Genomic DNA, 55,262 nt, shown 5'->3' on the forward strand with positions numbered 1-55,262 from the left:
CTGGTCTCTTCGGCGGACGGCCAGAACCGGGACGTAATCTTCAACAAGGCGACCTATTTCAAATCCGACGGCAGCCTCGGCGGCCTGGTCGGCGTGATCACCGACATCACCGACCGCAAGCAGACCGAAGCCCTGATCTGGATGCAGGCCAACTACGACCCGCTCACCGGCCTGCCCAACCGCCGCCTCCTCAACGACCGCCTGGCCGAGTTGATGAAGCAATCCCACCGCACCCACGACTGCGTGGCGGTGATGTTCATCGACCTGGACCGTTTCAAGGAGGTCAACGACACCCTCGGCCACGAGGCCGGCGACCGCCTGCTGGTTGAGGCGGCCCGTCGCATCGTCAGCTGCGTGCGCGAGTCCGATACGGTGGCCCGCCAGGGCGGCGACGAGTTCACCGTGCTGCTGCCCGGCCTCGCCGACGAAGCGCCGATCGAGCGCATCGCCGAAGACATCATCGAGGCCCTAGCCCAGCCTTTCCAGCTCGGCCACGACATCGCCTACGTGTCGGCCAGCGTGGGCATCACCCTGTTCCCGAAGGATGCCGAGACACCGGCCGACATCCTGAAGAATGCCGACCAGGCCATGTACCACGCCAAGGACGAAGGCCGGAACCGCTTCAGCTACTTCTCGCCGCGCATGCAGGAGGCCGCGCTGCAGCGCCTGCAGCTGGGCAAGGACCTGCGCCACGCCCTCGACCGGGGCCAGCTGAGCCTGCACTTCCAGCCCATCCTGCGCCTCGCCGACGGCCACTTTCACAAGGCCGAAGCCCTGCTGCGCTGGAATCTGCCATCGCGCGGCTTCGTGTCGCCGGCCGAGTTCGTGCCGGTGGCCGAAGAGCTGGGCCTGATCGACACCATCGGCACCTGGGTCTTCCGGCAGGCCATCGACATGGTGGCGCGCTGGCGGGCGACGGTATCGCCCGAGCTGGCCGACAGCCTGCAGATCACCGTCAATGCCTCGCCCCGACAGTTTGCCAAGGGGCGCTCGCTGGCCGTCCTGCTCGACGAGCTTATCGAGAGAAAGGTGCCCGGCACCTGCATCGCGATCGAGATCACCGAAGGCCTGCTACTCGACGAGCACCCGTCGGTCACTGCCCAGCTGGCCCGCCTCAGCGCCGCCGGCATCCAGATCTCCATCGACGACTTCGGCACCGGCTACTCGGCGATGGCCTACCTCAAGCGGATGGACATCGACACCCTCAAGATCGACCGCTCCTTCGTCCGCGACCTGACCACCGACCCCAGCGACCTGGCGATCACCGAGGCCATCATCGCAATGGCCCACAAACTCGACCTGGAAGTAGTCGCCGAGGGCGTCGAGAGCGAGGCCCAGTGCGAACGCCTGGCCGCCGCCGGCTGCGATTACGGCCAGGGCTACCTGTTCTCCCCGCCTCTGCCGGAAGACGCCTTCTTCGACTACATCGCCCGCCATCGGCCATGACCTCCCGCCTGCCGCCCTCCAGCCCCGGCAAGCCCGCCACACCCGAGGAACTGCGGCGCTACGACCTGCTGCTGGCCGGCCTCGACCTGCTCGACCAGGCCATCGCGGTGTTCGACGCCAGCCCCAAACTGGTGACCTGGAACAAGGCCCTGCAACGCCTGCTCGACTTTCCCGAGGAAATGGTCCGGGTCGGCACCCCCTTCGAGGACTTCGTGCGCTTCAATGCCCAGCGCGGCGAATATGGCGGCAATGACGCCGAGGTGGAACGGCTGGTGGCCGAACGCATGGCCTCGGTGCGCTCGTTCCAGCCCCATCAGGCCGAGCGCATCCGCCCCAACGGCCAGGTATTGCAGATCCGTGGCGTGCCGATCCCCAACCTGGGGTTCGTGACCCTATGGACCGACATCACCGAGCAGCGCCGTTACGAGCAGCTCATCGAACGCCAGAACGCCGAGCTGGAAAGCCGCGTCAGCGCCCGCACCGCCGAACTGGAGGCGGCCACCACCCGCCTCGACGCACTGGCCGGCCAACTGGCCCGCAGCGAGGAGCGCCTGCGCCTGATCATGGACGCCATCCCGGCGCTGATCGCCTACGTGGACGCCGACGAGCGCTACATCTTCGCCAACCGCGGTTACACCGAATGGTTCGGCATCGACCCGACCCAGATCATCGGGCGCAGCATCGCCGAAGTCTTCGGCCCCGAGGCCTACGCGCAGATCCGGCCCTACATCGAGCAGGCCTCCACCGGCGAACAGGTCAGCTACGAGTATTCGCGCATCAACCCGGCCGGCCGCCCGGTCCATGCGCGCAGCGCACTGGTGCCCGAGGTCTCGCCGAGCGGCGGCGTGCAGGGCTACTTCGTGCTGTCCATCGACATCACCGAGCAGAAGGCCAGCCAGGCCGCGCTGATCCAGGCCCAGAAGATGGAAGCCGTCGGCCAGCTCACCGGCGGCCTGGCCCACGACTTCAACAACCTGCTCACCATCATCACCGGCAACCTGGCCACCCTGCGCGACAAGCTACCGGCCCACCAGGGCTACGACGACTACCTGGAGCCGGCCCTGTCGGCAGCGCGGCGCGGCACCGAGCTGATCCGCCGCCTCCTCACCTTCTCGCGCCAGCAACCACTGGAACCCAGCCCGGTGGAGGTCGGCGCGCTGGTGCAGGGCATGACCTCGCTGCTGTCCCGCTCCCTCACCGAGCGCATCCACATGCAGCTCGACCTGCCGGCCGACAGGCTCTACGCCCTGGTGGACCCCCACCAGCTGGAGAGCGCCCTCCTCAACCTGGCCATCAACGCCCGCGACGCGATGCCCGACGGCGGCGAGCTGCGGGTCGCGGTGAGCCACCGCCAGGTCACCCCGAGCATCGCCCAGCAAGCCGAGGTCCCGCCCGGCGATTACGTGCAGTTCGACGTCTCCGACACCGGCTCCGGCATTCCGCCGGAGCTGCTGCCGCGCCTTTTCGAACCCTTCTTCACGACCAAGGCCTTCGGCGCCGGCAGCGGCCTCGGCCTGGCCATGGTGTATGGCTTCATCCGCCAGTCCGGCGGCAACATCCGGGTGCTCAGCACACCGGGCGCCGGCACCAACGTACGCTTCATCGTACCGATGACCGACGCGCCGGCGCCCGCCCCTGGCCCCGCCGCGCCGGCCACCACCGCCACCGAGAACGCCCACCGCCTGGTGCTGCTGGTCGAGGACGAACCCGAAGTACGCAAGGTAATCCGCCAGCAGCTCACCGAGCTGGGCTACCCGGTCCTCGAAGCCGGCAACGGCCTTGAAGCGAAGACCATGCTGGAGGCGGTGGAGGACATCGCGCTGCTGCTCACCGACACCGTGATGCCCGGCCTCGGCGGGCGGGAATTGGCCGCCGAAGCCCGCGCGCTGCGCCCGGCGCTCCCCATCCTGCTGATCACCGGCTATGCCACCGGCGAACCGCCGGCCGGCATGCCCGACATCCCTACCCTGCGCAAACCCTTCGAGCGCAGCGCCCTCGCCGCAGCCCTCGCCGCCCTCGACCATCCGGAGACTCCGGCCCCATGACCGCCGCCGACAAGGACAGCCCCCTGATCTTCATCGTCGAAGACGAAGCCGACATCGCCCGCCTGATCGCCAGCAACCTGGCCGAGTACGGTTTTCGCAGCGAGAGCTTCGGCACCGGCCGCGCCCTGCTGGCGCGGGCCCGCCGTGTGCAGCCGGAGCTGGCCATCCTCGACCTCGGCCTGCCCGACATGGACGGCCTGCAGGTGCTGCGCGAACTGCAGGAGCAGCACCCCTGCGCAGCCCTGATCCTGACTGGCCGCGACGGCCTCACCGACCGGGTGCTGGGCCTTGAACTCGGCGCCGACGACTATCTGGTCAAGCCCTTCGAGCCCCGCGAGCTGGTGGCCCGCGTGCGCTCCATCCTGCGCCGCTACCAGAAGGCCGCCACACAGGAAGCCAGCGGCCACAGCAGCGCACTCTTTGCGGGCTGGCATTTCGACCTCGGCCGCCTCCATCTCACCGCGGCTGACGGCCATGAAGTCACCCTGTCCGCCGCCGAGGCCGCCCTGCTGCAGACCCTGCTGAAGCGCCCCAACAAGATCCTGACCCGCGAGCAACTGATCGGTGAACGCGACCTCGACCCCTTCGACCGCAGCATCGATGTGCGCATCTCCCGCCTGCGCCGCAAGCTTGAAGACGATCCACAGGATCCGAAAATCATCAAGACCGTATACGGCGCCGGCTACCTGCTGTGCGCCTCAGTGGCCTGGGAGTGATCCCGCCCGACCGCCGACTCCCGTAGAATGCCGGCTCCTTTAGGAGGGAAAAACCAATCATGACAAGACCATTCAAAGTACTCGGCGTCCAGCAAATCGCCATCGGCGGCCCGTCCAAGGACCGCCTGCGCACCCTGTGGGTGGACATGTTCGGCCTCGAAGTCACCGGCACTTTCAAGTCGGAACGGGAGAACGTGGACGAGGACATCACCGCCATGGGCAAGGGCCCGTTCAAGGTCGAAGTCGACCTGATGCAGCCCCTCGACCCCGAGAAGAAACCGGCCGTGCATACCACCCCGCTGAACCACGTGGGCCTGTGGATCGACGACCTGCCGAAGGCCGTCGAGTGGCTCACCGCCCAGGGCGTGCGCTTTGCGCCGGGTGGCATCCGCAAGGGCGCCGCCGGCTTCGACATCACCTTCCTTCACCCCAAGGGCAACGAAGAATTCCCCATCGGCGGTGAGGGCGTGCTGGTCGAGCTGGTCCAGGCTCCGCAGGAAGTGATTGACGCCTTCGCCAAGCTGGCCGGCTGATCACCTGCGTCAAACGACGAAGGGCCGGCCCTCTTGCGGGGCCCGGCCCTTCGCACGTCTGGCGCCGCTTACAGCGATTTGGCCTGGAAGGTGTTGCAGTCCTTCACCTGGCCGCTCGCCATGCCGCGCTTGAACCAGCGCACCCGCTGCTCCGACGAACCGTGGGTGAAGCTGTCCGGCACCGCGTAGCCCTTGGCCTGCTTCTGCAGGGTGTCGTCGCCGATGGCGGTGGCAGCGCGCAGCGCCTCGTCCACATCCCCCTCGTCGAGGATGTGGCGCGCCGTATCCGCGTTCTTCGCCCATACGCCGGCCAGGCAGTCCGCCTGCAGTTCCAGGCGCACCGACAGCGCATTCGCCTCCCGCTCGCCGGCCCGCTCGCGCGCAGCCTGCACCTTGGCCGAGACACCGAGCAGGTTCTGGACGTGGTGGCCCACCTCATGGGCGATCACGTAAGCCTGGGCAAAATCCCCCGGCGCCCGGAAGCGCGTCTTCAGTTCCTGGTAGAAGCCCAGGTCGATATAGACCTTGTGATCCGCCGGGCAGTAGAAAGGCCCCATCGCCGCCTGCCCGGTGCCACAGGCGGTGCGGGTGGCGCCGGAGAACAGCACCAGTTTCGGATCCTCGTACTGCTTGCCGGCCTGGCGGAACAGCTGCTGCCAGGTATCCTCGGTCTCGGCCAGCACCTTGCGCACGAACTTCGTCTCCGCGTCGTTGGCCGGCGGACGGTGCTGCTCCACCGAAGGAGGCGGCGCCGATACATGGGATGCCTGGTTCAGCACGACCCGCGGATCGATGCCGAAATACATCGCCACCAGGGCAAGCACCACGGTCCCGACGCCGATCCCGCCGACGGGCAAGCCCCCACCCCCGCCCCCCCGCCTGTCCTCGACGTTGTCGCTTTCCCGGCTGTCGTCCAAACGCATAAAACCTCCTTCAAGACTTGCAACGCCTTGTCGCGCTGCAACATTTTCCTTGTGCAATGGGCGCATTATCGCTATAGTCCGCGGTCCGGTGCAAAAAGCGGTTTCGCACCGAGTCACATCGTCCCTGACCTTCTTATATCTCCCGTATTCGACGAGAGGTTGTCCTGATCGGTTAGTGCCGATATGCCAGTCAGGCAGCCTTACTGCCGCACGCGTTTGCGCGTCGCGGCGCGTTGCCGTTTTTTCTTCGCGGGCACCGCATCCGCAATACAAAAGATAAGGAAGCGAACATGGATTTCGCCACTCTCGGGCTCTCCGAACAGATCGTCAAAGCCGTTGCCGACGCCGGCTACACCGAACCCACTCCGGTCCAGCAAGCTGCCATTCCGGCCGCCCTCGCGGGTAAGGATCTCGTGGTCTCCAGCCAGACCGGCTCAGGCAAGACTGCCGCCTTCATGCTGCCGTCCCTGCAGCGCCTGACCACCGAAGCGACCATCAAGGCCCGCGGCCCCCGCGTGCTGGTGCTGACCCCGACCCGCGAACTGGCCGTCCAGGTCACCGACGCCTGCAAGGGCTACGGCAAGAACCTGCGCTACGCGAAGGCTGTCAGCGTGGTCGGCGGCATGCCCTACCCGGTGCAGAACAAGCTGCTGTCCAGCCCCTATGAAATCCTGGTGGCCACCCCTGGCCGCCTGATGGACCAGATGAACAGCGGCCGCATCGACTTTGCCCGCCTGGAAATCCTGATCCTCGATGAAGCCGACCGCATGCTCGACATGGGTTTCGTGGACGACATCGAGGCCATCGTCGCCAAGCTGCCGGCCGATCGCCAGACCCTGTTCTTCTCGGCCACCCTCGACGGCCAAGTCGCGCGCATGATGCAGCGCCTGCTGAAGGATCCGGAGCGCATCGAGATCGCCTCCGCGCAGACCCGCCATGAGAACATCGAACAGCGTCTGCTGGTGGCCGACGACATCAGCCACAAGAACCGCCTGCTCGACGGCATCCTGCGTGACGTGGGCGTCGAACAAGCCATCGTGTTCACCGCTACCAAGCGCGACGCCGATGCGCTGACGCTGAACCTGGAATCCCAGGGTCACTCGGTTGCCGCCCTGCACGGCGACATGAACCAGCGGATGCGCACCCGTACCCTGGATCAGCTGCGTCGCGGCCACCTGCGCGTGCTGATCGCCACCGACGTGGCCGCTCGCGGCATCGACGTGCGCACCATCAGCCACGTGATCAACTACGACCTGCCGAAGGTTGCTGCCGACTACGTGCACCGCATCGGCCGCACCGGCCGCGGCGGCTCCAGCGGCATCGCCATCAGCCTGGCCGAGCGCCGCGACGTGCGCCTGCTGCGCGCCATCGAGCGCTACACCCGTCAGCCGCTGGCCGTGCACACCCTGCCTGGCCTCGAGCCGCGCACCACGCTGCCGGCCGACGAGCGCCGCCCCGGTGGTCCGCGCCGTGACGGTCGCGGCTACGGCAACGGCGGCGGCCGCTTCGGCGACAAGCGCCCGTCCGGCGGCTTCGGCGGCAACCGCTTCGACCGCGAGCGTCGCGACGACAACCGCGGCGAAGGCCGCAGCGCCAGCCCCTGGGGCGGCAACAGCGAAGGCCGTCGCGATTTCCGTGACGCCCCCCGCCGCGCAGACGGCCCCAGCGCCCCGCGCCATCCGGAACACCGCACCGAGTTCCCCCACGTGGCCAAGCGCAGCTCCACCCACCACAATGCCGGCGGCTTCGGCGGCGGACGCAGCGAAGGCACTGGCGGCAAGCCGCGCGCTGGCCGTACCTTCAACCGCGACCGCTAACGCCACGGCAAGGCCGGGCCACCGCCCGGCTCGCGGCACATGACAAGGGGGCGCCTACGGGCGCCCCCTTGTCATGCGTGCATCCTCCGTATCCCGACAAAAGCAAGACAGGGCGCCCTTCCCCACGCTGTGACCGGAAACAGGAATAGCGTCAAAAGACCCCTCAATTCCTGAGGTGGATCAACTGCCGGCCATCTATGATGGAATACAGTTTTCGGCACGCAGCATTCCAGCCTGCCCGGCGCTCATTCCAAAGGGGGAGAAACCATGAAAATCACCAGTCCCGTCATCGGCGAAATCGAAGTGTCGCCGGACCGCATCATCGAATTTCCGAACGGCCTGCCCGGCTTCGAAACGGCCCGCCAGTTCACACTGCTGCACCCGGAAGGCAATGACGCACCGAACATCTTCGTGCTGCAAGGCGTGGACAACCCCGAAGTAACCTTCACCGTCACCACGCCGGACATCCTCGGACTGAATTATGAATTCACGCTGACCGACGACGAAATCGCCGCACTCCAGCTCGGCAATCCGGACGACGTCAGTGTGCTACTGATCGTCCGCAACAACGATACGGATGCTGCCGCTCCGCAAGTCAATGTGATGGGTCCGCTGGTCGTCAATATCGACTCCCGCCGCGCGATCCAGAAGATCATCGGCCGCGTCGACACCAGCGTTACGCTGCGCGCAGTCGCCTGAACGCTTTCTGCATCGCGCCTGACGGCCTCCCGCCCGACTCCGGGCCGGAGGCCGTTTCAGTCAGTACAGCAGGTATTCCCGCCGTTCTTCTTCCCAGGCCTTCTCATCGGCCAACGCCAGCGCATCCAGGTCGCCGGGACGCGTCGTCGCATCATCCACCCATTCGCGGAGGCTCTCTGAACCGTTGATCAGATCGATGGCCAGGCGGTCGTGCTCATACTCGTAGGGGAAATCCCGCCACAGCGGGTAATCCCGCCGCACCCGGCGGATCGCCTTGAAGGCCAGCGCCTGAAGGCGCCACGGACGGAAGGCTGCGTGCTCGTAATGGGTCGGATCCTCCACGTGGATCTGCACGCCCTGGCACAGTTTGCCGGCGTGCTTGTGGAAGGTCGGCTCGAACCAACATTCGCGCAGCTTGCAACCGGCCAGCCACCTGGGCGCAAAGGCCTCCATCTCGGCCAGCACCTTGCGGGCGTCCAGGTCGGGGGCGCCGAACAGTTCCAGCGGACGGGTAGTGCCGCGCCCCTCGGACAGGGTCGTCCCTTCAAGCATCACGGTGCCGGCATAGGCCCGCGCCATCGACAGGTTGGGCGCGTTGGGGCTCGGGTTGATCCAGCTGCGCTCGCCTAGCGGCCAGCCGTAGCCGGGCGCCGCCTCAGGCTGCCAGCCCTCCATCGTGATCACGTGGCAATCCACGTCGAGCTTCAGCGTAGCGACGAACCAGCGCGCCAGTTCGCCCATCGTCAGGCCGTGGCGCATCGGCAATGGGCCCGCGCCGACGAAGCTCTCCCAGCCCGGCCGCAGCAGCGTGCCCTCGACCGGACGCCCGGCCGGGTTCGGCCGGTCCAGTACCCACACGCTCTTGCCGTGGCGGGCCGCCGCCTCCAGCACATAGCGCAGGGTGGTGATAAAGGTGTAGATGCGGCAACCCAGGTCCTGCAGATCAACCAGGAGCACGTCGAAGCGGTCCATCATCGGGGCCGTCGGGCGACGCACTTCGCCATACAGGCTGAACACCGGGATGCCGTGCTGCGGATCGAAGAAATCCGGCGACTCCACCATGTTGTCCTGCTTGTCGCCACGCAGCCCGTGCTGGGGACCGAACGCCGCCGACAGCTGAATGTCGGGCAGCGCCGCCAGCGCGTCGAGGGAGTGGGTCAGGTCACGGGTGACGGAGGCCGGATGGGCCAGCAGGGCGACCCGTTTGCCAGCCAGCGGACGGCGCAGTTCTGGGTCGGCGAGCAGGCGGTCGAGACCGAAACGGATCATGGTGTCGGAGCCTTGAGAGCGACGGCAAAACCGTCGCGGTGATGGAAGTCGGGCTTGCCCGGCGGATGCGCCAGTGCCCAGTAACTGTGATGGCCGTCGCCATGCTCGACGACGGCGGTGATGCCCAGCTGCAGCTCGCCGGCCGGCACGCAGGCCGCCTCGAGTTTCGCCTCCAGGCTCAGCACGCCGGCATCGCGATTGATGACCAGCCGCGGCGCCGGGCCGACCGGTGAAGGCACGCGGCCCCGGTAGGTTGCAAAATCGAAGCGCGCCCACTGGCCGTTGGGGGAAAAATTGAATTCCCGATATGCATCGGTGGCAGCGATGCCGACGAACACTTCAAAACAGGTATAGGCCCACAAACGCTCAGGAGGCAAGGGCGTCGCTGCCTCCGGAATGCGCAGGACTGCGAGCGCACCCTCCAGCCGGTAGCGCAGCGTAAGGCCGCCATCGGCACTGCGCTCAAATTCCACATCAATCTCCGCCAGACCAGCGGCCGGCGTATCCGGATGGCAAACCAGCGGGACGGGAGAGGAAACCATCATGGATCGTAGGAGAAGCTCGGGGGCTGGATTCTAGCGGTTCTGCCACTACAGGTTAAACTCCCGCGAGCCGACACGGTCCATTCCATTCGTGCCCTTGCAGCAATTGCCATGTCCGCATCCCACTCCCCCGTCCAGCGCAGCTTTACCGACCGCCTGCGCCAGGTCGCCCTCTTCGAGATCGGCGGCCTGCTGCTGATCACGCCGCCCTACATCTGGCTGTCCGGCCAGCCGAGCGGCGACTCCTTCGTGCTGATGGCCATCCTGGCCGTCATCGCCGCCATCTGGAACGGCAGCTTCAACACCGCCTTCGACTGGCTGGAAGGGCGCCTCACCGGACGCACAGCCGACCGCCGCCCGTGGCGGCTGCGGGCCATCCACGCCATCGGTTTCGAAGGCGGCCTGTTCATGATCACGCTACCGGTGGTGATGCTGTGGACCGGCATGGACTGGCTCACCGCCCTCGCCGCCGACATCAGCATCGCTCTGGCCTACGTGGTGTATGCCTTCGGCTTCAACCTGGCCTATGACCGGGTCTTTCCAATCGTCGCGGGCCCGGGCCGCTGACCCCCGCTGCAGGCGGCCGACGAAGCGCGGGCGGACCGCTATAATCCGCCCCTTCGCTTCCGCCGGAAACCTGCCGTGTCCGACCGCCTCAAAGTCCTTCCCCAATACCTGATCCCCAAGCAGGCCCTCACCGTGCTGGCCGGCAAGCTGGCCGGCGCCAAGGCCGGCGGCCTCACCACCAGCGTGATCCGCTGGTTCGTCGGCCGCTACGGGGTGAACATGGACGAGGCGGCCAACCCGGACATCGCCAGCTATGCCAGCTTCAACGATTTCTTCACCCGCCCGCTGAAGGCCGGCGCCCGCCCCCACGCCGACGCCGACTTCATCTGCCCGGTGGATGGCGCGATCAGCCAGTTCGGCCGCATCGACCGCGACCAGATCTTCCAGGCCAAGGGCCACGCCTACTCCACCCGTGCGCTGGTCGGCGGCGACCGGGACCTGGCGGCACAATTCCAGGATGGCGAATTCGCCACCTTGTACCTCAGCCCGCGGGACTACCACCGCATCCACATGCCCTGCGACGGCCGCCTGACCCGCATGATCTACGTGCCCGGCGCGCTGTTCTCGGTGAATCCGACCACCGCCCGCGGCGTGCCCGGCCTGTTCGCCCGCAACGAACGGGTGGTATGCGTCTTCGAGAACAATGAGATCGGCCCGTTCGTGCTGGTTCTGGTTGGCGCGACCATCGTCGGCAGCATGGCCACCGTCTGGCACGGCCAGGTCAATCCGCCCCGCCCCGGCAAAATCCGCGAATGGGACTACCCGGCCGGTGAAGTGATGCTGAAGAAGGGCGACGAGATGGGCCGCTTCCTGCTCGGCTCGACGGTGGTGATGCTGTTCCCGAAGAAGCGCGTCAGCTTCACCGAGGCGTGGGCCCCGGCCCGCCCGATCCGCCTCGGCGAGGCGATGGGTCACCGGCCGCGCTGAACCGCGCCGGCCTCAGTGGCGCAGGCGCAGGATGCGCCACGCGCCGGCCAGCACCATCGCACCGATGATGCTGCCCACCACCCAGTCCGGCCAAGGGCTGCCGAGCCAGGCAACCAGACCGCCGGCGACGATCACGCCCAGGTTGGCCAGCGCATCGTTGGCGGTGAAGATGTAGCTGGCTTTCATGTGCGCGCCGCCGTCCCGGTGACCGGCGATCAACACCATACAGGCCACGTTGGCGACCAAGGCCAGCAGCGACACGCCCATCATGGCACCGGCCAGGGTCTCTGAACCATACAGCACGTGGTCCGCCACCTGCACGAACAGGCCCAGCCCGAGCAGCAACTGCAACACGCCGGCGAAGCGCGCCGCCTTCAGCTGCAAGGCCGCCCCGCGCCCGACCGCGTACAGCGCCACCGCATACACCGCCGCATCGGCAAACATGTCGAGGCCGTCGGCGAGCAGGCCCGACGACTCCGCCCACCAGCCGGCCAGCCCTTCGATCACGAACATCGCCGCGTTGATGGCCAGCAGCCAGCGCAGCGCCCTCCGTTCGGCGACCGGATCCTCCACCCGTGCCGTTGGCGCTCCGGCCGCCGGACCGCTGGCGAGGCGTTCCGCCCCCATGCCCAGGCGGGCGATGCGGGTTTCCACCTCGTCGGCCGGCACCCCATGCCAGACGGTGACGGTACGGGCAACCAGGTCGAACTCCAGCCCATGGGCCAGTCCATCCAGCTCCATGCGCACCAGCGCCTCCTCGGCCGGGCAATCCATGTCGCCGACACGAAAGATCGAGCGCAGGGACGCCTCGCCGGATGCCAACCGAGGCGTTGCGGACACTGCCGCGCCGGAGGCGGAACAACTGCATCCGCCGGAACAGGACGAACTCATGCCAAAACTCCTCGGGATTCCGTGGGGGCGAATTCATTCGCCCTCTGTCGCGCTTCAATTAAATCCGCGGGCGAGTGAATTCGCCCCCACAGGAAAGGACCGGACATCACTGGCCGTCCTTTCCGACCCGACGATGGTAGCCTGTCGGCCACGTTTCCTGCACGGCCGATTTCCTGATGAACGCCCCGCTGATCCGCTACGTCGAACCCGTCTTCCGCCCGCCCAGTGAGGCAGAGTCGCTGATCCTGCCCGTCACCGACGGCTGCTCATGGAACAAGTGCACCTTTTGCGAGATGTATTCTTCCCCGCAGAAGGCCTTCCGTGCCCGCGACGAGGATGAAGTACTGACCAGCATCCGCCGCATCGGCGAGCGCTACGGCAAGCAGGTCCGCCGCGTCTTCCTCGCCGACGGCGACGCGCTGGTGCTGCCGACCCGCCGCCTGCTGGCGATCCTCGAAGCGATCCGCGCGCACCTGCCCGGCGTGCATCGGGTCTCCAGCTACTGCCTGGCCCGCAACCTGAAAAAGAAGACTGTCGCCGAACTCTCCAGCCTGCGCGAAGCCGGCCTGCGCATGGCCTATCTGGGCGCAGAATCCGGCGACGACGAGGTGCTGGCGAAAGTGAACAAGGGCGAGAGCTTCGAATCAACGCAGGAAGCGCTAGCCAAGCTCGGCGAAGCTGGCATCCCCCGCTCGGTGATGATCCTCAACGGCCTCGGCGGCCAAGCCCTCAGCGAGCAGCATGCCGACAACTCGGCCCGCCTCGCCAACGCTACCCAGCCGGAATTCCTGTCCACGCTGGTGGTGAGCTTCCCCACCGGGGAAGCCCGCTTCCGCGCCACCTTCCCGGAATGGGAGCCCCTCGACCAGCCTGGTCTGTTCCGCGAGATGGAGCGCTTCCTGAACCAGCTCGAACTGCGCCGCACGGTGTTCCGCTCCGATCACGCCAGCAACTGGCTGGTCCTCAAGGGCACTCTCGGCGCCGACAAGGCGCGCCTGCTCGCCGAAGTCCGCCGAGCCATCGCCACACCGACCACCGCCGGACTACGGCCGGCGTGGGCGCGGGGGCTGTGACGATGGCTTTCCAGCAGATCCTCGAATTCCGCACCCACGGCCGCGGCAGCCTCGACATCACCGCCCAGGTCGCCGACGTGGTGGCCGCCTCCGGCATCGCCATCGGGCTCGCCCACGTCTTCGTGCAGCACACCAGCTGCTCGCTGATGATCACCGAGAACGCCGACCCGGATGTGCGCCGCGACCTTGAAACGGTCTTCGGCCGCCTTGCTCCCGACGGCGATCCCGCCTACCGCCACGACCTGGAGGGGGACGACGACATGGCCGCTCATGCCCGCAGCGTACTGTCGGACGTCGGCCTGAGCGTGCCAGTCGGTCGGGGCCGCCTTCTGCTCGGCACCTGGCAGGGCATTTTCCTGTGGGAACACCGCAGCAGCGCCCACACTCGCCGGGTGGTGGTGACCGTCATCGGCTGACCCGCCGCAGGAAACCCCCAAGCCCGTCACGGGGGGCACTGCGCCAAGGTGCTATGCTCTTCGGGTTCGCCGCCGGTCCCCAGCGGCAGCCACACTGTATCCTGGAGCCCGTCCATGACTTGCGTTTCCCCGCTGCGCCTCAGCAGCGCCGCCATCCTGCTGGCCCTCGCGGCGCCGGCCGGCTTCGCCCAGACCCCGGCCGCGAGTGCGGCCAAACCAGCGGTTGCCCCGAAAGTGGCTACGACGCCCGCAGCGCCCGCCGCCTCCCCGGCCCTCAAGCCGGCCACCACGGCGCCGGTGGCCGGGACAAGCCCGACCGGTACGGCCAAGGCTGCGAACGCAAGCGCTGCACCCACCACACCTGCCACCGGCACCGCGCCGACGGCCGCAGGCGGCGCCCCGGCCGACCCTAACGCGCCCCCTCCCGCCCCGCCCCCGCCGCCCCTGTCGGACATCATCTTCACCAACGGCGACATCATCACCCTCGACGACAAGCGCCCCAGCGCACAAGCCATCGCCATCAAGGGCAGCAAGATCATCGCTGTCGGCACCAGCAAGGCGGTCCTGGCCCGCTGGAAGAGCGATGGAACGGAAGTGGTCGACCTCGCCGGCAAGACTCTGGTGCCGGGTTTCATCGACGCCTGGGGCGAACTGTCCCGCCTCGGCCTGTATTCGGTGGCTGCCCAGTTGCAGTCGCCGCCAGAGGGCCGTGTCACCGACGGCAACGTGCTGCTGCGCGAACTGCGCGACTGGTCCAAGAGCGACATGGCCAAACGACTCGGCTGGGTCATCGGCTTTGGTTACGACGAGAGCCGCCTGCGCGAACTGCACGCCCCCAGCCGCAACGAACTCGACGGCATTTCGTCCGACCGGCCGGTAATCATCGTGGACCGTACCGGCACCCGCCTGGTCGCCAACAGCCGCGCCCTGGCGCTGGCCGGCATCGACCGCAACAGCATCGACCCACCGGGCGGCCGCATCGGCCGCTGGCCGGGCTCGAAGGAACCGGACGGCAACCTGGAAGGCGCCGCCGCCACCGCCCTGCTCGGCGCCCTGCCGCAACTCGCCCGGGACGAACGCCAAGCCCTGATCCAGCAAGGCCAGACGCTCTACCTGCGCAACGGCTACACCACCGCGGTGGAAGCCCGCGCCACTGCCGACGATCTGGCGCTGTACACCCAGGCCGCCGATGCCGGCGCCCTCAAGCTGGACGTGTCGGTTTACGCAGAGGCCGGCGGTGCAGCGGCCGCCCTGAAGACCCACAAGCAGATCGCCGCCAAGTACTACAAGGGCCACCTGCGCCTGGCCGGTGTGTCCTTCACCCTCGACGGCACCGCCGAGGATCGCAGCGCCTGGCTGACCCAGCCCTACCAGCTGCCGCCGCCGGGCAAGCCGACCCGTTACGCGGGCTATCCGCTGCTCGGCGAAGACACCGTGAGCGGCCTCTTTGGCAGCGCCTACGCCAATGCTTGGCAGGTAGCCGTGCAGGCCAGCGGGGACGCCGCCATCGACCAGTTCATCAGTGGCCTGAAGGCCGCCGCAGAGAAGCACCCGGGCAAGGAACGCCGCCCGTTGCTGATCGGCGCCACAACGATCCGCGACGATCAGCTCGACGCACTGAAGACCCTCGGCGTCAGCGTATCGCTGGCGCCCCAGCGCCTGGGGCTGAGCCTCGATACACTGAGCCGCGACGCCCTCGGCGCCGAACGCACCGCGCGCTTCAGCCCCGCCGCTGCCGTCCTCGGCCGGGGCCTGCCGCTGACCCTGCACAACGACGCGGCCCTCATCGAGCCCGCGCCGCTGGAGGTGCTCGCAGCGGCGGTCAAGCGCCCGGCCGGCACAGAGCAGCAGATCCCGGCCCTTGAGGCGCTGAAGGCGATCACGCTGAACGCGGCCCAGCAGCTCGGCGAAGAAAAGATCAAGGGCAGCATTGCCGTCGGCAAGCTGGCCGACCTCACGGTGCTGTCCGCCAATCCGCTCAAGACCCCGGCCGACAAGCTCGGCGACATCCGCGTGATCGGCACCGTGAAGGAAGGCGCCACCGTCTTCGGCGGTGCGGAAGGCGGCGTGCCGATCACCCGCTGAGACATTGACCGCAGCCCCGACGGGACTGCGGTCCTGTTCAGCGCAACGCCGAGAGGTACTGGACGACGGCCTCGATGTTCTGCTCGCCGAGGCCGGTCACCGCTGCGGTCATCGGCGGGTAGATCCGCTCGCCGCTCATGGTCAGGTAGCGGGTCAGGCTGCGGCGCAGGTACTCGGCCTGCTGCCCCGCCAGGCGCGGGAAGGTTTCGGCGCCCTTTGCCTCCGCGCCGTGGCAGCGCGCGCAGTTCTTGTCGAACAAGGCCCGGCCCTCGGCCGCCCGCGGGCCGGCCATGGAAACCGCCGGTACCACCGGCTGGGCGGCATAGAAGACCGCGATGTTGGCCTTTTCCTCATCCTTCAGAACCTTCATCAGCCCCTGCATGAAGGGATCCTTGCGCTTGCCGGCAAGGAAGGCATCGATCTGGTTTAGCACATAGGCCGGGTGCTGGCCGGCCAGGTTGGGCACTTCGTTATACTTGCTGAGACCGGTCTCGCCGTGACAATTGGCGCAGAAGAAGGACGCCTTGCGGCCGGCATCCTGGGCCGTCTTCTGTTCGGCCGACGAGGCCTTCACGATCCTTTCCAGCTGACCACGGGCCGCCGGCCCCGCCGTCTGCGTCTGCGCCACCCCCGGCGCACTGGCCGTCGCCATCGACAAGCCCAGCAGCGCCCAGCACCAGCGAATCCCGGCAAAACCCTTTCGTTCGATCGACATTGCGCTATTCCCTTTGTTGTTATTCAGGAGCCGTCTTCACGACCGCCTCGATTGTAGTCCCTTGGCATAAGCCCGGGCGATGCTTGCAGCGCAATAAAACAAACCTGCCCCGGCGGCCGCGGCGCCACTACAATCGCGCCTTCCGTTCCATCGCCGGACCCTGCCCCATGCCGTCCCCTACCCTTTCCGCCTCAGTCGCCATCATCGGCGGCGGCCCTGCCGGCCTGATGGCCGCGGAAACCGCAGCCGCCGCCGGCCTGCAGGTGGATGTCTTCGACGCCATGCCCTCCGTCGGACGCAAGTTCCTGCTGGCTGGCCGCGGTGGGCTCAACATCACCCACGCGGAAGCCTTTGCAGCCTTCGCCGGCCGCTATGGCTCGCGCCAGGCGCAGATCGAGCCGATGATCCGGGCCTTCGGCCCGCAGGCCCTGCGGGAGTGGGTCGAAGGCCTGGGCGTGACGACCTTCGTCGGCAGCTCCGGGCGCGTTTTCCCCGCCGAGATGAAGGCCGCCCCCTTGCTGCGCGCCTGGCTGCAGCGCCTGCGCGAGGCTGGCGTACGCTTCCATGTGCGGCACCGATGGACCGGCTGGGATGCCGATGGGCAGTTGCTGTTCACCACCCCCGATGGCCTGCAGCGTCACCACGCGGACGCCTGCGTGCTGGCCCTCGGCGGCGGCAGCTGGGCCCGCCTGGGCTCGGATGGCGCCTGGATTCCCACCCTCAGCGAAGTGGGCGTGGGGATCGCCCCCTTGCGTCCGGCAAATTGCGGCTTCATCGCGGGCTCGCCGCGCGCCGACGGTGCGAGCGGCTGGAGCGCCCATTTCCGCGAGCGCTTCGCCGGCCAGCCCCTCAAGTCGGTAAGCATCCGCGTGGAGGGCGACGATGCGCCACCGCGTAGCGGCGAGGCGATGATCACCGCCGACGGCATCGAGGGCAGCCTCATCTACGCGCTGTCCGCGCGCATTCGCGCGCGCATCGAGCAGGACGGCGCGGCTACCCTGTCGATCGACCTGGCCCCCGGCCGCCCCCTGGAACGGGTGGCCGCCGAGGTCGCCCATCCTCGCGGCGCCCGCTCCCTGGCCAGCCACCTGCAGAGCCGGGTCGGCATCGCTGGGGTGAAGATGGCCCTGCTCAGGGAGTGCCTGAGTACCGAGGTGCTGGACGACCCGGCCCGCCTGGCCATTGCGATCAAGGCCCTGCCCCTGCACTTGGTCGCACCCCGCCCCCTTGACGAAGCGATCAGCAGCGCTGGTGGCGTGCGTTTCGAGGAAGTCGACGAACAACTGATGTTGCGGCGGCACCCCGGCCTGTTCTGCGCCGGAGAAATGCTCGACTGGGAAGCCCCGACCGGCGGCTACCTGCTCACCGCCTGCTTCGCCAGCGGGCGGAGCGCCGGACTCGGCGTGGCCGCCTGGCTGCAGCAGAAGCCCGTAAGCATAGATGCCTCCGGCACCGAAAAATATATCTAAAGTTATAGGAATTAGAGCCGTCAGCACCTGCTCCACCCTTTCCGCCGGCACCGAGCAGAGACCATGAAACTGACGCAACGCCTCATCCTAACCCTGAGCGTAGCCCTGTTCGCGCTGATCCTCGTCGGCGGTCTGGGCATCTGGCAGCTCCGCCAGGCCAGTGCCCGCTTCGACTACGTGCAGGCCAACACCTTCCCGAGCCTGCAAACCCTGCTCGAGGCCCGCAGCAAGCTCACCGCCAGTCGGCTGGGCACCTACCAGCTGGCACTGGCGGTGGACGCGGCCCACCGGAGCGAGATCGCCAAGGAAATCCAAGAGGCGGACAGCCAGCTCGATCTCACGCTGCAGAAGTACGAGCGCGAACTGATCTCCGACGACACTGACAAGCAGTTGCTGGAGGCGGACAAACGGGCGATCACCGATTACCGCCGGATCCGTGAGGCCTACTTCGCGAAGGTCGACGCGAATGACCTGGAGGCCATACGCACTTTCCTGCGCGTGAGCATGCGCGAGAAGGCATCTGCCGCCGGCAACGCCCTCAGCAAACACGAGCAGTACAACTATCAACTCGCCGAACAGCTCAACCGCGAGAATACGGAGCATTCGGCCACGGCCATCTGGACCACCGCCGCCACCCTCATCGGTGCCTGCCTGCTTGTCGGAGTGCTCGCCCAGCTGCTCATCGGCTCGCTGCGCACGAGCCTGGCCAGCATCCGCGACACCCTCACTCACGTCAATGACAGCCAGGACTTCACGGTCCGCGCCCCCGTGCGCCGCATGGATGAGATCGGCGAAACCGCCACGGCCTTCAACCAGCTGCTGTCCAAGCTGCAGGACAACTTCCGCAGCCTCACCGAAGGCGCCCGTTCGGTCGCCGATGCAAGCCGCGAAATGAACCGGGCCTCCGATCACGTCTCCAGCGCTGCCGGCTCCCAGAGCGAGTCCTCCTCCGCGATCGCTTCGACGGTCGAGGAAATGACGGTCAGCGTCAACCATGTGGGCGACCGCGCCCACGAAGCCCACACCCTGGCCGACCGTTCCGGCGACATGGCACGCACCGGCTCGAAGACCATCGACCGGACAATTGCCGACATCCGCAGCATCTCCGCCTCGGTGAGTGCCGCCGCGGCCTCTCTGCGGGAGCTGGGCGCCCAGGGAGAACGTGTCGGATCGGTGGTCCAGGTCATCAAGGAAGTGGCCGACCAGACCAACCTGCTGGCCCTCAATGCCGCCATCGAGGCCGCCCGTGCTGGCGAACAGGGCCGTGGCTTCGCCGTGGTGGCGGACGAAGTGCGCAAGCTGGCCGAACGCACCGCCAGTTCGACCCAGGAGATCGCCACCACGATCGAGGCCATGCGCCGCCACTCCGAGCAGGCAGCCGAGGAGATGGAAGCGGCCGAGCACCTGGTCACCCAGAGCGTGGCGCGTGCCGATGACACCGACAAGGCCATCAAGGAAATCGGCAGCGCCGCCAGCGGCACCGCCCACATGGTGTCGGAGATCTCCGACGCGATCCGCGAACAGGGCGCCGCCAGCAACAACATTGCGATCCAGGTCGAACGCATCGCCCAGATGGCAGAGGAAGCCGCCGCTACCGCCGAACAGCTGTCGGCCACCGCCCGCAGCCTCGATGACCAGGCCCAGCGCCAGATCGCCACGCTGCAGCTGTACAAGGTCTGAAACCGGGCGCTCGCCGCCCGGAGCCCATTCGCCGACAGCAGGAGTGCTAGACTTTCCGCTCTCCTACCGCGATGGAGGCGCCGATGAACAGCAAACCCCTCGAATTCTGGTTCGAATTCGCCAGTTCATATTCCTACCTGAGCGTGATGCGGATCGAGGCGCTGGCCGCACAGGCCGGCGTCAAGCTGGCGTGGCGGCCCTTCCTGCTCGGGCCGGTATTCCTGTCCCTGGGCTGGAACGACTCGCCCTTCAACATCTATCCGCCCAAGGGCCGCTACATGTGGCGGGACCTGGCCCGACTGTCGGCCCGCTATGGCCTGCCGTTCCAGGTGCCGTCGCGTTTCCCGCGCAACGGCCTGCTGGCCGCCAGGGTCGCGCTGACCGGCGCCAGCCAGCCGTGGATCGGCGCCTTCACCCGAGCAACGATGCAGGCCAACTTTGCCGAGGACCGGGACATTGCCGATCCGGCGGTGATCCGGGACATACTCGAGGCCCTGAAGCTGCCTGCAGAAGCCATCCTCACCGAGGCGGAAAGCCCTGAGAACAAGCTGGCCCTGCGCAGCCAGACCGAACAGGCCGCCGAGCGCGGCCTGTTCGGGGCGCCGAGCTTCATCACGCCGGATGGCGAACTGTTCTGGGGCAACGACCGTCTGGAGGACGCGCTGGCCTGGGCGAGCGCTCCCCCGACCCGGCCCGACTCAGCGGCCGGGCGTTAGCGGTTCGACGGCTTTGGCCGGAGACTTGGCCGGATCGGCCTGCTTGAGCTTGTCCGCCTTTTCGGCCCGCTTTTCGGCAGCCTTTTCGGCCCGCTCCTTGTAGGCGCGACGGTCACTCTCAGCCTGGCTGGAGCGCTTGGCCGCCGCCGCCGCCTCGGCCGCCCGACGCCGTGCGTCGGCAGTTTCCTTGGCCTGGCGCGCCTCGGCTTCGTGCAGCGCCCGGGACTGGCCGTCCTGCTCGCGCTTGACGCGCTCCATGTCCTTCTCCGCCAGCTGGCGCAGGCGCGCCTCGCTGTCGGCACGATTGCGGGCCTCCTGCTCGGCCTTCTCGACGGCCTTCTGCGGCGCCTGTTCGGCTTGCTCGGCCAGACGCTCGGCGTAACGGCGGTTCTTCTCCGCCAACTCGATACGCCCCGCTTCCAGATCGAGGGCCCGAGCCTGGCGGATATCCGCTACATGGCGCTGGCGAACCTGGTCGATGCAACGGTTCACCAGAAAACGCTGGGAACAGGCGGCCTCCTCCTCACCGGCGCGGGCCTCTGCGGCTTCCCGCAGGGCCTTGGCCTCTTCACGCATCTTCGTCGCACGGACTTTTTCCGCCGCTTCATCGACAGGGGCCTCCTGTGCCAGCACGGGCCCTTGGCACAACAGAGCCAGCAGCAGGGCGGACAGGACGGGCAGACGGGGCAGGTAGCTTCGACGCATGGGACAACAGGGCTGGACACGACGGAACTGCTTACAATACCGGATTTCCTGCCCGCTTACCGCTTCCGCTGCCGTGATCCAGTTTCGCAATCTCCGCCTCGCACGGGGCGTCAAGACTCTCATCGAAGGCGCCAGCCTGCAGATCCACCCCGGATGGAAAGTCGGCCTGACCGGCGCCAACGGCTGCGGCAAGTCCAGCCTGTTCGGCCTCTTGCGTGGAGAACTCCACCAGGATTCGGGCGACCTGGAGATGCCGGCGTCGTGGACCATCGCCCATGTGGCTCAGGAAACCCCTGCCCTGCCGCGCCCGGCCATCGAATACGTGCTCGACGGCGACACCGAGCTGCGCCGCATCGAAGTCGCTCTGGAAAAGGCCGAAGCTGCCCACGACGGCGAGGAGATCGGCCACCTCCACGGCCGTCTGCAGGAGATCGGGGGCTACGCGGCCCGTGCCCGCGCCGCTGCGCTGATGGACGGCCTCGGTTTCAAGGGCACCGAGCTGGAACGCCCGGTGGCGGACTTCTCCGGCGGCTGGCGCATGCGCCTCAACCTGGCCCAGGCGCTGATGTGCCGCTCCGACCTGCTGCTGCTCGATGAGCCGACCAACCACCTCGACCTGGATGCCGTCATCTGGCTGGAGCAGTGGCTCACCGACTACCGCGGCACCCTGGTCCTGATCTCCCACGACCGCGACTTCCTCGACGCGGTGGTGAACCAGATCGCCCACATCGAGAACCAGCAGCTCACCCTGTACACCGGCGGCTACTCCAACTTCGAGCGCCAGCGCGCCGAGCGCCTGTCCCAGCAGCAAGCGCTGTTCGAAAAGCAGCAACGCGAGCGCGCCCACCTGCAAAAGTACGTGGACCGCTTCCGCGCCCAGGCCACCAAGGCCCGCCAGGCCCAGAGCCGCATCAAGGCCCTGGAGCGGATGGAAGTCATCGCCGCCGCCCACATCGACAACCCGTTCACCTTCAGCTTCCGGGAATGCACCGCCGCCCCCGATCCGCTGCTGCAGATCGAGGATGCCGCCGCCGGCTACGTGGACAAGCCGATCCTATCGGACATGAAGCTGACCATCCGCCCGGGCGAGCGCATCGGCCTGCTCGGCCGCAACGGCGCCGGCAAGTCGACACTGATCAAGCTGCTCTCCGGTGGCCTGCAGCCCACCGCTGGCGTCCGCCGCGAAGGCAAGGGCCTACAGCTCGGCTATTTCGCCCAGCACGCGCTGGAGAGCCTGCGCCCCGACGAATCGCCGCTGCAGCACATGCTGCGTCTTGCCCCGCAGACCCGCGAGCAGGAACTGCGCAACTACCTCGGCGGCTTCGACTTCAACGGCGACATGGCCACCACGCCCTGCGGCCCCTTCTCAGGCGGCGAGAAATCCCGCCTGGCGCTGGCAATCCTGATCTGGAACCAGCCCAACCTACTGCTACTCGACGAACCGACCAACCACCTCGACCTGGAAATGCGCCACGCCCTCACGCTGGCGCTGCAGGACTACGAAGGCGGCATGGTCATCGTGTCCCATGACCGGGCCCTGCTGCGCGCCACATGCGACCGCTTCCTGCTCGTCGATGGGGGCCGCCTGCAGCCTTTCGACGGCGATCTGGACGACTATAAGAGCTGGCTGGCCCAGCAGCGCGCGGCCGATGCGGCCGCCGGCCAGTGCCCGGACAAGGCTGCCGACAAGGCCAGCCGCAAGGCCGACCGGGAAGCCGCTGCTGCCGACCGCCAGGCCCGCCTAGCCGCCCGCCGGCCGCTGCTGAAGGAGCTGGAACAGCTCGACAAGAAGCTCACCCCGTGGAACGCCGAAAAGGCCAAGCTCGATGAGCGCCTCGCCGACCCCGACCTGTACACCGGCCCCGACGCCGGCGAGGTGCCCAAGCTGCTCAAGCGCCAAGCCGAACTCAGCGAGAAGATCGACGAAGCCGAACTACGCTGGCTGGAGCTGCACGAAGCCCTCGACGCCATTCCGGCCGACTAGATCGACAGCCCCGGAACTCACGACACATTCCCCCTGAAGCCGTCACAGTCTCTTTGCTAGAATCACGGATTCGCCAAATCAACCGCCGTAACCTGGAGCTTTTGCCGTGCAACTCGTCTGTCTCGACCTCGAAGGTGTTCTCGTCCCCGAAATCTGGATCGAATTCGCGGAGCGCACCGGCATTCCCGAACTGCGTCGCACCACCCGCGACGAGCCGGACTACGACAAGCTCATGAAGTACCGCCTGGATCTGCTCAAGCAGCACAAGCTGGGCCTGCCCGACATCCAGAAGGTGATTTCCGAGATGGGCCCCGAGCCCGGCGCCAAGGACTTCCTCGATGCGCTGCGCAAGGACTTCCAGGTCATCATCCTGTCCGACACCTTCTACGAATTCGCGATGCCGCTGATGGAACAGCTCGGCATGCCGACCCTGTTCTGCCACAAGCTCGAAGCCGACGCCGAGGGCTACCTGGTGAACTACCACCTGCGCATGGCCAACCAGAAGAAGGAAGCCGTCCAGCGCTTCAAGGAAATCAACTTCAAGGTCATCGCCGCCGGCGACTCCTACAACGACACCGCGATGCTCAAGGAAGCCCACGCCGGCATCCTGTTCCGCGCGCCGGACAACGTCATCGCCGAGTTCCCGCAGTTTCCGGTGGAACGCGAGTACAGCGGTCTGGCCGCCCAGATCCGCGCCGCATCCGCCCGCATCTGACCCCATCCGATACGCCGGTCGCGGCCCCGTGGCCGGCGGCCGGTGCCTGAGCCCATCATGCACCGCGAACGCTTCTACACCCTCTCCGCCTCCTGCCCCGACCGCACCGGCATCGTCGCCAAGGTGTCCGGCTTCATCGCCGAACACAAGGGCTGGATCCTCGAAACCGCGCTCCACGCCGAACCCGCCGTCGACAGCGAGCACCGCGGGCGCTACTTCATGCGCATCGAGATCAAGGCCGATTCACTGCCCTTCATGCTCACCGAGTTCCGCGAACGCTTCCGCCCGATCGCTGAAGAGCTCAACATGGACTGGAAGATCACCGATTCGGCGGTCAAGAAGCGCGTGGTGATCCTCGTCTCCAAGCAGGAACACTGCCTCTACGACCTGCTGGCACGCTGGCAGTCGAAGGAACTGGACATCGAGATCCCCTGCGTGATCTCCAACCACGATACTTTCCGCGGCTTCGTCGAGTGGCACGGCATTCCCTTCCACCACGTGCCCGTTACCCCGGACAACAAGGCCCAGGCCTACGCCGAGGTACAGCGCCTGTTCGAGGAATCCCATGGCGACACGATGGTGCTGGCCCGCTACATGCAGATCCTGTCGCCGGAGCTGTGCACGGCCCATCCGGGCAAGATCATCAACATCCACCACAGTTTCCTGCCCAGCTTCGTCGGTGCCAAGCCCTACCACCAGGCCTACGCCAAGGGCGTCAAGCTCATCGGCGCGACCTGCCACTACGTGACGGCCGACCTCGATCAGGGCCCGATCATCGAGCAGGACGTGATCCGCATCGACCACTCCGACTCGGTGGACGACATGGTCCGCTACGGCAAGGACATCGAGAAAGCCGTGCTGGCCCGCGGCCTGCGCTACCACCTGGAAGACCGGGTACTGGTCCACGGCAACAAGACCGTCGTGTTCCGCTGAGCTCGGGAGGCGCCGGAGATACGGTTGCCTTAGAGCAGCCGCATCCCCGCGGCGAAGTCCAGCCTCCGCTCCACTACCGCATCCCTGTTGAAACTGGCCAGGAAGGCGCTACGTCGTGCGCCGGCTGCGGTCGGTGTCGAGAACTCGATCAGGGGGACAGTCAGCGCGTCATCCTCTCCGGTATCGACCAGCACGTTCATCGCGTTCAAGCGCAGCGAGAGGCGCTGTGCGTGGATCACCCGCTCCGCCGCTAGCAAGGTCTCGATCACGGTGCTCAACACCGTTTCCAGTCCGGCGCCGGCGACGCGCCTTTCGGCCAGGGCGGCTTCGTTGTCCGCCAGTTGGCGGCGCAGGCCGTCCAGGTCACGGCCGCGCCAGGAGTGACACTCCAGCGCGTCCAGGCCCGGCCGGCTGCGTTCGAGGAGGCTCAAGCGGCTCTGCAGCAGGTGATGGTCGAAACCGAGCTTGTCGCTCTGCCGCTGCTGCGCAGCAATACCCTGCAGTGCCGCCATCACCAGGCCCTCGAGCACCAGCTCGTGGATGCGCTGGAAAAGCGTCACCTCGTCCGCAGCAAAGGCAAACAGCCGGAAATGCTGGAAACTCACCGTGGTCTGCGGCACGTCCTGGCGCAGCTGGTCGCCCTCCAGCGCGACACCCAGCACCTTCTGCTCGATGCGTGTCGCCGCCACCATGCAGAAGATACGCTCAAGCCCCGCCGCTGCCGGCGAAGCCAGAAAATCCTGTAGATCCACGCTACCCGCCAGCGTCTCGGACACATCCGCCGGCCGTGCAAAGACAGCACGCAACACCGGGCTCTGCGACCACTCGAGGGGGTTCATCTCTACACGTGGCGGAATGCACGCCACCACCTGGTCCGCGTAGGCCAGCGCATGGGTCACCGCGGGGCACAGCCGCGGGGATGCATCGTCCACAAACTGCAGACGCGGATCGACGCTGCCGATCACCCGCGCCACCGCCGCCTGCAAGCGCCCGTCCCCCCCGCAGGAAGGCTCCCGTCCGCCCAGCAACCAGTCAAAAAAACCCATCCCCAACGTCCTTCGAACCATCAGTGGCAAGCATAAATAAAAACGGGCGCCTAAGCGCCCGTTTCATGGTGAAGCCGGTTACCGGTATTACTGGTGGTAAGCGGTTTCGCCGTGGGAGGTGATGTCCAGACCTTCGCGCTCTTCGTCTTCCGGCACGCGCAGGCCGATGAACATGTCGACCAGCTTGTAGGCAATGAAGGCAACAACGGCAGACCACACGACGGTGATACCGACCGCGGTCAGCTGGACGATGACCTGGTCGCCGATGGAGTAAGTATCGGCAGCCTTGTTGGCGACGTAATCCCAGATGCCGACGCCGCCCAGGGACGGGGAGGCGAACACACCGGTGAGGATCGCACCGAGAATGCCACCAACACCATGCACGCCGAAGACGTCGAGGGAGTCATCCGCACCCAGCAGGCGCTTCAGGCCATTGACGCCCCACAGGCACACCACACCAGCCAGCAGGCCAATGACGATCGCGCCGACGACACCAACGAAACCGCAGGCCGGGGTGATACCCACCAGACCAGCCACGGCGCCGGATGCAGCGCCCAGGCCAGACGGCTTGCCCTTGATGATCCATTCGGCGAGCAGCCAGGACACGGCCGCAGCAGCGGTGGCGACCCAGGTATTCACGAAGGCCAGGGCGGCAGAGCCGTTGGCTTCCAGCGCGGAGCCGGCGTTGAAGCCGAACCAGCCCACCCACAGCAGGGAAGCACCAACGATGGTCAGGGTCAGGCTGTGCGGAGCGAAGGATTCACGACCGAAGCCGACACGCTTGCCAACCAGGAAGGCACCCACCAGGCCAGCGACGGCGGCATTGATGTGCACCACGGTACCGCCGGCGAAGTCGAGGGCCCCCTTCTGGAACAGGAAGCCGGCCGTCGCATTGGCGGCATCAGCCGCTTCAGCGGAGGTGTAGGCATCCGGACCCGCCCAGTACCAGACCATGTGGGCCATCGGCAGGTAGCTGAAGGTGAACCACAGGACGGAGAACAGCAGCACGGCGGAAAACTTGATGCGCTCAGCAAAGGCACCGAGGATCAGGGCCACGGTGATGGCGGCAAAGGCCCCCTGGAAAGCCACATAGATGAACTCGGAGATCACCACGCCCTTCGAGAAGGTGGCGGCCACGGAGTCCGGCGTGATGCCCTTCAGCAATACCTTGTCGAGACCACCGAAGAAGGCGCTGCCCTCGGTAAACGCTACGGAGTAGCCGTAAAGCACCCACAGCACGCTGATCAGGGAGAACACCGTGAACACCTGCAGCAGCACGGACAGCATGTTCTTGGCGCGGACCAGGCCACCGTAGAACAGAGCCAGGCCAGGAATGGACATCATGATGACGAGGGCGGTGGCGACGATCAGCCACGCGTTGTCGCCCTTGTTCGGTACCGGAGCCGGCGCGGCAGCAGCAGCTTCTGCCGGCTTGGCCTCGGCAGCGGCAGCCGGGGCTGCGGCCGGTGCTTCAGCAGGCTTGGCCGCAGCGCTGGCCTCGGCCGGGGCGGTCACCGCGGGGGCGGCAGTCGGCGCGGCCGGAGCGTCCTTGTCCTGGGCCAGCGCATGGCCCGCAAAACCGACCGTGAGGGTCGTCAGCAGGGCTGCGAAGAGTTTTTTCATGATGGGAAGCTCCCTTACAGCGCTTCGGCACCGGACTCGCCGGTACGAATGCGGATGGCTTGTTCGAGATCGAACACGAAGATCTTGCCGTCACCGATCTTGCCAGTGCTGGCGGATTTTTCGATCGCCTCGATGACCTGATCGAGGATCTCGGTCTTGACGGCGGCCTCGATCTTCACCTTCGGCAGGAAATCGACCACGTATTCCGCGCCGCGGTACAGCTCGGTGTGGCCCTTCTGACGGCCAAAGCCCTTGACCTCGGTTACCGTGATGCCTTGCACGCCGATGGCGGACAGGGCCTCACGCACTTCGTCCAGCTTGAAGGGCTTGATGATGGCAGTTACGAGTTTCATGGTTGGGTCCTCATGCAAGGCGACCCGAACGAGCCGCCGCGCGGTTACGGGGGGAAGTTAGAACGTACGGGTGATGGTCAGCTGCACGCGGTCCTTGCCCAGGTCCTTGCCGAAGGCGTTGGTGTAGAAGGCCTGGCTGGCGTTGGTGTTGATGTAGCTCAGGCCGACCACGACGCCGGCGATGTCCTTGGTCACGCCGAGCTTGTAATCGGTGTAGGAGGCGCCGCTGTTGTCACCGTGGATCTTCTGGCGACCCACGTGGCCGATCAGGTTAAGGCCCGGGCTCAGTTCGTAGGCGGCGGTCAGGTCAAGATAGCCGGAGTTTTTGGAGTCGGTCCAGCCGAACAGATCGCTGAAGGAATGCGAATACTTCAGGGTCAGGAAGGTCCAGGAACCGGCGATGTAGCCTTCAATGGTGTTCGGGTTGTTGCCGTAGCCGGACCCCGGGTAGAAGTACTGCAGCACGCCCACGTCGTAGCCGAAGTCGCCGACGGTGTTCTTGAAGCCGCCGTAGAAGTCCATCTCGATGCTGTTGCTGACGGTGGAGCTGCCGTCGGTCAGCCAGGACACGTTGGACGCCCAGGTGCCGGCGTACAGGCCGCTCGAATGCGCATAGTCGAAACCACCCTGAATCGCCGGTTTGCGGTTGGTCTGACCGATACCGCGGTAGATGTACTCCGACGCCAGCGTGACGTTGCTGGTGAAGGTGTGCTCGGGAGCGGGCGCCGCGTCGGCAGCGTTTGCCAGGGACGGCAGGGCGGCACAGGCTGCGAGCAAGGCGGAAGCGATAGCGGTCATGCGCATGATTGGATTCTCCTAGTAATAAAAGTTGGCCAACACAACTTAGCAACCATCATGCCAGATTTAAAAATACAATTATTTCAATGACTTGACATCAATAATCGAGCCTTGCTGCAGCGCAGAAAAAATTCAATCCGCACCACTTTGGGAGTACGCACCAATAGAGGGCGCCGTGTTGGTGCATGGTGCGCCGCAACCGTCGACGGGCTCCGGTGCTAAACTGGGTTACGACTTGGATTTATCCCCTTTCCTGTGAGGAACGCTGCCATGGCCAATCCCAAAATCCTCGATGAAATCGGTTCGAAGGTTTCCGAACTTCTCGCCAACAGCCCCGCCAAGGACCTTGAAAAGAACGCCCGCGCCCTGCTCGCCAGCGGTTTTTCCAGGCTCGACCTGGTAACGCGGGAGGAATTCGACCTGCAGAAGGAAACCCTCGCCCGCTACCGCGAAAAGCTGACCGAACTCGAACACCGGGTCGCCCAACTTGAGTCGGAACTGGCCTCGCGTCCGCCGGCAGAGGCGGGCTGAACCTCCTGCCGTTCCGACGGTCATTGCAAGGGCGCCCCGGCGCCCTTTTTCATGCCAGCCCAAGATCAATTACAAACACCCTTTCGCTTTCCCGGAGACATCCCTTGAAGAAGCTGCTCGCCCTGCTTGCCGTCGCCAGCGCCCCCGCCTTCGCTGCCCCCATCAGCTACACGATCGACTCCAACCACACCTACCCGCTGTTCGAGACCGACCACCTTGGCTTCTCGACCCAGCGCGGGCGCTTCAACAAGACCAGCGGCAAGATCGTCCTCGACAGCGCGGCCCGTCGCGGCTCGGTGGAAGTCACCATCGACGCGGCGTCCATCGACATGGGCTTCGCCAAATGGAACGAGAACATGCGCGGCGAGGGCTTCTTCAACACCGAGACCTATCCGACGATCAGCTTCAAGGCCGATCGCCTCACCTTCGACGGCGAGAAGCCGGTGTCGGCAGAGGGCAGCCTGACGCTGCTCGGCATCACTAAACCGCTGGTGCTTACTCTGTCCCGCTTCCACTGTGCCCCCCACCCGCTCAACAAGCGCGAAACCTGCGGCGCCGACATCACCGCCCGCCTGAAGCGTTCGGATTTCGGCATGACCAAGAACATCCCCTCGGTCAGCGACGAGGTGCGCCTGGTAATCTCGGTGGAAGCCTATCGCGAGCAACAATGACAATGCACTAAACCCAGCCACGCCTGGGCTAGACTGCCGGTTTATTCCAAAAAGATACGCCGTGAGTATAGCCCTCCTGACCAGCCGCGCCCTTGTCGGCCTGCAGGCCCCTGAAGTCACCGTCGAGGTACACCTGGCCAATGGCCTGCCGGCCTTCACGCTGGTCGGTCTCGCGGATGCGGAGGTCCGTGAGGCCCGCGACCGCGTGCGCGCCGCGCTGCAGACCGCGCAGTTCGAGTTCCCGCAGCGGCGCATCACCGTCAATCTGGCTCCTGCCGATCTACCCAAGGAGGGCGGCTGCTTCGACCTCCCCATCGCGCTGGGCATCCTCGCCGCCTCTGGCCAGATTCCGGCCAATCGGCTGGACCGCTACGAGTTCGCCGGCGAGCTATCCCTCACCGGCGAACTACGGTCGGTACGTGGCGCCCTGGCGCTGGCCCGGCAGGCTGCCCACAGCGGACGCACGCTGATCCTGCCGATCGCCAACGCCCCCGAAGCCGCGCTGGTACAGGACGTGCAGATGCTGCCGGCACGCAGCCTGTCGGCCGTCGCCGCCCATCTGTGTGGGCACACGCTTCTCGCCCCCCATGACGGCGCGACACTGGCGCCACCGCCGGCCTACCCCGACCTGGCCGACGTCAAAGGCCAGGCCCAGGCCCGCCGGGCTCTGGAGGTCGCCGCCAGCGGCCAACACTCCCTGCTGCTGTACGGCCCACCGGGCACCGGCAAATCCATGCTGGCCCAGCGCCTGCCCGGCCTGCTGCCGCCGATGGACGACCGGGAGGCCCTGGAGAGTGCCGTCGTGCAGTCGATCGAAGGCAGCTTTCACCCCGAACGCTGGCACCACCGCCCGCTGCGCGCCCCTCACCATTCCGCCTCGACGGCAGCACTGGTCGGCGGTGGCAGCACACCCCGGCCTGGCGAGATCAGCCTCGCACACAACGGCGTGCTGTATCTCGACGAGCTCCCCGAGTTCGACCGGCGCGTACTCGAAGCCTTGCGCGAGCCGCTAGAGAGCGGCCACATCACGATTTCCCGCGCGGCACGCCGGGCCGAGTTTCCGGCCCGCTTTCAACTCGTCGCGGCGATGAATCCCTGTCCATGTGGCTACCACGGCCACCCGGACGGCCGCTGCCGGTGTACGCCGGAGCAGGTCCGGCGCTATCGCCAGCGCCTGTCCGGCCCGCTGCTGGACCGCATCGACCTGGTGCTGGAAGTGCCTGCCCTGTCGGTCGCCGAACTGCAAACCACGGCCAGCGGCGAGAGCTCGGCAGTGGTGCGGGAGCGTGTCGCCCGTGCGTGGGCCATCCAGCAGGCCCGGCAGGGCATGCCCAACGCACGCCTCGACGCGGCCGGTGTCAATCGATGGTGCCGGCCGGATGTCGCCGGTGACGCGCTGCTACGCACCGCCATCGAGCGCCTGGGCCTGTCGGCACGCGCCTACCATCGCATCCTGAAAGTGGCGCGTACAATCGCCGACATGAACGGCGCCGACAATATCGGCGCCCCCCACATAGCCGAAGCGGTGCAGAGCCGTCGCGGCCCGGGGGAATTCAATTGAACATGAACAGGAGTTTTCCGTGGCTTCCACGCTTTCTTCCGGTCTCCCCCGCGCCAAGAACTGGCGCCTGTGGCTGGCCGGCTTCCTCATCCTGATCGCAGCCCTGGCCGCCGGCTACACCTGGCTGACCCTCAGCTGGAGCTATTCGTCGGGCGAACGTGCCGGCTATGTGCAGAAGTTTTCCCAGAAGGGTTGGCTGTGCAAGACCTGGGAAGGCGAACTGGCCATAGTCGCGATTCCCGGCAGCCTGCCGGAGATCTTCAAATTCACCGTCCGCGACGACAAGGTCGCGGCCGCCATCAACACCGAAATGGGCAAACGGGTCGCCCTGTCCTACGAACAGCACGTGGGCATCCCCTCCACCTGCTTCGGTGAAACCGGCTATTACGTGACCAAGATCCACGCCGTCGAGTAGAACAACATTGGGAGTTGCTCCTGCGGGGGCGAATGAATTCGCCCCCGCCCAGGCACCTCGCCCTGCTGAACTGCTCCTTTTTTCCGGACACCCCATGCCTTACGCCCAGCTGGCGGCGCTGCTCGCGGCGCTCGCCACCGTCGGTCCGTTCTCGATCGACACCTATCTGCCGGCCCTCCAAGCCATCGGCGCCGACCTGCGTGTCAGCCCGGTGGAGGTGCAACAGACGCTCACCGCCTACATGGTGCCGCTGGGCGCGATGGTGCTGTGGCACGGCGCCCTGTCCGACGCCTACGGGCGCAAGCGCGTGATCGTGATCTCGATGCTGCTGTTCACGCTGGCCTCGCTGGTCTGCGTGTTCGCCGGCGGCATCCAGACCCTGCTGCTCGGACGCGGTCTGCAAGGCATCAGTGCCGGCGCCGGCATGGTGGTCGGCCGCGCGGTGGTCCGCGATCTGATGGAAGGCGCGCGCGCGCAGCGCATGATGAGCCACGTCAGCATGGCCTTCGCCCTCGGCCCGGCCATCGCCCCCATCCTCGGCGGCTGGATCTACAGCACCTTCGGCTGGCGCGCGGTGTTCGTCTTCCTAGCCCTGCTGGGCCTCGTGCTAGCCAGCCTGTGTGCTTGGAAGCTGCCGGAAACCCATCCACCGGCTGCCCGCCATCCGCTCCATCCCGGCCCGCTGGCGCGGCGCTACGCGCAGGTCTTCCGCACGCCGGGCTTTCTGCTGCTGACCTTCGCCGTCGGCCTCAACTTCAACGGCTTCTTCATCTACGTGCTGTCGGCGCCGGTGTTCCTGATGCGCCACCTGCAGTTGCCGGAAACCGGCTTCGGCTGGTTCTTCATTCCCTGCGTGCTGGGCATGATGGGCGGCTCGGCGCTGTCGGCGCGACTGGCCGGCCGGCTGTCGCAGGCCCGCACCATCGCCCTCGGCTACGGGCTGATGCTCGTCGCCACCATCCTCAACCTGGGGCTGTCCTTCCTGATGCCCGCCGGCCTGCCCCACTCCGTGCTACCGATCGCCCTCTACAACTTCGGCATGGCCATCGCAATGCCCAGCCTGACCCTGCTGGCGCTGGACCATTTCCCAGCCCAGCGCGGCGTCGCCTCAAGCTGCCAGAGCTTCCTGCAGATGCTGGTGAGCGCCGTCGCCGCCGGCGTGCTGGCACCGGCCCTGTGGGACACGGTGCCAGGTCTGGCGGCGGGCGCGACGGGCTGCCTGCTGCTCGGAATGACCTGCTTCGGGCTGTGGTGGCACCACTTCCACCGAGGCAGCCCGGCAACAAGCCGCATCCCCCTCAACGCCGACGACTGAAGCGCAGCGCCCCCAGCCCAGCCAGCAGCAAAGCCGCCGAGGCCGGCTCGGGTAGCCGTCCGCCAGGCGGGTTCGGAATCTGCGCGATATCTAGGTTCAGGGCTGCGTTCTGAGCCCCAAGATAGGTGCCGATCTCTTCGGGAGTCGGGTGTGAATCGCTTCCAACCAGCGCCTCGTTGGTTTCTGGATCGTAAAGACCGGCATACTTGAAGAATTCATAACGCCTCAGGATGGACGCTGCCTTCGGACCGACCGGCGCCCCGTAGCCGCTTTCCAGCTTGCCAGAATCGGGATTGCCAGGATCCCGCTGCAGCAACTGCCACTCGATCTCGGTTTCCGCCTGCTTGACCTTCTTGTTATCGGCAACCAGTTCCTCAAGCCCGACGGCGTCCTCCAGTTCAGTAGTAAACACCTTGACCCAGATCGCCGGCCCGAAACGGTCCGGATCTACTGCAACGGGCGCCACGATCTTCGCCTCCACCACCGGCGGTGCCGGCGGCTGGCCCACCGGCGGCGGCGGTGGCTGAACCACGTTCCAGGTCGGCGCCGGCAGGGTCACCGTGCCATTGGTCAGCACACCGGCGGCGGCCGTTTCGAGGAGCCAGTTGTAGGTGACATTCACCGGGTTGGCACTGGTCCCCACCCCGAAATGATCGCAGGGCGTACTGGCCGAATACCCCACCCCGCCGCCCGACCAGCAGTTATCACCCGGTGTGATGAAGGTGCCGCTAGGCGTCCCATAGTCCCAGTTGCTGCCGTCGTAAACGCCGCGGTAGGTGACGCGTGTGCCAAAAACAGCACCGTTGGAGTATTCCGTGATGATCGGCGACCCGTAACGTACAACGCTACTGGCCGGATCAAACCCGCGCCCGGTCGGGAAACCCCGGCCCGGCCCGCCGAAGGTATCGGTGATCTGCGAAGCATGCAGCCCTTCCAGCTCGATCTCGAAACCATGCGCAGTCTTGCCGGTGTCGTTGATGACATCAAAATTGCCGAGCATACCGATCACCCCCGCATGGGCTGCAGCGGGCAGGCAGGCCGCCGCAACAGCGGCCCGGCCCAAAGCCGACAAAACGCTTCTGTTCATGTATATCGCCCCTGACGTTGTTTTAACCGGGGATGCAGCCTTTCGCGCAGGATTGCACCGAAAAGTTGACACCGCGGAGTGGTCATAACCACTCACGCAGCTTAGTCGTGGGCTTGCCGTTCCGCCACCCGTCATAGGCAGCAGGTCAGGGACGGGCGCCCGCTCAGCCCTTCGCCAGCTCCCGCTCGGCCCAGAACAGTGCGGTGATGGTCTTGGCGTCGGTGATACGGCCGTCGAAGACCGCCTCGCGGGCTTCCTCCAGGCTGAGGGTCAGGATTTCCAGGAACTCCCCGTCGTCCCAGGCGTGACCGACATGCTCCAGACCGGTGGCCAGGAAAATCTCGATACGCTCGTTGGAGTAGCCGATGCACGGGTGCATCACGCCCAGGTAGCGCCACTGCTCAGTGACGTAGCCGGTTTCCTCCTGCAATTCGCGTCGGGCGCAATCCAGGATGTCCTCGTCGGGATCGAGCTTGCCGGCCGGCAATTCAAGGAAGGCCTGCCCCACCGGATAGCGGAACTGGCGCTCGAAGACCAGACGGCCGTCCGCCAGCACCGGGATCACCACCACCGCGCCCGGGTGCTTGATGTATTCGCGCACCCCGTCCTTGCCGTCGGGCAGACGCACCTGGTCCCGATAGACCTTCAGGAGTTGCCCTTCGAACACCATATCCGATGACAACTGCGCCTCGTGCAGGGGATCCGTCATCCCATTCTCCTTTTTGCTCAAGCAGATTCGATAAAGGCTGAAGCATGGCATCCCTGACACGGGGCTGACCAGCCCATCCGGCATAATCGGCACTTCGATCCTCATCGTGCCACGCCCGTGCCCGCTGATTTTCCCCGCCTGCGCGACCACCTTCTCGACCCCAGCGGCGGCCTGGTATATCACCTGCGCGCATGGCACCACCGGCATGAGCGCTGGGCGGCCTTCCATGCCGCGGTGGCCGGCTGGCTCGACGGCTGGCAGGTTGCCGAGAGGACACTCGTCATCGTCGGCCCCAATGCAGGCTACGCGCTGCCGGACGGCTTCCTGGCCCGGTTTGAGTGCGTCATCGCACTGGAGCCTGATCCTATCGCCCGTCGCCTGCTGGCCCGCCGACGCGATGCAGCAGCGCTCCGATTCGACCGGCTGGACTGCCTGCGCACGCGGGACGGGCTCGCATGGCTGGCGGAGCGCTTTCCGGGCGCGGCTTTTTTGTTCTCCAACGTACTCGGACAAGTCGATGCTCCGGAAGAGAACTGGTCCACGCTACTCGGGCGCCACCTGGCCGAACGCAACTGGGCGAGCTACCACGATGTGATCTCGACCAGCGCTGCGCCAAGACGCTTGAAGGAACTCACGATCACGGAAACGGAGAACCTGGAAACGACGCTGGCGCACTTCTGGCCGGGGCAGGCCATCACGGTGACGGACCATGCCACTTTCCACCTCAGCGGCATTGGCCCCTTTGCCTACGTGCCGTGGCCGATCAACGGATCACGCTGGCAACTGGTCGAATGGGCCGTCCATCAAGCTCAGGCCCAGGTATTGACGCGGCTCCCCGATGCATCCCGCCCACCTGCGACGCTCAGGTAAAGGGCACTGGCCGGGTCGTCGTTGCCCCTGCGGGTAGGTGGAGCACTGGCCGACTGGCTGGAAGCATCCGCCAGCGCGATGCGTGCCTCGGTCGCCATCTGGTCGGCCCGTGCGGCAATGCTGCGGTCCTGGGCAGACGGGTCGGCCGGCGCCAGTGCCGACGCGCGGATCTGCTGGGCCTTGCGCAAGGTGTCCTGGGGCGTGCGCCCCGGCGAGACGTCAATGCCGACCTCACCGCCATTGGCATAGCGCTTGCCGTCCGGGCCGGTCTCGTAGGTGTAGCTGGCTCCGCTGGTGACAACCCCGGCACCGGCTGCGATGTGGGCCAGCTCGTGGGCCCTCACGGCCCGGTCCCGTTCCTGCAGCTTGGCGACGACACGCTGGTCCGACTCGCTCAGCCTGCCGCTCACTGCGGCCTGCTTCTGCTCCGTGGACGCAGCCGTCCGCACCTTGGTCTGGGCGGCCAGGGCCTGGCTGAGGACAGCAAGAGAGGACGTACCGATGGACGGAACGGACATGGGTGACACAAAGGGGATCCCGTCTATAAAGACTAGACGGCGAAACCCTCCACGTCAGCCCTCTCCGTCACTCACCCAGGTAGGCCGCGCGCACCTTGGGATCAGCCAGCAGCTCGGCACCCGAACCGCTGAGGGTGATGCGCCCGGACTCCATCACATAAGCCCGCTGGGAAAACTCCAGCGCCAGGTTGGCGTTCTGCTCGACCAGCAGGATCGTCACCCCCTCGGCGGCCACCGAGCGGATCACCTCGAAGATCTTCTCCACCACCAGCGGCGCCAGGCCCATCGACGGTTCGTCAAGCAACAGCAGCTTGGGCCGCGACAGCAGCGCGCGGCCGATGGCCACCATCTGCTGCTCGCCGCCGGACAGGGTGCCGGCCACCTGGGCCAGGCGCTCCTTGACCCGCGGCAGCATGCCGAAGATACGCTCCATGTCGGCCTCGACGGCGTCCGTGTCACGCCGGCAGTAAGCGCCCATGCGCAGGTTTTCCTCGACGGTCAAGCGCGTGAAGATACCGCGCCCCTCCGGCACCAGGGCCAGGCCCTTGCGCAGGCGCTTGTGGGCCGGCAGCTTGTCGATGGCCTCGCCGGCATAGCGGATCTCACCTCCGGCGGTGCCGAGGGTGCCGGCAATGGCGTTCAGCGTGGTGGTCTTGCCGGCGCCGTTGGCTCCGATCAGGGACACCAGTTCCCCCTTCGCCAGTTCCAGGCTGATGCCCTTCACCGCCTCGATAGCACCGTAGGCGACCTTGGTGTCGCGCAGCTGGAGGATCGGCGTGTTCGCGTCGCTCATGCCGCCGCTCCCGTCTTATGGGTGCCATGCCCACCCAGGTAGGCGGAAATCACGGCATCGTTCTTCTGCACCTCGGCGGGCACGTCTTCGGCGATCTTCTTGCCGAAGTCGAGCACCGCGAGGCGGTCGCACAAGCCCATCACCAGCTTCACGTCGTGCTCGATAAGCAGCACGGTGACGCCGTCGTGGCGGATGGTCTGCACCAGTTCGCGCAGCTTGGCGGTCTCGGTGGCATTCATGCCCGCTGCCGGCTCGTCGAGCGCCAGCAGCTGCGGCTCGGTGGCCAGTGCGCGAGCGATCTCCAGACGGCGCTGGTCGCCGTAGGAAAGGTTCTTCGACACCGTGTCGGCGAAGCGCTCGATGCCGACGTAACGCAGGAGCTCATAGGCGCGCTCGGTGATCAAGCGTTCCTCCTCCTTGGCCTGGCGGGTTTGCAGCAGGATCGAGAACGGGTTGGCGCGGGAGCGGATGTGGTGGCCCGCCATCACGTTCTCCAGCGCGGTCATGTCGCGAAACAGGCGGATGTTCTGGAAGGTGCGGGCGATGCCGGCCTCCACAACCTTGTGCGGCTTGCCGGTGGGCAGCTCGGTGCCATTGAACACCAACTCGCCGCCGTCCGGCACGTAGGCGCCGGTCAGCACGTTGAAGAAGGTCGTCTTGCCGGCGCCGTTGGGGCCGATCAGGCCATACACCTCGCCCTTGCGGATGGTCAGGGACACATCGGACAGGGCCGTCAGGCCGCCGAAGCGCTTGGTGATGCCGCGGGCTTCAAGCAGGGTGATCACTTGCCAGCCTCCTTGCCCACCACCAACTCGGGGCGGGAGTAGCGGCTGTAGGCGGGGATCAGCCCGGCCGGGCGCAGCAGCATCATGAAGATCATCGCCAACGACAACAGCAGCATGCGCAGCACCTCGGGATCGAGGATGACCTTGTCGAAAAGCGCCTGCTGCACTGGGATCGCTACGTAGCGCAGCACTTCCGGCAGCGCGGTGAGGGCCAGCGCGCCAACAATGACGCCGGCCAGGTTACCCATGCCGCCGAAGACGATCATCGTCAGCACCGCGATGGACTCCATCAGCGAGAAGCTCTCCGGCGACACGAAGCCCTGGAAGGCGGCGAACAGCCCGCCGGACACACCGCCGAAGGTCGCCCCCAGCGAGAAAGCCAGCAGCTTCATGTTGCGGGTGTTGATGCCGATCGCCTTGGCGGCCAGCTCGTCGTCGCGGATCGCCGCCCACGCCCGGCCGACCCGCGACACCTGCAGGCGCTGGACCAGGACCACCGACAGCACGACGAAGGCCAGGAAGATGTAGTAATACTGAAACAGGGAATTGACCGTGATCTCCTCGCCGATCTTAAAGGGCTTGGAGACATCCCAGCCGAACAGCACCAGCGGGTCGATCATGTTGATGCCCTGCGGCCCGTTGGTGATGTTGATCGGCTGGTTCAGGTTGTTCATGAAGATCCGCACGATCTCCCCGAAGCCCAGCGTGACGATGGCCAGGTAGTCGCCGCGCAGGCGCAGCGTGGGCAGCCCGAGGACGATGCCGGCCAGCGCCGCGAAACCGGCCCCGAGCGGCAACACCAGCCAGAACGGCAGGTGCAGCTCGAAATGGGGCGAGGCCAGGAGGGCAAAGGTATAGGCACCGACCGCGTAGAACGCGATGTAACCCAGGTCGAGCAAGCCGGCAAAGCCCACTACCAGGTTGAGGCCGATGGCGAGCATCACGTAGAGCATCGCGAAATCGAGGATGCGCACCCAGGTCTTGCCGAACAGCATGGCGATCAGCGGGGCCGCGAAGGCCAGCAGGATCACAACACCGCGGGCCGCCGCCGGGTTGCGCTTGCCGAGCCAGGGAATGGCGAGGGCGAGTTCATTCATTTTTTCAGCCTCCCCTGCTACGCCCGGTCCGCCACGCGCTCACCCAGCAGGCCAGTGGGCCGGAAGATGAGCACGATGCCGAGGATCATGAACGCGAAGATGTCCTGATAGCTGGAATTGAGGAAGCCGAAACTCATGTCCTCGATGTAGCCGGCGCCGATGGATTCGACGAGGCCCAGCACCAGCCCGCCGAGCATCGCTCCGCCCAGGTTGCCGATGCCGCCCAGCACCGCTGCGGTGAAGGCCTTGAGGCCGGGCATGAAACCCATCGCGTAGTGGGCGATGCCGTAGTTGGACGAGAACATCACGCCGGCCACAGCCGCCAGCGCAGAACCGATGATGAAGGTGGCCGCGATGATCTTGTTGGTGTCCACGCCCATCAGGCTCGCCACCTTGTGGTTCTCGGCGGTGGCGCGCATCGCGCGGCCGAGGCGGGTCTTATTGACGAGCAGCATCAAGGCCACCATCAACGCAGCCGACACCACCAGGATGGCAATCTGCACCGGCGTGATGAAGACGCCGGCCACCGGCTCCAGCGGCGCGGTGGACACCAGCTGCGGAAAGGTATGGTAGTTGCGGCCCCAGATGATCATCGCGATCGTCTGCAGCAGGAAGGACACGCCGATGGCTGTGATCAGTGGCGCCAGCCGCGGCGCGTTGCGCAGGCGGCGGTAGGCGGTACGTTCGATGGTGTAGCCGAGCACCATGCACACCAGCACCGAGACGGAAAGCCCGGCAAGCAGCGTCGGCACCAGGCCGAGTTCGGGCGCATGGGTCTGGATCAGGCGGATTGCCTCGAGGGCGACCAGCGCGCCAACCATCAGCACGTCACCGTGGGCGAAATTGATCAGGCCGAGAATGCCATAGACCATCGTGTAGCCGAGGGCGACCAGCGCATACACGCTGCCCACGACGAGGCCATTCACGGTTTGTTGGAGGAGGGTTTCCATTAAGGGTGATGCGCGACAAAGAGAAGGAAGGGAAAGCCCCCCGTGGGGGCGAATTCATTCGCCCGCGGACGTGAGACGCAGAGCTTGAGCGGAGCGGTAAGACGCGTGCCAAGAGCGAATGAATTCGCCCCCACACATGCGCCACACAGCTCCACCCCCACGGGCCTGGTGCCGGAGCGGATTACTGCACGGCCTCCCACTTACCGGCCTTGAACTGGTAGACGGTGACCGCGCCGTCCTTGATGTCGCCCTTGGCGTCGAAGGCCACGGTACCGATCACGCCGGGGAAATGCACCTTCGAGATGAAGGGGCCGTACTTGGCCGGGTCGGAACTGTTGGCTGCCTTCATCGCCTCGATGATCGCCGCAGTGGCGTCATAGGAATACGGCGCATAGATCTGCACGTCGGTGTTGAAGCGCTTCTTGAAGCGGGCGTTGAAGTCCTTGCCACCCGGCATCTTGTCCAGCGGGAGGCCAGGCTGGGTGCAGAAAGCGTTGGCACCGATCGCGTCGCCGGCCAGCTTGGCGATCTCGCCAGTGCAGCCGCCGTCGCCGGTGATGAACTTGGCGGTAATGCCGAGCTGCTTGATCTGCTTGAGCATCGGACCGCCCTGGGTATCCATGCCGCTATAAACGATCACGTCCGGATTCTGGGCCTTGATACGGGTCAGGATGGCCAGGAAGTCGGTGGCCTTGTCGCTGGTGAATTCACGCCCGGTCAGAGTACCGCCGGCGGCCTTGACGGCCTTGTCCACCTCGTCGGCGAGGCCCTGGCCGTAGGCCGTGCGGTCGTCGATCAGGGCGATCCGCTTGCCCAGCTTGGTGGCGGCGTAGCGGCCGATGGCCTGACCTTGCTGCACGTCATTGGCGATGGTGCGGAAAGCGCCCTTGAAGCCCTGCTGAGTCAGCTTGGGGTTGGTCGAGGCCGGCGACACCTGCGGCAGGCCGGCTTCGTTATAGATCCGCGAGGCGGGGATGGAGGCACCGGAATTAAGGTGGCCAATGACGCCCTTCACACCGCTGTCAGCCAAACGCTGAGCCACCGTGGTGGCGGTCTTCGGATCGGCCTGGTCGTCCTCGGCCTGCACCTCGAACTTCACTTTCTTGCCGCCCAGGGTCACGCCCTTGGCGTTGTACTCCTCGATGGCCAGGCGCACGCCGTTCTCGATGTCCTTACCCAGGTGGGCCTGGGTGCCGGTCAGCGGCGCAGCGGTGCCGAGCTTGACGACTTCCTGGGCGTAGGCGCCAGATGCACCAAGACTGAGCACGGCGAGGGCGACAAGGGTGTGTTTCATGCGGGTTTCTCCTCTTATTTGTATGGTGTGCAAAAGCCAAGCAACTTCGGGGCCGTTCAGTTGCGGGGCTCCCACTGGCCGGCCTTGAACTGGTACAGGGACACGCCGCCTTCACGGCTGTCGCCATTGGCATCGAAACCAATGTTGCCGGTGACGCCCTTGAACGCGACTTTCTGCATCAGCGGCAGATAACGGGCGGGATCGGCCGAATTAGCAAGCTTCATGGCTTCGATCAGCGCGGTAGTGGCATCGTAGCTGTAGGGCGCATAAAGCTGCACCGGCACCTTGAAACGCGCCTTGAAACGCTCGTTGAACTGCTTGCCACCAGGCATCTTGTCCATCGGGATACCTGCCTTGGTGCAATACACGTCCTCGCTCATCGACGTACCGGCGATCTTGATCATCTCGGCGGTGCAAGCACCGTCGCCACCCAGGTATTTGGCGTTGATGCCGAGTTGCTTCATCTGCTTCAGGAGCGGCGCCCCCTGGGCATCCATGCCACCGTAGAAGATCGCATCCGGCTGGGCAGCCTTCAGCTTTGTCAGGATGGACGCAAAATCCGTGGCCTTGTCGGACGTGAACTCCCGCCCAACCGGCGCCAGGCTGCGGCGCTTGAGGCTGTCCACCACCGCATCAGCCAGCCCCTGGCCGTAGGCTGTGCGATCGTCGATGACGGCGATACGCTTGGCCTTCAGCACATCGGCCGCGAAGCCGACCATCGCCGCGCCCTGCTGGGTGTCGTTGGCGATGACCCGGTAGGTCGTACGGTAGCGCTGCTGGGTGAGCTTGGGGCTGGTGGAAGACGGGGTGATCGCCGGGATGCCAGCTTGCTCGTAGATACGCGAGGCGGGGATCGACGCACCGGAGGTGACGTGCCCGACCACCCCCTTCACCCCCGCATCGGCGAGGCGCTGGGCCACCGTGGTCGCGGTACGCGGATCGCCCTGGTCGTCCTCGGAAAGCAGCTCGAAACGCACCTTCTGCCCGCCGAGCACCACGCCCTTCGCGTTGGCGTCGTCGAGCGCCAACTGGGCACCGTATTGCTCATCCTTACCCACATGGGCGATCGGCCCGGTCAGCGGTCCGGCAAAGCCGATCTTCACGACCGTGTCGGCCCAAGCCAACGTGCCGGCGGACATCGTCAGGCCAGCCAGGACCAGCATCATCGCGTTCCGTTTCAACAGTCCATCCTCCGCCAAGTGCTTCATGCCAGAATTGCCCGGTAACCCCCGGCCGTATTGGGGAGGATTGTAACCAAGCCCGGCCGCTTTGACCGGAAACGGGCAGATATGGAGCCCCTGATGCGCCAACTGATCGCCCTCTTGCTCGGCGCCCTGGCTGCCCTCGGCCTGGCCGGCTGCGACGCCACGAACATGAAAGACCTCAAACCCGGCATGTCCACCGGCTACGACGTGCGGGCCAAGCTCGGCCAGCCCGGCATCGAGTGGCGCAACGAGGACGGCAGCGTGACCTGGGAATACACCCGCCAGCCCGAAGGCACCGAGTGCTTCATGGCCACCATCGGCCCAGACAACATCCTGCGCAGCCTGGAAAACGTACTGACCCCGGAGAACTTCGCCCGCGTGCAGCCCGGTTGGACCCGCGACCAGGTCCGCCGCCTGCTCGGCAAACCGCGCAGCATCCAGAAATTCGCGCTGAAAAAGGAGGAAGTGTGGGACTGGCGCCTGCCGCCGGAATTCAACGCTGCCATTTTCTTTAACATCCATTTCAACGAGAACGGCGTCGTGACGGGCACCAGTCGCAGCACTGAAGTACGGGGATAATTGAGAAAACCACTCAAGAAACACGGCTTTTGTCAAAAAGTCCGACAGCATGTGAAGTTAGACCTTCAGCATTGCCCGCCGGATCCGTTATATAAGCGCACTGTCCCTGCCCCCGGAGCCCAGCGTGCGCAACAACCAGCCAGTCACCCAGACCGAGTACGCCATCCCCGATGGTGCGGCGATCATCAGCCGCACCGACCGGGAGGGCAAGATCACCGACTGCAATGACGAATTCGTCGCTGCCAGCGGTTTCACCTACGATGAACTCATCGGCCAGCCCCACAACGTCGTCCGCCACCCCGACATGCCGTCGGAAGCGTACCGCGATATGTGGGACACCCTATCCCGCGGCCGCCCGTGGAGTGGCATCGTCAAGAACCGCCGCAAGAACGGGGACTTCTACTGGGTGAAGGCCACCGCCACACCGCTTGCGGACGGCTCCGGCTACATGTCCGTGCGGATCAAGGCCACCCGCAGCGAAATCAGTGGCGCGGAAGCCCTTTACGCCCAGATGCGGCGCGATGCGTCGATCCGCCTGCAGGAAGGCCAGTTGGCCCCCCGCGGTCTTGCCGCGCTGGCCCAGCGGATCGTGCCGACAATCGGCATCAGCACCCGAATTTACCTGCTCGCCGCCTTCCTGGCAGCCCTCGGCGCCGGCTTCGGCAGCCTCGGGCTGCACAACGCGGCCGAGGCCCGCGATGCACTGAAGAGCAGCCAGGCCGCCCATGCCGAAATCGCCCAGCAGGTCGCGGCCTTGCGCACGCAGGTGCAGGGCAGTGGCAACCCGGAAGCGGGCGGACTGGAGCAGCTCGGCACCACGTTGCGCCGTCAGGAAGCTGCCGCCCAGGAGGAATACACCCGCGCCGAAGCCCGCTATCAGGGCTTTTTGCAGCTCTTCCTCGGCCTCGGGACCGTCGGGCTGATCACCGCGGTACTCGCCAGCCTGCTGATGACCCGCCGCCTGCGCCAGTCCGTCGCAGCCGGCAAGAGCGTCGCCGAAGCGATCGCCAGCGGCAACCTGCTCCACCCCCTGCCCCACGCCGGCAACGACGAGTTGGGCGCACTGATCGTCCACATGGCGGTCATGCGTAACAACCTGCATGAACTGATCGCCTCGATCCGCAACCAGGTCACCTCACTGCTCGCCAACGCCCGCCAGCTCAGCCAGACCGCCAGCGACACCCACCAGCTGGCCGAGGAGCAGTCCGAATCAGCCTCGGCGATGGCCGCCGCGGTCGAGGAGCTGTCGGTATCCATCGACCACATCAGCGACCACGCCCGTGAATCGCGGGAGCTCTCGGAAGGCTCCGGCAGCCAGGCCAGCAGCAGTGCCAAAGTCATTTCGGCGGCGGCTGGCGAAATGCGTGCGATCGCCGAATCGGTGAACGAGTCGGCCAATTCGGTGCGGGATCTCGAAAGCCTGTCCGGCGACATCTCGATGATCGTCGGCGTCATCCGCGACATCGCCGACCAGACCAACCTGCTCGCCCTCAATGCCGCCATCGAGGCCGCCCGCGCCGGCGAATCGGGGCGCGGCTTCGCGGTGGTGGCAGACGAAGTACGCAAGCTGGCCGAGCGCACGGCCAATTCCACCGCCGAGATCACCACGATGATCGAGCGCATCCAGAGCGCCACCCGTGGTGCAGCCGACGATATGGAGGCCGGCGTCACCCGGGTCGCCCGCGGCGTCTCGCTTGCCGACGAGGCCGGCTCCACGGTTGGCAGCATCCAGGACAGCACCCAGAAGGTGCTCGCCTCGGTAGCGGGCATCACACTGGGCCTGGAAGAACAATCGACAGCGGCGCGGGACATCGCGCAGCGAGTCGAACGCATCGCCGGCGCCTCCGAATCCAACGCTGCCAGCGCCGCCACACTGACCCGTGCGGCAGGCGAACTGGCCGAGCTGTCCCGTCAGCTGGAAGCCGTATCTGGACGCTTCCGTATCGCATGATGCAGCGCAGGTGCTCCAGCGTGCACATTGCATGGAGCACCTGTATCAAATCTGGACACTTCATCAACACCCACATCGCACTGCACAATAAATAGACAATCCGGTCAAGGTACTGATAAACAAGACATTTGAGTTCATAACCTGGTCTGATTGCGTACTGGCATGCCCCCTGCTGAATAAGGTTCAGCGCTGCACGAAGCGTTTTCGAACCGACACCTGGAGGAGATACCCATGCTGTACGCACTGCCCGGCTCTGCCGACGCCAAAGTCCAATACAAGTCCAAGTACGACAACTTCATCGGCGGCAAGTGGGTCGCTCCGGTCAAGGGCGAGTACTTCGACGTCATCACCCCGATCACCGGCAAGCCCTACACCCAGGCTGCCCGCTCTGGCGCCGAAGACGTCGAGCTGGCCCTCGACGCTGCTCACGCCGCCGCCGACAAGTTCGGCCGCACCCCAGCTGCCGAGCGTGCCAACCTGCTGCTGAAGATCGCCGACCGCCTCGAAGCCAACATCGAGAAGCTGGCTTACGCCGAAACCGTTGATAACGGCAAGGCCATCCGCGAAACCCTGAACGCCGACATCCCGCTGGCTGTCGACCATTTCCGCTACTTCGCCGGTTGCCTGCGCGCTCAGGAAGGTGGCATCTCCGAGATCGACGAAAACACCGTCGCCTACCACTTCCATGAGCCCCTGGGCGTCGTCGGCCAGATCATCCCCTGGAACTTCCCGATCCTGATGGCCGCCTGGAAGCTGGCTCCCGCCATCGGCGCCGGCAACTGCGTGGTCCTGAAGCCGGCCGAGTCGACCCCGATCTCCATCCTGATCCTGACCGAGCTGATCGCCGACCTGCTGCCGCCGGGCGTGCTGAACATCGTCAACGGCTACGGCCGCGAAGCCGGCATGCCGCTGGCCACCAGCCGCCGCATCGCCAAGATTGCCTTCACCGGCTCCACCGCCACCGGCCGCGTGATCGCCCAGGCCGCTGCCACCAGCCTGATTCCCGCCACCCTGGAACTGGGCGGCAAGTCCCCCAACATCTTCTTCGAAGACATCATGGCGGCCGACGACGCCTTCCTCGACAAGGCTGTCGAAGGCATGGTGCTGTTCGCCTTCAACCAGGGCGAAGTGTGCACCTGCCCGTCCCGCGCGCTGATCCAGGAGTCGATCTACGACCGCTTCATGGAAAAGGTGCTGGCCCGCGTCAAGGCCATCAAGCAGCTCAGCCCGCTTGACACCGACAGCATGATGGGCGCCCAGGCCTCCCAGGACCAGCTGAACAAGATCATGTCCTACATGGAAATCGGTCGCCAGGAAGGCGCCGAGTGCCTGGTCGGCGGCGATCGCACCCACATGAACGGTGACCTGGCCGGCGGCTACTACATCCAGCCGACCCTCTTCAAGGGCCACAACAAGATGCGCGTGTTCCAGGAAGAGATCTTCGGACCGGTGCTGGCCGTGACCACCTTCAAGGACGAAGCCGAAGCCCTCGAAATCGCCAACGACACCCCCTACGGTCTCGGCGCCGGTGTGTGGAGCCGCGACGGCAGCCGTGCCTACCGCATGGGCCGCAACATCAAGGCCGGTCGCGTATGGACCAACTGCTACCACGCCTACCCGGCCCACGCCACCTTCGGCGGCTACAAGGAATCCGGCATCGGCCGCGAAACCCACAAGATGATGCTTGACCACTATCAGCAGACCAAGAACCTGCTGGTCAGCTACAGCCCGAACGCGCTGGGCTTCTTCTGATCCAAGAGCTTCACGAGTAAGGCAAGGTGTTACGGGGCGAGTCTCTCGCCCCGTTTTTTTTCGCCCTGAGGAAAGCACGAACATGACCGAACGCATCGTGGCCACCGACGCGGCCAATCAATACATCGACGAACTGCGCGCCGAGCACGGCCCGCTGATGTTCCTGCTGTCCGGTGGCTGCTGCGACGGCAGCGTACCCAACTGCTACAAGGTCGGTGAGGTGCTTCCCGGCCAGACCATGCTCAAGCTGGGCACGATCAATGGCGCGGATTTCTACCTGGGGCACCAGGAATTCCAGTACTACGAGAACAGCCAGCTGATTCTCGACGTTAAGCCTGGCAACGGCGGCGACTTCTCGCTCGATTGCGGCCGGGGCAAGGCCTTCTTCACCCACTCCCGCCCGTTCACCGACGATGAGCTGCCCAGCGTCCGCCCCGTCAGCGCGGGCTGAAAACGGGACAAAAAAAGCGCCCCCGCCAGCGGGAGCGCGCAGATCAGCGGATCATTCCGGAACGTAGACCAGCGAACCATCCGGCATCCGGTAGGCAATGCCGGCCTTGACGCCCTGGCCGGCCGACGCCGCCGCGCCGTCGCCGCGGAAACGCTCGATCTTCTTCCCGTTCTTGACGACGATCTCCATGTCCGGCGTGCCGGCATCGCGGATCACCGTCACCTGCCCGGCATCGAAGACGTTCACCGGGCTGCGCGCCACGGCCAGCAGCAGCGCAGCGACCAGCACCAAGAAGACATCTACCAGGTTGATCACAGACAGCAGCGGATCGTCGTCTTCGCCGGCATCGTGCAGACGCCATTTCATCGCGCAGCCTCCAGGCTCGCAGGGCAGGCCGCCGGCAAGCCCTTCTCGACGGCCAGCAGATCCGTCGCATACCAGCGCCGCCGCACGCTGTGCGCCCAGAAGGTGAGCGCCGCCGCAATGAGCGCCAGGATCACCGCCGAGAAAGCCACCATCAGGCTGTGCGACACATCGGCCAGCTGACCGTCGCCAAGGGCCTTGAGGGCCGGCCCCATCGGGATCATCGTCGCCACCAGGCCCAGCATCGGCGCCACCCGCGTGGCGATGCGGGAGACTTCCAGACGCTGGCTGGCCACCGCCTCCAGCTCGGCAATGTCGAGCGCAGGATTGGCCCGGTGCAATTCGACCAGCTCGAAGCCGGCATCCACGCCGAGCCGCCGCTGCCAGGCCTGCCACAGGAAGGCCCCGCAGGCGTGGAAGGCGTACAGGAACAGCACCGCAATGGCGAGCAGTACCGGCGCCAGGAAGAGCTGGCTGGCGTCGTACATCAGGATTTCGAGATTGGCATTCATCGTTTCAGGCCTGGTAAAGGGAAAGTGAGCGGCGCGCCGTCGGCGCACGGAGGGATTGACGCAAGGCGCCCGACAGGAGCAGCACGCCGAACAGCGCGGCCAGGCCACCCGACGCGGTGCCCGCTGGCTGGACCAGTGGTTCGGCGAGCTTCGCCAGATGGCGTCCGGCAACGGGCGTGGGCGGAGGAGGCACCTCGACCGGAGACGGCGGCCTGACAGGCGGTGTGGCCAACGGCGCGTCCAGCAGACGCCGCGCGCTGAAGTGAGGCATGACCTGGGCCGGCAGATCAGCGACCGTCCGCTGCGCGGCCTCGAACAGCTCCCCCGGCAAGGGCTGCGTCGGTTCTGACGACGCCAAGGGTGGCGGTGTCCCCGTGCCCCGCGCCTGCCCATCCCGGTCGCCCACGTGATAGCCGGTGCGCAGGAACTCGATGGCGTCCGGATTACCGTCGCGCGCCGCCGCCTCGAACCACTTGCGCGCCTCCGTCTCGTCCTTCGGCACGCCGCGTCCCGCCTGCAAGGCGCTCGCGTAATGGAGCTTGCCCAAGGTCGCGTATGGAGAATCGCCGGCCAGCGCCGCCCGGTGCATCAGCTCGGCGGCGGCCGGCAGATCCGGTGTCACGCCGCCCGCCCCATCCTGCAACATCAGGGCCTTCCAGATCATCGCGCCGATGTAGCCGGCAGCGATGCACTTGTCGAAGACCTTGCGGGCGTTGTCGTGGTCGCCGCACTTTTCCAGCAGATAGCCCTTGCTGCACACCATCAGGCTGGCCGGCTGATCCACGATGTATTCGAGGGTCTGGTCGCCGACCACGTGGGCCAGGTCGGTGGGCTCCCCGGTCTGCGGCACCGGCCCACCGCAGAAGCGGTTGTCCGCCGCCACTGCGGCGGTGGTGAAAAACAGGGCCAGCATGGCGGCCCCGGTCGATCTGCGCATCGGCATCCCCGTCGAGTCATGGCGGGAACCCGTGCCCCGCCTCACTCCGACTCTAGGCCTGCGGACACGCCGGGACATCGGCATCCTGCCCGGATGCCGGTGGGCAAATTGCCCGACCGTCAGACGTCATGTGCATCGGGAAGATTGCCCAGCCTTTTCCGGGCAGGCTGACCTCACGGCGACGCGGCCCGCCAGGATCTACTGGCAGCGGCCATCCGGCCTCGACAACCAGGAGACAAACCCATGCCCCACCGTTTCGACGAACGCCTCATCCGCTGGCAGCCCTTCGGCGACTTTCCCCATTTCGTCTTTGCGATCCTGCAGGTGGACATGCAGCAGCGCATCGCCGATGTGCTGTTCAAGTTCGCCGCCGGCCAGCAGATCGTCCTGCACCGTCACAAGGCCCTCAACCACACCTTCGTCGTGCAGGGCGAGCATCGCCTCTACGAAATGGACGGCCGACTGCGGGAAGTGCGCCCGACCGGCAGCTACACGGTGTCACAGCCCAACGAGACACCGCACCGGGAAGGCGGCGGCGCCGAAGACTGCATCGTGCTGTTCAGCATGCGCCCGCAGCCCGGCGAGCTGCTGTACGAGATCCTCGACGATGCCGGCGAGACGATCGCCGAACTGAGTCTGGAAACCCTGCAGGCCCTCTTCGAGGCCTCGTCCGCCGAAGCAGAGACGGAAGCGGCCTGAAGCTCAGATCAGCCCAAGGCGCAGCGCCAGCCGGGTCAGCTCGATGTCGCTGCGCACACCGAGCTTGCTCTTGATCTGGTAGTGGCAGTTCTGCACCGTTTTCGAGGAGATCGACAAACGCTCGCCGATCTCCTCCGCACTGCAACCGTCGAGCAGCAGGCGCAGGATCTCGAACTCCCGCGGCGCCAGCTCGGCGAGCGGCTCCCGCGGGCGCTCGACGAGGGCCAGGGCCAGCTCCGGCGCAATGTCGGGACTGATCACCTGGCGCCGCTCGGCCACCTTGTAAACCGCTTCCACCAGCACCGTCGGCGGGCTGCTCTTGGTTACGTAGCCGAGGGCGCCGGCACGCAGCGCCTGGGTCGCGAACAGCGGTTCCCGGTGCATCGTAAACACCAGGATGCGCACGCGGGCGTCACGCTGCACGAGGCGGCGGATCAGCTCTACGCCGCCCATATCGGGCAAGCCCAGATCAAGGACCAAAACGTCGGGTTCGAGCGCCCGGAACTGTTCCAGCGCGTCGCGGGCCGTGCCCGCCTCGCCGACGATGCGCAGGTCCGGCCGCATCTCCAGCAGGCGGCGGTAGCCTTCGCGGACAATGGCGTGGTCGTCCACCAGCAGCAGGCGGGTGATGTCAGACATGGACCGCGTCCTCCTCGTGGCAGGCATCGGGCGGGAAGATCGCACTCACCCGCATGCCGCGCGGCGTGACCGGCTCCAGCGCGAAACGCCCGCCGAGCGCCTCGACCCGCTCGTGCATGCCCAGCACGCCAAGGCCGCTGCCGGCCGTATCGCCCTTGCGTGGTGCGCCGTCGTCCTCCACCCACAGGCGGCAGCCGGCCGCGTCCCGCTGCAGGCGCACCGCTACCATTTGCGGCTCGCCGTGGCGCAACGCATTGGTGAGGCTCTCCTGCACGATGCGATACAGGCTGACCGTCAGACCGTCCGGCAGGTCGTCCACCGCACCATCGATATCCAGCGTAAAAGCGCAATCCGGGCGCCGCCGGCGCCCCCCGGCGAGCAACTGCTCGAGGGCTGCCTCCAGGCCGAACTCCTCCAGCCCCACCGGCCGCAGCTGATGCAGGATGCCCTGCAGACTCTCCATCATGTGGCCGGTGACCGACGCGATGGCCTGGGCGGCCGGCAGCAGATCCGGGCGGGAGTTCTGCACCGCGGCGCTGACGTAGGCGGCCTCGGCACCGATGGAGGCCAGGCACTGGCCGAACTCGTCATGAAGTTCCCGCGCGAGGTGGCGGCGCTCCTCCTCCCGTACGGTCAGCAGGCGCAGGGCGAGCTGGCGCTGGCCGGCCAGGGTCTGCTGCAGGCGCACCACCAGATGGTCGAAGCCGCTGGCAATGAGGCGCAGCTCCACCAGCTGCGGGCGCGGCATGCGGGCAGCCAGGTCGCCGGCCTGCAGACGCCCGAGCACTGCCAGGATCTCCTGCGCCGGCCCCAGCGCACGGCGCACCGGTAGATAGACCAGCAGGTTCAGCACCAGGATGCCGATGGTCATGCCCAGCACGGTGCGGATCTGGTCCCACACCGCGTTGGCCTCACTGTCCACGTTGGGGGTGACGACGAACTCGCCGACCTTGACGCCCGGATACTGGCCGATCACCCCACGAAACGCGATGTCCGGCCCGGTGAGGGTCGCCAGCAAGCCACGCAGCAGAGCCGGCGCCTCCGCCCCGTCGCCGAAGCAGCGGCGCACCGCCGGCCGCTTGTAGATGTCCTCCACCGCCACGCAGATGCCGAGCAGCGGCCCGATGCCGTCGAGGGACGACAAATCCAGGCCGTCCAGACTGCGCCGGAACACGTCGCGCGGCTGCGCCGCCTCGCTGGCCAGCAGGCGCTCCACCGCGCCACCGGCCCGCTCAATGTGGGCCCGCATTCGCGCCTCGGCCCGCTGCAGCACTACCGCACTGGCCACGAGTCCGATCGCCACTGCAAAGAGGCTGACCCGCTGCAACAGCGTGCGCTTCAGGTCCACGCTGCGTTCATGCCCCTCGTCCACTGCCCCGGCTGGCCGGCTGTCGTGCGTCTCCATCCTTCCCCTCAGGCCTGCACAGCCATACCATAGTGAAACAGTCGGATTTTATAAAACACGCGGCCCAAGCCGCGGTCCCGAAGATTACCCGAACCCCCGTGGGCAAATTGCCCGAACAGAGACCATGCACACCCTCGAAACCCTGCCCTTCGACAACGCCTTCGCGCGGCTCCCCGCCGCCTTCTACACACGCCTGCCGCCGCAGCCGCTGCCCGATCCCTACCTGGTCGCCGCCAGCCCGGCCGCAGCCGCACTGATCGGCCTATCGGAGGGCGAACTGGCGCGCCCCGAGTTCGCCGAGTTCTTCGCCGGCAACCGCCTGCTGCCCGGCAGCGAGCCCCTCGCCGCGGTGTATTCCGGCCACCAGTTCGGCGTGTGGGCCGGCCAGCTCGGCGACGGCCGCGCCCACCTGCTCGGCGAGGTGGCGATCGGCCTCGACGACCCGGCCAGCGGCTGGGAGATCCAGCTCAAGGGCGCTGGCCAGACGCCCTACTCGCGCTTCGCCGACGGGCGCGCGGTGCTGCGTTCGAGCATCCGCGAATTCCTGTGCTCCGAAGCCATGGCCGGCCTCGGCATTCCCACCACCCGCGCGCTGGCGGTAGTCGGCTCGAACGCGCCGGTGCGCCGGGAGAGCGTCGAAACCGCCGCAGTGGTGACCCGGCTAGCGCCGAGCTTCATCCGCTTCGGCTCCTTCGAGCACTGGGCCGCCAACCGCAAGCTGGACGAGCTGCGCCAGCTCGCCGACTACGTGATCGACCGCTTCCGCCCCGAATGCCGGGATGCCGCCAATCCCTACGAGGCCCTGCTGCGCGACGTCGGCCGGCGCACCGCCGAGCTGATCGCCCGCTGGCAGGCGGTGGGCTTCATGCACGGGGTGATGAACACCGACAACATGTCCATCCTCGGCCTGACCCTCGACTACGGCCCCTTCGGCTTCATGGACGCCTTCGACGCCGGCCACATCTGCAACCATTCCGACGACCACGGCCGCTACAGCTACAAGGCCCAGCCGCAGATCGGCCACTGGAACCTGTACGCCCTCGGCCGCGCGCTGGCCCCGCTAATCGGCGAGGCCGCCGCGGTGCAGGCGGCCATCGAGGAGAGCTACGCGCCGGTGTTCGAGCAGCAGTTCTTCGCGCTGTTCGGCGCCAAGCTCGGCTTCACCGAAGTCCGCCCGGGCGACGAAGATTTCATCGGCGACACCTTTCAGCTGCTCCAGCAGCAGCACCCGGACTTCACGCTGTTCTTCCGCAATCTCGGACGCCTGCCGGCGCGGGTGGACGAAGCCGGGCGCGCCGCCGCTGACGCACCGCTGCGCGACCTGCTGATCGACCGGGAAGCCGGCGACGCATGGATTGCCCAGTGGCGGGCGCGCATCGCCGCCGACGGACGCCCCGATGCGGAACGCCAGACTGCCATGGACGCCGTCAATCCGCGATACGTGCTGCGCAACTGGATCGCCGAAGGCGCGATCCGCGCAGCCCAGGGTGGAGACTTCAGCGAAGCGCAAGCTGTGCTGGCCTGCCTGTCGCGGCCCTTCGACGAACAGCCGGAATACGAACGCTTCGCCGCGCCACCGCCGGACTGGGCGGCTGGGCTGGCGGTCAGCTGTTCGAGCTGAGGCGCCTAGGACTCGATACGCCGGCCCGCGTAACCGGGCAGGTATTCGCGGATGAAGGATGACAGCAGGCCGCGCCCGGCCTGCAGCGGCTCGCCATTGCGGGCTGCATCGGCCAGCAGGGCGCGCGCCTCCTTGTACTCGCCGGCCTTGTTCAGCAGGTAGGCGACGGTGTTCTGGTAGCTGGCGATCTTGCGGCGGTAGCGGGCACGCTCTTCCTCGCTCAGCTTGTGGCGGGCGAGGAGGTAATTGGCCTCGTGCAGTTCCACCGCATTGCGGGTCATCGCCAGCAGGTTCTTGCTCAGGTTGCTGCCGTGCTGACGGTAATAGGCGAGGCTGCGGTTGAAATAGCCCATGCTGCCCTGCGCCCCGACGCGCAACCACAGATCGGTGTCGTCACTGCCCCGGTACTGGGCGCGGAAGCTGACCGGGTCGTTCAGCAGCCGCTCACGGGCCAGCATCACCGAATCCGTGTGGATGGCCGCGTAATTGAGACTCATGAAGACGTAGAACGCGTCGCCGCAGTCGTGCCAGTCCTCAGCGCCCGTGGGGCGCAGGAAGCCACTGGAGCGGGCCAGGAAGTCCGCGTTGGACAGGTAGGTGCCATCATGGGGCGTGCCATCCTCCTCGACCAGTTGCAGGTCGTGGAAGGCAGCGACCCAGTGGGGATGAGCGTCCAGCCCCTCGTTCAGGATGCGGAACTTGTCCGGATGGTAGTAATCGTCCTGGTCGAGAAAACACACATAAGGCCCACTGGCGAGGGACAGGGCGATGTTCTTCGGGATCGTCGGCCCGCCGGAGGCTTTCTCGCGCCACACCGTGCGGATCCGCGCATCCCGTCGGGCATATTCCTCGATGATGCACGGCGTCTCGTCCGTGGATCCATCATCGACGATGATGTGTTCGAAATCGTGGAAGCTCTGGCCCAACACGGAATCGAGTGCCTGCCGCAGATACTGGGCGCCGTTATGGGTCGGGGTGATTACGGAGATCTTTGGCATTTCGGTCTCGATGAGGTCGCTTCAGGAGGTCACCGCGGTGGGGGCGCAAGCCCGCGCATACTCACCGGCGCAGTGTTCCCAGGTAAATTGCTCGCGGACCCGTGCCTGCAGGCGCCGGGCCAGTTGCGTCGCCGCCCGCCTGTCGTCGAGGATCTGGCGGATCGCCGACGCGCAGGCTGCGTGATCGTCGACGTCGAAGAGCAGGCCGCTTTCCCCGTCAGCAAGTGTTTCCAGGTGCCCTTCGACCCGGCTGGCCACCACCGGCACGGCGCATGCCCCGGCCTCGATGGTGGCGATGCCGAAGGGTTCGCTGTCGGAAGGCTGCACGCAGACGGTGGCATTGGACACGATACGGGCCACATCCTCCGGCGACAGATTCATCAGCGTGTGGAGCCGCCCGTCGCAGCCCTGCCCGGCGGCCAGCGCCCGCACTTTCGACAACTCCGGGCCCTCCATGCCGATCAGCACCAGATGGAGGTCCGGGTAGTCCGCCGCCAGCCCCAGGAAGACCTGAGTCAGGAAGACCTGCCGCTTGCGCGGGATGAAGGAGCCCACCTGCACGATGTAGCGGGCCGGCAGGCCCGGGTAGGGCTCGAGGCCGTCATGGAAGACCGCGGTATTCACGCCGTTGTAGATGGCCCGGCCATCGGGGTGGCGGAAACCGAAGACCTTCACCGCCTTCTCCAACAAGGCCCGGGAGCAGAACGTGAGGGTGTCCGCCTTGCGCAACGTGAATGCCAGAAGCTTGCGTGCGATCGGGTCGGCCGGACTGTTCACGTCGGTGCCGTGAAAAGACAGCACCAGGCGACCGCGGAAGAGGCCCAGGCTCTTGAGACAAGCAATCGACAAGGCCCCTAGGCCGACGTAA

General features: G+C 66.4%; 55 protein-coding genes (2 of these 55 cut by a window edge). 29 read left to right on the plus strand and 26 right to left on the minus strand.

Annotation, left to right across the window (positions count from 1 at the left end):
- The 4 genes in view from ACE3RX_RS08190 to ACE3RX_RS08205 are tightly spaced (at most 56 nt apart) and all read left to right on the plus strand, a layout consistent with a single transcriptional unit that may run on beyond the window.
- Nucleotides 1–1,446, plus strand: partial view of a putative bifunctional diguanylate cyclase/phosphodiesterase gene (locus ACE3RX_RS08190; protein ID WP_374482193.1) — the 3' portion only. The gene continues 654 nt to the left of window position 1, outside the view; 1,446 of the gene's 2,100 nt are visible here — the last part of the coding sequence; its start codon lies off the left edge, out of view; it ends in the stop codon at nt 1,444–1,446.
- A complete protein-coding gene (locus tag ACE3RX_RS08195; protein ID WP_374482195.1) occupies nt 1,443–3,491 on the plus strand; it encodes a PAS-domain containing protein in 2,049 nt (682 codons plus the stop codon). The genes ACE3RX_RS08190 and ACE3RX_RS08195 overlap by 4 nt, the downstream gene beginning before the upstream one ends.
- Complete coding sequence (locus ACE3RX_RS08200; RefSeq protein WP_374482197.1) at nt 3,488–4,207, plus strand: response regulator transcription factor; 720 nt, start codon at nt 3,488–3,490, stop codon at nt 4,205–4,207. The genes ACE3RX_RS08195 and ACE3RX_RS08200 overlap by 4 nt, the downstream gene beginning before the upstream one ends.
- A gap of 56 nt (nt 4,208–4,263) precedes the next feature.
- Nucleotides 4,264–4,740, plus strand: coding sequence for a VOC family protein (locus ACE3RX_RS08205; RefSeq protein ID WP_088179428.1), 477 nt, complete (start codon nt 4,264–4,266; stop codon nt 4,738–4,740).
- A gap of 68 nt (nt 4,741–4,808) precedes the next feature.
- Here the strand turns inward: ACE3RX_RS08205 and ACE3RX_RS08210 are convergent, their stop codons facing one another.
- Nucleotides 4,809–5,663 (minus strand): neutral zinc metallopeptidase, encoded by an 855-nt coding sequence (locus ACE3RX_RS08210; protein ID WP_374482199.1) that lies wholly within the window; start codon nt 5,661–5,663, stop codon nt 4,809–4,811.
- Between the two features lie 290 nt (nt 5,664–5,953).
- Between ACE3RX_RS08210 and ACE3RX_RS08215 the strand changes: the two genes are divergently transcribed.
- Nucleotides 5,954–7,480, plus strand: coding sequence for a DEAD/DEAH box helicase (locus ACE3RX_RS08215; RefSeq protein WP_374482201.1), 1,527 nt, complete (start codon nt 5,954–5,956; stop codon nt 7,478–7,480).
- A 267-nt stretch (nt 7,481–7,747) separates the two neighbouring features.
- Nucleotides 7,748–8,179: a flagellar assembly protein FliW gene (gene fliW, locus ACE3RX_RS08220; protein ID WP_374482203.1), complete on the plus strand. Its 432-nt coding sequence runs from the start codon at nt 7,748–7,750 to the stop codon at nt 8,177–8,179.
- Between the two features lie 60 nt (nt 8,180–8,239).
- Here the strand turns inward: fliW and ACE3RX_RS08225 are convergent, their stop codons facing one another.
- Together ACE3RX_RS08225 and ACE3RX_RS08230 are read right to left on the minus strand one after the other, a co-directional pair.
- A complete protein-coding gene (locus ACE3RX_RS08225; protein ID WP_374482205.1) occupies nt 8,240–9,448 on the minus strand; it encodes an exo-beta-N-acetylmuramidase NamZ domain-containing protein in 1,209 nt (402 codons plus the stop codon).
- Nucleotides 9,445–9,921, minus strand: coding sequence for a DOMON-like domain-containing protein (locus ACE3RX_RS08230; RefSeq protein WP_374482207.1), 477 nt, complete (start codon nt 9,919–9,921; stop codon nt 9,445–9,447). The genes ACE3RX_RS08225 and ACE3RX_RS08230 overlap by 4 nt, the downstream gene beginning before the upstream one ends.
- A 180-nt stretch (nt 9,922–10,101) precedes the next feature.
- Here ACE3RX_RS08230 and ACE3RX_RS08235 point away from each other — a divergent pair, with 180 nt between their 5' ends.
- Nucleotides 10,102–10,557, plus strand: a complete 456-nt coding sequence (locus ACE3RX_RS08235) for a PACE efflux transporter (RefSeq protein WP_374482209.1) — start codon at nt 10,102–10,104, stop codon at nt 10,555–10,557.
- Nucleotides 10,558–10,632: 75 nt separating this feature from the next.
- A complete protein-coding gene (asd, locus tag ACE3RX_RS08240) occupies nt 10,633–11,484 on the plus strand; it encodes an archaetidylserine decarboxylase (protein WP_374482211.1) in 852 nt (283 codons plus the stop codon).
- Nucleotides 11,485–11,496: 12 nt separating this feature from the next.
- Here the strand turns inward: asd and ACE3RX_RS08245 are convergent, their stop codons facing one another.
- A complete protein-coding gene (locus tag ACE3RX_RS08245; RefSeq protein ID WP_374482213.1) occupies nt 11,497–12,375 on the minus strand; it encodes a cation transporter in 879 nt (292 codons plus the stop codon).
- 176 nt (nt 12,376–12,551) lie between these two features.
- Here ACE3RX_RS08245 and ACE3RX_RS08250 point away from each other — a divergent pair, with 176 nt between their 5' ends.
- The 3 genes from ACE3RX_RS08250 to ACE3RX_RS08260 all read left to right on the plus strand — a co-directional run bounded on the left by ACE3RX_RS08250 (nt 12,552) and on the right by ACE3RX_RS08260 (nt 15,949).
- Complete coding sequence (locus ACE3RX_RS08250; protein WP_374482215.1) at nt 12,552–13,448, plus strand: radical SAM protein; 897 nt, start codon at nt 12,552–12,554, stop codon at nt 13,446–13,448.
- 2 nt (nt 13,449–13,450) lie between these two features.
- Nucleotides 13,451–13,864, plus strand: a complete 414-nt coding sequence (locus tag ACE3RX_RS08255; RefSeq protein ID WP_374482217.1) for a secondary thiamine-phosphate synthase enzyme YjbQ — start codon at nt 13,451–13,453, stop codon at nt 13,862–13,864.
- Between the two features lie 114 nt (nt 13,865–13,978).
- On the plus strand, nt 13,979–15,949 hold the full coding sequence (locus ACE3RX_RS08260; protein WP_374482219.1) for an amidohydrolase: 1,971 nt from the start codon (nt 13,979–13,981) through the stop codon (nt 15,947–15,949).
- Nucleotides 15,950–15,986: 37 nt separating this feature from the next.
- Here ACE3RX_RS08260 and ACE3RX_RS08265 read toward each other — a convergent pair whose 3' ends face one another.
- Complete coding sequence (locus tag ACE3RX_RS08265) at nt 15,987–16,664, minus strand: cytochrome c (protein WP_374482221.1); 678 nt, start codon at nt 16,662–16,664, stop codon at nt 15,987–15,989.
- A gap of 167 nt (nt 16,665–16,831) precedes the next feature.
- On the opposite strand from ACE3RX_RS08265, the gene ACE3RX_RS08270 reads away from it, so the two are divergent.
- The 3 genes from ACE3RX_RS08270 (at nt 16,832) to ACE3RX_RS08280 (ending at nt 20,529) form a co-directional block, all read left to right on the plus strand.
- A complete protein-coding gene (locus tag ACE3RX_RS08270) occupies nt 16,832–18,133 on the plus strand; it encodes a TIGR03862 family flavoprotein (RefSeq protein ID WP_374482223.1) in 1,302 nt (433 codons plus the stop codon).
- 63 nt (nt 18,134–18,196) lie between these two features.
- Complete coding sequence (locus ACE3RX_RS08275; protein WP_374482225.1) at nt 18,197–19,813, plus strand: methyl-accepting chemotaxis protein; 1,617 nt, start codon at nt 18,197–18,199, stop codon at nt 19,811–19,813.
- An 83-nt stretch (nt 19,814–19,896) separates the two neighbouring features.
- Nucleotides 19,897–20,529, plus strand: a complete 633-nt coding sequence (locus ACE3RX_RS08280) for a 2-hydroxychromene-2-carboxylate isomerase (RefSeq protein WP_374482227.1) — start codon at nt 19,897–19,899, stop codon at nt 20,527–20,529.
- On the opposite strand, the gene ACE3RX_RS08285 is transcribed toward ACE3RX_RS08280, so the two are convergent.
- Complete coding sequence (locus tag ACE3RX_RS08285; protein WP_374482229.1) at nt 20,512–21,234, minus strand: hypothetical protein; 723 nt, start codon at nt 21,232–21,234, stop codon at nt 20,512–20,514. The genes ACE3RX_RS08280 and ACE3RX_RS08285 overlap by 18 nt on opposite strands.
- A gap of 73 nt (nt 21,235–21,307) precedes the next feature.
- Between ACE3RX_RS08285 and ACE3RX_RS08290 the strand changes: the two genes are divergently transcribed.
- From ACE3RX_RS08290 to purU, 3 genes are all read left to right on the plus strand, one after another.
- Nucleotides 21,308–23,218, plus strand: coding sequence for an ATP-binding cassette domain-containing protein (locus ACE3RX_RS08290; protein ID WP_374482231.1), 1,911 nt, complete (start codon nt 21,308–21,310; stop codon nt 23,216–23,218).
- A 106-nt stretch (nt 23,219–23,324) separates the two neighbouring features.
- A complete protein-coding gene (gene thrH, locus ACE3RX_RS08295) occupies nt 23,325–23,933 on the plus strand; it encodes a bifunctional phosphoserine phosphatase/homoserine phosphotransferase ThrH (protein WP_374482233.1) in 609 nt (202 codons plus the stop codon).
- A 57-nt stretch (nt 23,934–23,990) separates the two neighbouring features.
- Nucleotides 23,991–24,866: a formyltetrahydrofolate deformylase gene (purU, locus tag ACE3RX_RS08300; RefSeq protein ID WP_374482235.1), complete on the plus strand. Its 876-nt coding sequence runs from the start codon at nt 23,991–23,993 to the stop codon at nt 24,864–24,866.
- Nucleotides 24,867–24,895: 29 nt separating this feature from the next.
- Here the strand turns inward: purU and ACE3RX_RS08305 are convergent, their stop codons facing one another.
- From ACE3RX_RS08305 to ACE3RX_RS08320, 4 genes are all read right to left on the minus strand, one after another.
- Entirely contained in the window at nt 24,896–25,912 is a 1,017-nt protein-coding gene (locus ACE3RX_RS08305; RefSeq protein ID WP_374482237.1) for a hypothetical protein, read from the minus strand.
- An 87-nt stretch (nt 25,913–25,999) separates the two neighbouring features.
- The gene (gene amt / locus ACE3RX_RS08310; RefSeq protein WP_374482239.1) at nt 26,000–27,535 is read right to left on the minus strand and encodes an ammonium transporter; all 1,536 of its coding nucleotides are present in this window, start codon (nt 27,533–27,535) and stop codon (nt 26,000–26,002) included.
- A gap of 14 nt (nt 27,536–27,549) precedes the next feature.
- A complete protein-coding gene (glnK, locus tag ACE3RX_RS08315; RefSeq protein WP_079434291.1) occupies nt 27,550–27,888 on the minus strand; it encodes a P-II family nitrogen regulator in 339 nt (112 codons plus the stop codon).
- A gap of 57 nt (nt 27,889–27,945) precedes the next feature.
- On the minus strand, nt 27,946–28,692 hold the full coding sequence (locus ACE3RX_RS08320; RefSeq protein WP_374482242.1) for a TorF family putative porin: 747 nt from the start codon (nt 28,690–28,692) through the stop codon (nt 27,946–27,948).
- Between the two features lie 264 nt (nt 28,693–28,956).
- Here ACE3RX_RS08320 and ACE3RX_RS08325 point away from each other — a divergent pair, with 264 nt between their 5' ends.
- The 5 genes from ACE3RX_RS08325 to ACE3RX_RS08345 all read left to right on the plus strand — a co-directional run bounded on the left by ACE3RX_RS08325 (nt 28,957) and on the right by ACE3RX_RS08345 (nt 33,179).
- Nucleotides 28,957–29,217: an accessory factor UbiK family protein gene (locus ACE3RX_RS08325; protein WP_374482244.1), complete on the plus strand. Its 261-nt coding sequence runs from the start codon at nt 28,957–28,959 to the stop codon at nt 29,215–29,217.
- A gap of 104 nt (nt 29,218–29,321) precedes the next feature.
- Nucleotides 29,322–29,888 carry a YceI family protein gene (locus ACE3RX_RS08330; RefSeq protein ID WP_374482246.1) on the plus strand — a complete coding sequence of 189 codons (567 nt, stop codon included), beginning with the start codon at nt 29,322–29,324 and terminating at the stop codon, nt 29,886–29,888.
- Between the two features lie 61 nt (nt 29,889–29,949).
- On the plus strand, nt 29,950–31,449 hold the full coding sequence (locus ACE3RX_RS08335) for a YifB family Mg chelatase-like AAA ATPase (protein ID WP_374482248.1): 1,500 nt from the start codon (nt 29,950–29,952) through the stop codon (nt 31,447–31,449).
- 19 nt (nt 31,450–31,468) lie between these two features.
- Nucleotides 31,469–31,864 carry a hypothetical protein gene (locus tag ACE3RX_RS08340; RefSeq protein ID WP_374482250.1) on the plus strand — a complete coding sequence of 132 codons (396 nt, stop codon included), beginning with the start codon at nt 31,469–31,471 and terminating at the stop codon, nt 31,862–31,864.
- A 94-nt stretch (nt 31,865–31,958) separates the two neighbouring features.
- Complete coding sequence (locus tag ACE3RX_RS08345; RefSeq protein WP_374482252.1) at nt 31,959–33,179, plus strand: multidrug effflux MFS transporter; 1,221 nt, start codon at nt 31,959–31,961, stop codon at nt 33,177–33,179.
- Here ACE3RX_RS08345 and ACE3RX_RS08350 read toward each other — a convergent pair.
- Both ACE3RX_RS08350 and ACE3RX_RS08355 read right to left on the minus strand, forming a co-directional pair.
- Complete coding sequence (locus ACE3RX_RS08350) at nt 33,163–34,179, minus strand: PEP-CTERM sorting domain-containing protein (RefSeq protein WP_374482254.1); 1,017 nt, start codon at nt 34,177–34,179, stop codon at nt 33,163–33,165. The genes ACE3RX_RS08345 and ACE3RX_RS08350 overlap by 17 nt on opposite strands.
- A 250-nt stretch (nt 34,180–34,429) precedes the next feature.
- Nucleotides 34,430–34,975 carry an NUDIX domain-containing protein gene (locus ACE3RX_RS08355; protein ID WP_374482256.1) on the minus strand — a complete coding sequence of 182 codons (546 nt, stop codon included), beginning with the start codon at nt 34,973–34,975 and terminating at the stop codon, nt 34,430–34,432.
- 117 nt (nt 34,976–35,092) lie between these two features.
- Between ACE3RX_RS08355 and ACE3RX_RS08360 the strand changes: the two genes are divergently transcribed.
- On the plus strand, nt 35,093–35,845 hold the full coding sequence (locus ACE3RX_RS08360) for a hypothetical protein (RefSeq protein WP_374482258.1): 753 nt from the start codon (nt 35,093–35,095) through the stop codon (nt 35,843–35,845).
- Here ACE3RX_RS08360 and ACE3RX_RS08365 read toward each other — a convergent pair.
- From ACE3RX_RS08365 to ACE3RX_RS08395, 7 genes are all read right to left on the minus strand, one after another.
- A complete protein-coding gene (locus ACE3RX_RS08365; RefSeq protein ID WP_374482260.1) occupies nt 35,785–36,363 on the minus strand; it encodes a putative metalloprotease CJM1_0395 family protein in 579 nt (192 codons plus the stop codon). The genes ACE3RX_RS08360 and ACE3RX_RS08365 overlap by 61 nt on opposite strands.
- A 67-nt stretch (nt 36,364–36,430) precedes the next feature.
- Complete coding sequence (locus ACE3RX_RS08370) at nt 36,431–37,156, minus strand: ABC transporter ATP-binding protein (RefSeq protein ID WP_374482262.1); 726 nt, start codon at nt 37,154–37,156, stop codon at nt 36,431–36,433.
- On the minus strand, nt 37,153–37,941 hold the full coding sequence (locus tag ACE3RX_RS08375; RefSeq protein ID WP_374482264.1) for an ABC transporter ATP-binding protein: 789 nt from the start codon (nt 37,939–37,941) through the stop codon (nt 37,153–37,155). Before ACE3RX_RS08375 ends, ACE3RX_RS08370 begins: the two co-directional genes overlap by 4 nt.
- A complete protein-coding gene (locus ACE3RX_RS08380; RefSeq protein WP_374482266.1) occupies nt 37,938–39,038 on the minus strand; it encodes an ABC transporter ATP-binding protein in 1,101 nt (366 codons plus the stop codon). Before ACE3RX_RS08380 ends, ACE3RX_RS08375 begins: the two co-directional genes overlap by 4 nt.
- A gap of 17 nt (nt 39,039–39,055) precedes the next feature.
- The gene (locus ACE3RX_RS08385; protein WP_374482268.1) at nt 39,056–39,988 is read right to left on the minus strand and encodes a branched-chain amino acid ABC transporter permease; all 933 of its coding nucleotides are present in this window, start codon (nt 39,986–39,988) and stop codon (nt 39,056–39,058) included.
- 181 nt (nt 39,989–40,169) lie between these two features.
- Nucleotides 40,170–41,282, minus strand: a complete 1,113-nt coding sequence (locus ACE3RX_RS08390; protein WP_374482270.1) for a branched-chain amino acid ABC transporter substrate-binding protein — start codon at nt 41,280–41,282, stop codon at nt 40,170–40,172.
- A 56-nt stretch (nt 41,283–41,338) separates the two neighbouring features.
- Nucleotides 41,339–42,490 carry a branched-chain amino acid ABC transporter substrate-binding protein gene (locus ACE3RX_RS08395; RefSeq protein WP_374482273.1) on the minus strand — a complete coding sequence of 384 codons (1,152 nt, stop codon included), beginning with the start codon at nt 42,488–42,490 and terminating at the stop codon, nt 41,339–41,341.
- Nucleotides 42,491–42,583: 93 nt separating this feature from the next.
- Between ACE3RX_RS08395 and bamE the strand changes: the two genes are divergently transcribed.
- The 4 genes from bamE (at nt 42,584) to ACE3RX_RS08415 (ending at nt 47,220) form a co-directional block, all read left to right on the plus strand.
- Nucleotides 42,584–43,066, plus strand: coding sequence for an outer membrane protein assembly factor BamE (gene bamE, locus ACE3RX_RS08400; RefSeq protein ID WP_374482275.1), 483 nt, complete (start codon nt 42,584–42,586; stop codon nt 43,064–43,066).
- 124 nt (nt 43,067–43,190) lie between these two features.
- Nucleotides 43,191–45,017 (plus strand): methyl-accepting chemotaxis protein, encoded by a 1,827-nt coding sequence (locus ACE3RX_RS08405; protein ID WP_374482277.1) that lies wholly within the window; start codon nt 43,191–43,193, stop codon nt 45,015–45,017.
- 231 nt (nt 45,018–45,248) lie between these two features.
- Entirely contained in the window at nt 45,249–46,769 is a 1,521-nt protein-coding gene (locus ACE3RX_RS08410; protein WP_374482279.1) for an aldehyde dehydrogenase family protein, read from the plus strand.
- Nucleotides 46,770–46,851: 82 nt separating this feature from the next.
- Nucleotides 46,852–47,220: a DUF779 domain-containing protein gene (locus tag ACE3RX_RS08415; protein WP_374482281.1), complete on the plus strand. Its 369-nt coding sequence runs from the start codon at nt 46,852–46,854 to the stop codon at nt 47,218–47,220.
- A gap of 51 nt (nt 47,221–47,271) precedes the next feature.
- Here the strand turns inward: ACE3RX_RS08415 and ACE3RX_RS08420 are convergent, their stop codons facing one another.
- Genes ACE3RX_RS08420 through ACE3RX_RS08430 form a run of 3 tightly spaced genes read right to left on the minus strand, consistent with a single transcriptional unit; the run spans nt 47,272 to nt 49,032 of the window.
- Nucleotides 47,272–47,586 (minus strand): DUF2149 domain-containing protein, encoded by a 315-nt coding sequence (locus ACE3RX_RS08420; protein ID WP_374482283.1) that lies wholly within the window; start codon nt 47,584–47,586, stop codon nt 47,272–47,274.
- Entirely contained in the window at nt 47,583–48,095 is a 513-nt protein-coding gene (locus ACE3RX_RS08425) for a MotA/TolQ/ExbB proton channel family protein (protein ID WP_374482285.1), read from the minus strand. The genes ACE3RX_RS08420 and ACE3RX_RS08425 overlap by 4 nt, the downstream gene beginning before the upstream one ends.
- 4 nt (nt 48,096–48,099) lie before the next feature.
- The gene (locus ACE3RX_RS08430; RefSeq protein WP_374482287.1) at nt 48,100–49,032 is read right to left on the minus strand and encodes a tetratricopeptide repeat protein; all 933 of its coding nucleotides are present in this window, start codon (nt 49,030–49,032) and stop codon (nt 48,100–48,102) included.
- A 243-nt stretch (nt 49,033–49,275) separates the two neighbouring features.
- Between ACE3RX_RS08430 and ACE3RX_RS08435 the strand changes: the two genes are divergently transcribed.
- Nucleotides 49,276–49,731 carry a cupin domain-containing protein gene (locus ACE3RX_RS08435; RefSeq protein WP_374482289.1) on the plus strand — a complete coding sequence of 152 codons (456 nt, stop codon included), beginning with the start codon at nt 49,276–49,278 and terminating at the stop codon, nt 49,729–49,731.
- 3 nt (nt 49,732–49,734) lie between these two features.
- Here the strand turns inward: ACE3RX_RS08435 and ACE3RX_RS08440 are convergent, their stop codons facing one another.
- Nucleotides 49,735–50,370 carry a response regulator gene (locus ACE3RX_RS08440; RefSeq protein WP_374482291.1) on the minus strand — a complete coding sequence of 212 codons (636 nt, stop codon included), beginning with the start codon at nt 50,368–50,370 and terminating at the stop codon, nt 49,735–49,737.
- Nucleotides 50,363–51,775 carry a histidine kinase gene (locus ACE3RX_RS08445; protein WP_374482293.1) on the minus strand — a complete coding sequence of 471 codons (1,413 nt, stop codon included), beginning with the start codon at nt 51,773–51,775 and terminating at the stop codon, nt 50,363–50,365. Before ACE3RX_RS08445 ends, ACE3RX_RS08440 begins: the two co-directional genes overlap by 8 nt.
- Before the next feature lie 124 nt (nt 51,776–51,899).
- Here ACE3RX_RS08445 and ACE3RX_RS08450 point away from each other — a divergent pair, with 124 nt between their 5' ends.
- On the plus strand, nt 51,900–53,396 hold the full coding sequence (locus ACE3RX_RS08450) for a YdiU family protein (RefSeq protein WP_374482296.1): 1,497 nt from the start codon (nt 51,900–51,902) through the stop codon (nt 53,394–53,396).
- A 5-nt stretch (nt 53,397–53,401) separates the two neighbouring features.
- On the opposite strand, the gene ACE3RX_RS08455 is transcribed toward ACE3RX_RS08450, so the two are convergent.
- Nucleotides 53,402–54,394 carry a glycosyltransferase gene (locus ACE3RX_RS08455; protein WP_374482298.1) on the minus strand — a complete coding sequence of 331 codons (993 nt, stop codon included), beginning with the start codon at nt 54,392–54,394 and terminating at the stop codon, nt 53,402–53,404.
- 21 nt (nt 54,395–54,415) lie between these two features.
- Nucleotides 54,416–55,262: the 3' portion of a glycosyltransferase family 4 protein gene (locus ACE3RX_RS08460; protein ID WP_374482300.1), read on the minus strand. The gene runs 299 nt beyond the window's last position; only the last 847 of its 1,146 coding nucleotides appear in the window; its start codon lies beyond the right edge, outside the window — the gene reads right to left on this strand; the stop codon is at nt 54,416–54,418.

Source organism: Zoogloea sp. (assembly GCF_041914405.1).
Taxonomy (GTDB): domain Bacteria; phylum Pseudomonadota; class Gammaproteobacteria; order Burkholderiales; family Rhodocyclaceae; genus Zoogloea.

Excerpts from the sequence above, each read along its gene's own strand:
- ACE3RX_RS08195 (WP_374482195.1), top strand. The coding sequence starts at position 1,443 with ATGACCTCCCGCCTGCCGCCCTCCAGCCCCGGCAAGCCCGCCACACCC.
- ACE3RX_RS08200 (WP_374482197.1), top strand. The coding sequence starts at position 3,488 with ATGACCGCCGCCGACAAGGACAGCCCCCTGATCTTCATCGTCGAAGAC.
- ACE3RX_RS08210 (WP_374482199.1), bottom strand. The coding sequence starts at position 5,663 with ATGCGTTTGGACGACAGCCGGGAAAGCGACAACGTCGAGGACAGGCGG.
- ACE3RX_RS08215 (WP_374482201.1), top strand. The coding sequence starts at position 5,954 with ATGGATTTCGCCACTCTCGGGCTCTCCGAACAGATCGTCAAAGCCGTT.
- fliW (WP_374482203.1), top strand. The coding sequence starts at position 7,748 with ATGAAAATCACCAGTCCCGTCATCGGCGAAATCGAAGTGTCGCCGGAC.
- ACE3RX_RS08225 (WP_374482205.1), bottom strand. The coding sequence starts at position 9,448 with ATGATCCGTTTCGGTCTCGACCGCCTGCTCGCCGACCCAGAACTGCGC.
- ACE3RX_RS08235 (WP_374482209.1), top strand. The coding sequence starts at position 10,102 with ATGTCCGCATCCCACTCCCCCGTCCAGCGCAGCTTTACCGACCGCCTG.
- ACE3RX_RS08245 (WP_374482213.1), bottom strand. The coding sequence starts at position 12,375 with ATGAGTTCGTCCTGTTCCGGCGGATGCAGTTGTTCCGCCTCCGGCGCG.
- ACE3RX_RS08250 (WP_374482215.1), top strand. The coding sequence starts at position 12,552 with ATGAACGCCCCGCTGATCCGCTACGTCGAACCCGTCTTCCGCCCGCCC.
- ACE3RX_RS08255 (WP_374482217.1), top strand. The coding sequence starts at position 13,451 with ATGGCTTTCCAGCAGATCCTCGAATTCCGCACCCACGGCCGCGGCAGC.
- ACE3RX_RS08260 (WP_374482219.1), top strand. The coding sequence starts at position 13,979 with ATGACTTGCGTTTCCCCGCTGCGCCTCAGCAGCGCCGCCATCCTGCTG.
- ACE3RX_RS08265 (WP_374482221.1), bottom strand. The coding sequence starts at position 16,664 with ATGTCGATCGAACGAAAGGGTTTTGCCGGGATTCGCTGGTGCTGGGCG.
- ACE3RX_RS08270 (WP_374482223.1), top strand. The coding sequence starts at position 16,832 with ATGCCGTCCCCTACCCTTTCCGCCTCAGTCGCCATCATCGGCGGCGGC.
- ACE3RX_RS08275 (WP_374482225.1), top strand. The coding sequence starts at position 18,197 with ATGAAACTGACGCAACGCCTCATCCTAACCCTGAGCGTAGCCCTGTTC.
- ACE3RX_RS08280 (WP_374482227.1), top strand. The coding sequence starts at position 19,897 with ATGAACAGCAAACCCCTCGAATTCTGGTTCGAATTCGCCAGTTCATAT.
- ACE3RX_RS08285 (WP_374482229.1), bottom strand. The coding sequence starts at position 21,234 with ATGCGTCGAAGCTACCTGCCCCGTCTGCCCGTCCTGTCCGCCCTGCTG.
- purU (WP_374482235.1), top strand. The coding sequence starts at position 23,991 with ATGCACCGCGAACGCTTCTACACCCTCTCCGCCTCCTGCCCCGACCGC.
- ACE3RX_RS08305 (WP_374482237.1), bottom strand. The coding sequence starts at position 25,912 with ATGGGTTTTTTTGACTGGTTGCTGGGCGGACGGGAGCCTTCCTGCGGG.
- amt (WP_374482239.1), bottom strand. The coding sequence starts at position 27,535 with ATGAAAAAACTCTTCGCAGCCCTGCTGACGACCCTCACGGTCGGTTTT.
- glnK (WP_079434291.1), bottom strand. The coding sequence starts at position 27,888 with ATGAAACTCGTAACTGCCATCATCAAGCCCTTCAAGCTGGACGAAGTG.
- ACE3RX_RS08320 (WP_374482242.1), bottom strand. The coding sequence starts at position 28,692 with ATGCGCATGACCGCTATCGCTTCCGCCTTGCTCGCAGCCTGTGCCGCC.
- ACE3RX_RS08325 (WP_374482244.1), top strand. The coding sequence starts at position 28,957 with ATGGCCAATCCCAAAATCCTCGATGAAATCGGTTCGAAGGTTTCCGAA.
- ACE3RX_RS08345 (WP_374482252.1), top strand. The coding sequence starts at position 31,959 with ATGCCTTACGCCCAGCTGGCGGCGCTGCTCGCGGCGCTCGCCACCGTC.
- ACE3RX_RS08350 (WP_374482254.1), bottom strand. The coding sequence starts at position 34,179 with ATGCTCGGCAATTTTGATGTCATCAACGACACCGGCAAGACTGCGCAT.
- ACE3RX_RS08355 (WP_374482256.1), bottom strand. The coding sequence starts at position 34,975 with ATGACGGATCCCCTGCACGAGGCGCAGTTGTCATCGGATATGGTGTTC.
- ACE3RX_RS08365 (WP_374482260.1), bottom strand. The coding sequence starts at position 36,363 with ATGTCCGTTCCGTCCATCGGTACGTCCTCTCTTGCTGTCCTCAGCCAG.
- ACE3RX_RS08370 (WP_374482262.1), bottom strand. The coding sequence starts at position 37,156 with ATGAGCGACGCGAACACGCCGATCCTCCAGCTGCGCGACACCAAGGTC.
- ACE3RX_RS08380 (WP_374482266.1), bottom strand. The coding sequence starts at position 39,038 with ATGAATGAACTCGCCCTCGCCATTCCCTGGCTCGGCAAGCGCAACCCG.
- ACE3RX_RS08385 (WP_374482268.1), bottom strand. The coding sequence starts at position 39,988 with ATGGAAACCCTCCTCCAACAAACCGTGAATGGCCTCGTCGTGGGCAGC.
- ACE3RX_RS08390 (WP_374482270.1), bottom strand. The coding sequence starts at position 41,282 with ATGAAACACACCCTTGTCGCCCTCGCCGTGCTCAGTCTTGGTGCATCT.
- ACE3RX_RS08395 (WP_374482273.1), bottom strand. The coding sequence starts at position 42,490 with ATGAAGCACTTGGCGGAGGATGGACTGTTGAAACGGAACGCGATGATG.
- bamE (WP_374482275.1), top strand. The coding sequence starts at position 42,584 with ATGCGCCAACTGATCGCCCTCTTGCTCGGCGCCCTGGCTGCCCTCGGC.
- ACE3RX_RS08410 (WP_374482279.1), top strand. The coding sequence starts at position 45,249 with ATGCTGTACGCACTGCCCGGCTCTGCCGACGCCAAAGTCCAATACAAG.
- ACE3RX_RS08415 (WP_374482281.1), top strand. The coding sequence starts at position 46,852 with ATGACCGAACGCATCGTGGCCACCGACGCGGCCAATCAATACATCGAC.
- ACE3RX_RS08420 (WP_374482283.1), bottom strand. The coding sequence starts at position 47,586 with ATGAAATGGCGTCTGCACGATGCCGGCGAAGACGACGATCCGCTGCTG.
- ACE3RX_RS08425 (WP_374482285.1), bottom strand. The coding sequence starts at position 48,095 with ATGAATGCCAATCTCGAAATCCTGATGTACGACGCCAGCCAGCTCTTC.
- ACE3RX_RS08430 (WP_374482287.1), bottom strand. The coding sequence starts at position 49,032 with ATGCGCAGATCGACCGGGGCCGCCATGCTGGCCCTGTTTTTCACCACC.
- ACE3RX_RS08435 (WP_374482289.1), top strand. The coding sequence starts at position 49,276 with ATGCCCCACCGTTTCGACGAACGCCTCATCCGCTGGCAGCCCTTCGGC.
- ACE3RX_RS08440 (WP_374482291.1), bottom strand. The coding sequence starts at position 50,370 with ATGTCTGACATCACCCGCCTGCTGCTGGTGGACGACCACGCCATTGTC.
- ACE3RX_RS08445 (WP_374482293.1), bottom strand. The coding sequence starts at position 51,775 with ATGGAGACGCACGACAGCCGGCCAGCCGGGGCAGTGGACGAGGGGCAT.
- ACE3RX_RS08450 (WP_374482296.1), top strand. The coding sequence starts at position 51,900 with ATGCACACCCTCGAAACCCTGCCCTTCGACAACGCCTTCGCGCGGCTC.
- ACE3RX_RS08455 (WP_374482298.1), bottom strand. The coding sequence starts at position 54,394 with ATGCCAAAGATCTCCGTAATCACCCCGACCCATAACGGCGCCCAGTAT.